Below are 53,557 nucleotides of genomic sequence, written 5' to 3'. Positions count from 1 at the left end.
AAGGCTGTGGTGGTGCCGAGAGCTCGCACCGGCACCTGTATCGGTAAGCTCGGTCAATCAGGCGCAGTGGTCTGGCCCAAACCCTACATCGACGCCCGCTCCCGGCGCCTTGTTGAGCGCGACGACGTGAATATCAAAGACGCCCTGCGCGGCACCGGCATCAAGCTGGCCAAGCCGAAGAAGCCCAAAATGATGATGTTCAATTGTGACGGCTGCGGCCGCTTCATCAGTGACGCCCAGCGCTATCGGGAAGACTGTCGGAACTGCGGAACAAGCAACACGCCTTGAGGAGCATCAGCGTGAATGCTTGGCGCTGCCTTGCTGCGCGAATTGTTCAAACTCGGCGAGCATGATAACCGCCGTGAACTGCAGCTCCTCGTACTGAGCGGATATCTCGTCAGTCTGGAACGGCCAGTTTTTCTCGTAGAAATCTTCCGCCGCTACCGCCGCTTCATCCTTTGCGATTTGAAGCCCGAGAAGATCTGCTTCGTATTTGTCATCGCGCACCTATACCTCCTTGATCCGGCTCCATGCCGCCCCCGTAATAGCCCAATCCGACCAGAGCGTCTAGCGCTCGTCACCGAGGGCGGACCATGTATCTCCAATCATTTAGTTGAGGACGCTCTGTAATTCCTGCGAAGCATCCATTCAAGTTCACATACGGTGCTTGCGTAGAGGTGCTTTGCCTCATCGGTAATTGTCTGACAGTGAGCCATAAATTTTGGTAGTTGAACCGCAAATGGCGTTACCGAATACGCGTTTACAATCCGCATCGGGTCACTTAAAACTCTTTGAGTGTAAACGCTGGCTGGACCGCTAAACGAGGCCTCTTCCTCTTTAGTGAAAAACACCACCGCAGTGCCCCATGCCCGATTGTAAGCCTCTATTGCAGCCAAGCACTTTTCTCTGGCAGTTTTTTCGTACAAATCGAGTTCTTCGTTAACAGCACCTCCATTGGATATTTGGTAAGCGCATCGACTTTGCACAGCCATCAAATACCCTCTAAAGGCATGCAGACTCGTGGCGGCATCCTTCAGATCTTTGAGTGACTTAAATCGCTCGGCGTGTCTGAACTGTTCCTTCCAGGCATTGAGCGTGTAAATGGCGACAATAGCGGCGATCGAGGTTGCGATAAAGCTGGTGCACTCCAGGGCATCCTTAAACTTGGCGAAATCACCAAACACAGGGCGCCAAACCACACCGACCATGAACAGGCCAGCACCGGCGGCTGCCAACAGAACAACATCACTTCGCCTCATATTTCTCTCATCGTTAAAGACCAAATTTCGGACCTAACACAAATACCCCATATCAACGAATCAAGCCAGCCGGCGAGGCTATAAGCGCTTAGCGCGATCCTCGGGATTCCATGCACTGCAGAGAAACATGATCCCAGGAGCAATAAAGATACCCCAATAACCATTGAAACCTGGATAGAGAAGCGGCCCGAATGTCGCAGTGACAAGCAAAGCGATGCCTGCCCATAACCGCTTACGCGGCGTGAACCACTTGCGGAACGCTTCAAGCTTTTTACCCGCCATTACCACCTCCTTGTTTGATAAGCAGCAAAGCATATCACCCACTTAAACGAATCACGCCAGCCGGCGAGGATCCCCTATGTCTCCCTACAAATTGTCCGGGACGACGGTCGTCAGCTTTTCCGGCGGACGCACCAGCGCCTACATGCTGCGCCAGGTGCTGGACAACAACGATGACTTGAGCGATCTGGTCGTCACCTTCGCCAATACCGGGAAGGAACACCCGGCCACCCTGGAGTTTGTTCGGGAATGCGCCGAGCGCTGGGCCGTGCCGATTGTCTGGCTTGAGTTTCGCGACGATGGCGCGGGTTTTTCGGTGGTGGACTACGCCACTGCCAGCCGCCAGGGCGAACCGTTCGAAGCCCTGATTCGCAAGCGGAAGTACCTGCCCAATCCGGTGACCAGGTTCTGCACCATCGATCTGAAGATCCGCATCATCCACAAGTACCTTCGTAGCCTGGGCCTTTCGACCGAGGAAACACCGGTGGACATGATGACAGGCATCCGTGCGGATGAGCCGCGGCGTGTCGTGAAGATCCGGCACCGCAAAAGCACCAGCGAAAGCAAATGGGCAACCATGGTGATGCCACTTGCCGATGCCGGTGTTGGCGTTCAGGACGTGACCGACTTCTGGGCGGACCAACCTTTTGACCTCATGCTGCCGACGATCAACGGCAGAACGCTGGAGGGCAACTGCGACCTTTGCTTCCTTAAAGGTGCCAAGCAGGTCTATTCGATTATCGCCAGCGATCGGCCCAAGGCCGAATGGTGGGCACGCATGGAAAGCTCAGTGGTGTCTGGCGGCAAGTTCACCGGCGATGGTGCGCGTTTTCGAAATGACCGGCCCAGCTATCAGCAAATGCTCGACTACTCCGACACCCAATTCGATATGTTCGCCGACCACGATGAGGCCATTACCTGCTTCTGCGGTGATTAATTAAAGTGCAATCAAGCACCTTATCTATATCGAGGATTTTTCATTCCGCACGAATGAAATACCGCCCGGATCAATGTCACTATCAGGGACAAATCTACAATAATCCTCAACTGAGTCGCGCTCTTTGTAGAACACGTCTATCAAAATATCTTCTCCTGGTGAATCTATATGCCACATACATTTAAAGTCTAAGCTCTCTCCCCGATTTAAGGTGCGAAAGGATGCACAATAGTGCTTATTTGCACCCTTTTGAAATGCGACACTTAAGCTGTAAATTTGAGCACCATCATTGAATAGCCTGCATGTCGCTATCCAACGGCCGTCTACAAACTCCATCTGGAGACCTTCTAAATGGAGGATAGGTCGTAATCCATGACGGTATTTAACGGTTTCCTCCTCTCTTTCTTTGCGGCTCAATTCAAGTGCCTGCAAGGAGATGTCTGCCAACTGGCGTTGTTGCTCAACAGAGTTTTTCAACTCTTCACCTTGGACATTGAGAGCTTCCGTGCCTTGCCGAAGCTCATCACCTTGCTGGAAATATCCAAACACAAGCCAAGCTAAAGCTAACGGACCAAAAGCGCCCGCTAAAAAGTCACCTAACGAGTTAAGCGGCATCCCAAAAAACTCAGGCGCTTTGAACCCAATGAGCACCGCAACTCCGACTAAATACACTGCTGTAAACCACACAGCTATTTTCGTCCTTCGATCCATATACCCCTCCATTTTCCCGGACTATACCGGCGAGGAGCCATCATGCCCATCACTTATGGAAGCGTGTGCAGTGGCATTGAAGCCGCGACACAAGCCTGGCAACCGCTGGGCATGCGCGCCGCCTGGTTCGCCGAGATTGAACCGTTCCCCTCGGCGGTCCTGGCACACCACTACCCCGACGTGCTGAACCACGGTGACATGACCAAGCTGGCCGCCCTGGTGCTGGCCGGCAAGATCCCGACGCCGGACGTGCTGGTCGGCGGCACACCGTGCCAAGCCTTCTCGGTCGCCGGTATGCGCGAAGGCCTCACCGACCCGCGCGGCGCCCTCACCATCAAATACGTGGAGCTTGCAGATGCAGTTGACTATGTTCGAGCCATCAACGGCAAACGCGCCAGTGTCATCGTCTGGGAGAACGTCCCCGGCGTCCTCAGCGACAAAGGGAACGCCTTCGGATGCTTTCTTGGCGCGCTTGCTGGGGAAGACTGCGAGCTGCAGCCTCCAGGGAAAAAATGGCAGGACGCTGGTTGTGTGTATGGACCCAAAAGAACAATCGCGTGGCGGGTCCTGGACGCCCAATATTTCGGCCTGGCCCAACGACGCCGTCGTGTGTTCGTTGTCGCAAGTGCTCGAGACGGGTTCGATCCCGCCGAGGTACTTTTTGAGCGCGAAGGCGTGCGCCGGGATACTGCGCCGCGCCGAGGCGAGGGGCAAGACGTTACCGGAACAGCTCCTTTCGGCCCTGCACTCCAGTGCGGATGTGGATACATCTTCGACGAATACTTAGGCCCGTATGGCTGCCCCAACTGCGAAGGCGACGAGGGGCCGGCAGTCGATATGTTTGGCGGAATCCCGGCATTCGGCGGCCATAGCCTGGGCGGCTCGATCGAGCGCGCAGCAACCCTCACCGCCAAGGACAGCCGGCTCGACATCGAAAGCGAGACGTTCTTCGTACACGGCGTCGATGTTCGGAACGGGGCGCTTACTGGTGAGCTCACTCACACCCTTCAAGCCGGCGATCATGCACCAGACCCGGGAGGCACACCTCATGTCCTCTCAAATTCCGGTATTCGCCGATCCACTCCACGCGAATGCGAGCGCCTACAAGGCATGGCCGACAACTACACCCTGATCCCATGGCGCGGCAAGCCCGCCTGCGAATGCCCAGACGGCCCACGCTACAAGGCGATCGGCAACAGCAAGGCCGTCACCGTGGTTCGCTGGATAGGCCGTCGCCTCCTGTCTCAGGTTGACACTACGTAGCGAACAGCTGATATACCGCAACCTCCGCGCGGGAAATCACGGCAGGTTTGCCGGCAGCGATAAAACTATTTATGCATGACCTGGTGGCCGGGATATTGAAGCGGCTACCTCTTTTCCTCATCTCATCCAGCACCGTTAGCGAGACCAGGTACTTTCCGCAGTCGGAGCATTCAACATCTCGGAACTCCCCGGGCGAATACCTTTCCTTGCCCCTCCCACCACAGATCACGCACACGTAGTTGTCCATCACCACCTCCGTTTGGCTAATCGCTGAACTGTAGCTGATCCCCACTCAAACTCCACCGCCCGGGCATGGCCCGGCAAGGACTCCCCATGATCAACCTGTTCTGGCGCCTTGTCGCCAAGCTACTTGCGCGCCCGGCGGTTGCCGGCTGGCTCATCGCCCGCGCTCAGCGCACCCCGTACCTGCACATCATGTCCGCCGACGGCGCCGAGATGTACATGGGCCGCTGGTGGCTGTTCAATCCCTACTCCCGCGAAACGCACAAGCCTGCGCTGTGGTGGTTCCCTTGGTCTTTCCGCATCCACCACATCATGCGGCCAGACGAAGACCGGGATCTACACGACCACCCATGGAACGCCCGCACCATCATCCTGCGAGGCTGGTACACGGAACAGCGGCTGCTCGATCATGAAGATCCTGTGCTGTCCGGCCTGAACGTGCCGTCCGGCGCCCAGGCAACCGAATACATCGACCGCCACCCCGGCGACACCGCTCGGCTCAACCACGGCGAGTACCACCGGATTGACGAGCTATCGCCCGGCGGCGTCTACACCCTCTTCATCACCAGCAAGTGGCGTGGTGACTGGGGCTTTCTGGTCAACGGCGTGAAGTTGCCTTGGCGCATCTACACGGGAACCAATGATTGAAACGAGAAAAACCTACCGATCTGATCGCCAGCGCGCTACTTTTGGGAATATAAACTCAGAAACGCAGAGGTGCATAATAATGTTAGAACCACGGACGGCAAAAAAGGCATTGAATTTTCCGGATGCAGAAAAGCCCGGGGCGTATAAATTAGCATCACTACTCAAAGAAAGCATTGTCAACGCCGGAGATATAGTTAGCATAGATCAATACATCACAGGTTATGGAGCAAACAGCGGACTTAAATTAGTATGCTATATATCAAATAAAATTTTTGACGAATCGGCATCCACATTAACAACAGAACTATCACCACCTTCCGAAAAAAACAATAATACCTTTCAATGGGGATTGAAAAAGATACCAGTAGAAAACGGCGGATTCTCGCTTACCCCAGGAAAACTACAATTAGAACATTGGCCTAAAGCTGAGGCCATTTTCGATACAACCCTAGGAAACAACTACATACTGACTGAGAGAAGTCTTTCTAGTGCCCCGTTTGCTTACAAACTTCAAACACTAAGAAATGCTAAGGCTGGTGTATACTACTTATCCTTCTACCTAACATACTTCAATGGCAATGAGTGGGTGTGCGAAGAAGACAAGGTAGATTTTAGAATAAACAGCACATTTGAGCGCTATAACACCACGATCTCTTTGCTTGCAGCGACAGCCCTGATCGTTACTATTTTCCATGATGGTGTCGGGCCACTTTTTGAAATATTCCACGAAATAGCAAAATTTGTAACCTCGTTCAAAATTAAATAGCGCTAATTAATTTTTACGCGTTGGGATAAGCCCCCCCCCTCTTACACCCCTCCCCCTTCAAAGTCAGCCGCTAGTGAAGCCGGGAGTACTGTAGATACCAAATCAAGCAGTAATACCTCTCACCAGGTGCCTCACATTTTCTTGAAGTAGCCTGTATCGAGAGACGATTAGCTCCGCGCCTCGAGCAGACTCTCTCATAACTTTGTATTTTCTTCTCTGACCAGTCTCTTCAAATGTCTCATCCATTAATCTACCGATCAGGTCTTCGACCTCACAATCGATATCACTTGGCGAAATACCAAGCAACAACTTCTCTTCATCAGACAACATTAGAATCATGTTTTCCCATGCCTCAAGCATCGCAGAGATATGGGTCTGCCATGCCTTCGCAGCTTCTGGCGGAACTAGGTTAAAAGGATTAGAAAGCCCGTCTTTTTCTGACTCTATAAATTCCAATAAGTGCTTTCTACAGGAGTAGACATAATCTCTGGCCGCATTGCGCTCAGAAATTAAAACTTGGAAGGCCTTTATTAACTTATATTTTTCAGTATGTTTGAATTGCGGATACCACGCATGCAAAGCGTAAACAGCTGTAACAGCTGCAGCTATCGTGGCTAAGCTTGATGCTGCATTCAGAAAGGTGACGAAACTTACCCCGCCTGCATTAGTGAAAATGAAGCCAAAAACGACCCCCGCCGAGAACAACAAAATACAGTATAGGAACATCAGATAGCCGTTTACTCGACTCATAAAATTTCGCCTTGGAAAGTTTAGGTATCGAGTCTAACCCTCATTCTCTCCCCTTAAAAGTCAGCCGCTGGATCGGCAAGGACGAAGTCATGCCTGAAGAAATCAACAAAGCCTGGCCGGACCACTTCCGCTATATCGACACCATTGGCCCGGAAGGCCTGGAGGTTCACTGCATCACCTATCAGGTGATCGGCGAAACCGCGCAGTGTTTCTACATCGGCGATACCCATACCTGCGACCTAGTCAAAGGCCCGCAATACAGCTGGACCGCTGAGGCGGTTAAGAAGCGCAGAAAGCGCGTGCTGAAAGATGGTGGCAACTGGGGCCGTCGATTCGCCTACACCGACAAGGCGCTGGCACTGCGCTCTTACAAGGCACGCAAGGCCTGGCAGCTGCGACACGCTCGTCTGTCAATGGAGCGGGCCCAAGCGGCAATCGGGTACTTCGGCGATGGCCGGGCAGAAAGCGTGATACCGGTAGCAGCAGTGACAATCCCGAACGAATACATCCAGGGCTTAAATTGGGAGGACTACTGATGATAGCCACCCTCTGGTTCGCCTACGTCTTCATCTACAAGGGGCCGAGGCCATGAATGCGCAAGTCCTCGATCCCTGCAGCGCCAGCCGCATGATGTGGTTCGACAAAGGCGACCAGCGCGCCCTGTTCGGCGACATTCGCGATGAAGAGCATGTGCTGTGTGATGGCCGGGTGTTGAAGGTTGAGCCGGATGTGATCATGGACTTCCGGCACCTGCCATTCCCCGACGCCAGCTTCAACATGGTGGTGTTCGATCCCCCGCACCTGGTGCGCGCCGGCCGCGAAAGCTGGTTGCGGCTGAAGTACGGAATCCTCACCGACGACTGGCGCGACGATCTGCGCAAAGGCTTCGCGGAGTGCTTCCGGGTGCTGCGGCCCGGCCAGTTCCTGATCTTCAAATGGAACGAAACCCAGATCCGGGTCAGTGAAATCCTTGCTCTTACTGACGAGCATCCGCTGTTTGGCCACAAGTCAGGCAAGCGCGAAAAAACGCACTGGATCACGTTCATGAAGAAAAGTTGAAACCGCTCTTCGCAACGTTAAGGAATTTAGTCTCGAGACGCTTGCCCCAACGCTTTTGCTGCGGCAAGCCTTACCTCTTTAGGTACACCCAAAGAGGAGTTCATCATTTTTAAAAGAGCCTTGCGAGCATCATCTCCCCCTGCATAACCAAGACCCTCAGCCGCAGCCACCCTTAGTTCGAGCGGTACGCCCAAAGACGCTGTCATCGTTTTGATAAGCGCTTTAACAGCGTCTTTGGAAGTTGTCATTAGTAGTGTCCCAAATGCTTTAGTCGTGGCCGGGATACTAAGGGCTCTGCAGGTTTATCGCAATTCCCACAATCCTCCTACATGCCTGCCGGTTAGCGGCGGGCGAGGTATTCCTGTGCTCAAACAAATCGGAAAACTCATCACTGAACCGCTCAGCAAGGGCGACAAGAGCCGGCCATTGCATTGGCGCATGGGGATGCGGCTGAACCACATCCACAACGACCTGCACTCCAAGCCCCCAAAACTCTGGAACGCCATCGTGATGACGGCGCGCTCGCTGATCTGTAAGCCGTTCGGCCATCGCTGGACCAGGTTCGAAGCGGTGAAGTACGGCGATTTTGGCGACTCGCGGATCTGCAAACTCTGCCGCATCAGTCACGGACAGCACCGAGGCGTCGATACCTACCACGAAACCTATCGCCAGGGCGGCTGGAACAAGATCGCCAAACCCTAACCCACCTTCTGCCACTCAGCGCGGCAAGGACACCCCATGTTCGCAACAAAACTCACCCTGATCATGCTGGGCCTGGTGCTGTACGTGTCAGCCAGCGCCTGCTGGTTCTTCTGGATCGGCCCCGGCCTGCTCATGGATGGCGAGACGGCCGACCTCATTGGCGCCTCCGCTGGCACCTGCACCTGGTTGCTTATCACTTTCGGCCTGGTCATTCACATCATCAAGACAGCACGGCCCACTTTGGGCAGCGGGAGGTAGCTATGCGCAAAGAACTCATCAAGATCAGTGAATTCCAGCGGCGACGCTGGGGCGAGAACGGCACGCCACCCTGCCCCCAGGCAATTCGCAATCACATCCGCAACGGCATGGTGCCGGGCGAGCAAATCGGGAAACTCTGGTACGTTGATTGGGCTGCGTTCAACGCGTCCAACGGCAACGACCTTGTCGCAATGGTATTGAAAGGAGCTGCATGATGGTCCCTAGGCCGCGGAACAAGGCGAATAAGAACCTACCGCAGAACCTGTACTTCGATGCGCGGCGGTCGACATATCGCTACCGCCGGCCTACCGATGGAAAGTGGTTCCAGTTCGGCAGCGATCGCATCAAAGCAATCGACGCCGCCAAGCAGTTGAATCTGGAGTTCATGCGCGGCGCAGACCTGGTGGGCGCCGTGATGTCTGCATCATCTGAGTCGTTCGCCACATTCCTCGATACCTACGAGCGAGAGGTACTGCCCCCGCGTGAGCTGGCAAAAGGAACTCTGGGGCTTTATGCCGTGCACTTCCGCCGTTTCCGGAAGCAGTTTAAAGGCAAAGCAGTCGACCAGATCACGATCCGCATGATTGCGGAGATGCTGGACGCCATTACGCCGCGCTCCGCGAACCAGTCCCGGGCTTTGCTGATCGACATTTTTAACCATGCAGCAGCCAAGGGCCTGTGCCCGGATAACCCGGCGGCCAGCACCATCAACCGAATCGAGAAGAAGCAGCGCAAACGGCACACCATCGAGGGCCTGAAAGCGATCAGAGAGAAGTCGCCAGCCTGGCTACAAAATGCAATCGACCTGGCCCTAATCACCGCTCAACGCCGCACCGACATCCTGGATATGCGCTTCGACGGAGTTCGAGAGGGCTTCCTGTATGTGGTCCAAAAGAAAACAGCCAAGGCCAGCGATGCCGCCTGGATTCGCTTTCGAGTGACGCCGGAGCTTCAAGCGGTCATCAGTCGGTGCCGCGACGATGTCGTGTCGCCCTACTTGGTGCACCGTAAACCAGATCGACTTAAGCAGAAGCAGGCACAGACCAAGGACCACTGGACGAAGGTTGAAGAGCGGTATTTGACGCGAGCATTCAAGGAGGCCAGAGAGTCGGCCAACTGCTACGCGGGATGGAAGGAAGAAGAGATGCCGGGCTTTCACGAAGTGCGAGCCTTGTCGCTGCACCTGTACAAGAAAGCCGGTAAGGATGGGCAGAAGATTGCAGGCCATGCGAGCGAGGGCATGACCAAGAACTACCAGCGAGACCACGAGGAAATCATCTGGTCCGAGGCAATTCCGGACCTGAATATCAGCGAAATCACCGGGTAGTTTTGCGCCAGTTTTGCGCGGGTTTTGCGCAGGCACAAAAAAGCCGATCGATCTGATCGGCTTAAGAGTCTGATTTTACTCAGGAATAATGGTCGGGACGGAGTGATTCGAACACTCGACCCCTAGCACCCCATGCTAGTGCGCTACCGGACTGCGCTACGCCCCGACTAGGCGTGTTACTGGGTTTGCTTCGTAACGAAGCGATCCGGAATATACCGCAAGCTTTTGAAATGTGGAAGTATTTTAAAAGCTTGTATCACTTCTTCAGAACCACCAGCACATCTTCGAGTTCGGAGATCATCTGGCGGATCATTTGCTTGTATTGGGTGGTGTCGTCTTTGGCTTCATCACCGGACATACGCTGGCGTGCGCCGCTGATGGTGAACCCCTGGTCGTACAGCAACGCACGGATCTGTCGGATCATCAGCACATCCTGGCGCTGATAATACCGACGGTTCCCGGTGCGTTTGACGGGGTTGAGTTGAGGAAACTCCTGCTCCCAATAGCGCAGCACGTGCGGTTTGACCGCACAGAGCTCGCTGACTTCACCGATGGTGAAGTAGCGTTTGCCTGGGATGACGGGTAGCTCGTCGTTATGACTTGGTTCCAGCATAAGCCTCAACTCGGGCCTTCAACTTCTGCCCTGGACGAAAGGTGACCACACGGCGAGCCGTGATCGGGATTTCTTCTCCCGTTTTTGGATTGCGGCCAGGCCGCTGGCGTTTGTCCCGCAGGTCAAAATTGCCGAAACCGGACAATTTGACCTGTTCGTTGTCTTCAAGAGCGTGCCGAATTTCTTCAAAGAACAGCTCGACCAATTCCTTGGCTTCGCGTTTGTTCAGACCCAACTCTTCGTACAGACGTTCCGCCATCTCAGCTTTCGTCAAAGCCCCCATACGTCACTTCCTTAACGTGGCGTTCAACCTTTGTTCGAGCGAGGTGAGGATATTTTGTGTCGTGGTATTCACCTCATCGTCATTAAGAGTGCGCGATGGATGCTGCCAGGTCAAGCCAACTGCAAGGCTTTTTCTATGCGGATCAATGCCTTTACCCTGATAGACGTCAAATAGCCTGAGGTCTGTCAGCCATTCCCCTGCATTTTCACGGATTACGTCCAGAACTGCAGTGGCGGCCACTTCACGGTCGGCGATCAGCGCGAGGTCACGACGCACTTCAGGGAAGCGCGACAACTCGCTGAATTTAGGCATCTTGCCCGATGCAACTTCAGCCAAGACTAGCTCAAAAACGAACACCGGACGGTCCAGACCCAAGGTTTTCGACAGCTCAGGGTGGATGGCACCGACGAAACCTACCAAGCGCCCTTCGCGCTCGATACGTGCAGTCTGGCCTGGGTGCAGCGCTGGGTGGCTGCCAGGCACGAAGGTGAAGTCATTCAGTGCGCCAGCAAAGCCCAATACGGCTTCCACATCGGCTTTAACGTCGAAGAAGTCCACAGTATCGCGGCCTTGTGCCCAGCCTTCCGGCAGGCGGCTACCGCAGACAACACCGGCCAGCATCGGCTCTTGCTTGAGGCCGTCGAGTTGGCCGACAAAACGCAGGCCGCTTTCGAACATGCGTACGCGGTCCTGCTGACGGTTCAGGTTGTGCGACAGTGCCTTGACCAGACCCGGCCACAGCGACGAACGCATGGCAGCCATGTCATTGGAGATCGGGTTGGCCAGCAGCAACGGCTCAACACCTGGGTTGAACAGCTCAAACTGCTTTGGATCGATGAAGCTATAAGTCACCGCTTCCTGGTAGCCACGGGCAACCAGCAGGCGACGCAACTCTGGCAGGTGCGCACGCGCTTCGGCCTTGGGTTGCGGCGCCAGACGCGCTTGCGGGTAACGAACCGGCAGGCGGTTGTAACCATACAGGCGAGCCAGTTCTTCGATCAGGTCGACTTCCAGGCTAATGTCGAAGCGATGGCTTGGCACTTCAACGTGCCACTGCCCTTCCCCACCGGCGGAAATACCCAGGCCGAGTGCGGACAGCAGTTGCTCAATTTGCGCAGGTTCAATCACCAGGCCAAGCATCTGCTCAACGCTTTTGGCGCGCAGGGTGATCGGTGCAATCGACGGCAGGAACTGCTCGTTGACGGTTTCGGTGATCGGGCCGGCTTCGCCACCGGTGATTTCCAGCAGCAGGCCAGTGGCGCGCTCCATGGCTTCACGGGCCAGCTTCCAGTCCACGCCACGCTCGTAGCGATGCGACGCATCGGTGTGCAGGCCATAGGAACGGGCCTTGCCAGCGATGGCGATCTGATCGAAGAACGCGCTCTCAAGGAAAATATCGCGGGTGGTTTCGGACACGCCGCTGTGTTCGCCACCCATCACGCCGGCAATCGCCAGGGCGCGGGAATGGTCGGCAATTACCAGAGTATCGGCGCGCAGGCTGACTTCCTGGCCGTCGAGCAATACCAGCTTCTCGCCTTCTTCGGCCATGCGCACGCGAATGCCGCCATTGATTTCGGCGAGATCGAAGGCGTGCAGCGGTTGGCCCAGCTCCAGCATCACGTAGTTGGTGATGTCCACGGCGGCATCGATGCTACGCACGTCGGCGCGACGCAGGCGCTCGACCATCCACAGCGGGGTTGGCTTGGACAGGTCGACGTTACGAATCACACGACCGAGGTAGCGTGGGCAGGCGTTTGGCGCCAGTACGTCGATAGGGCGCACTTCATCGTGGACTGCAGCGACTGCTGCCACCACCGGACGGGTGACCGGGGCGTTGTACAGCGCGCCCACTTCACGGGCCAGACCAGCGAGGGACAGGCAGTCACCACGGTTTGGGGTCAGGTCGACCTCAATGCTGGCGTCTTCCAGCTCCAGGTAAACGCGAATGTCCTGGCCCACTGGCGCGTCGGCCGGCAGTTCCATCAGGCCATCATTGCCTTCGCCGACTTGCAGCTCAGCCTGGGAGCACAGCATGCCGTTGGACTCAACGCCACGCAGCTTGGCTTTCTTGATCTTGAAGTCGCCCGGCAGTTCGGCGCCGATCATGGCAAACGGGATCTTCAGGCCCGGGCGCACGTTAGGCGCTCCGCACACGACCTGGAAGGTTTCCGTGCCATTACTGACCTGGCACACACGCAATTTGTCGGCATCGGGGTGCTGCTCGGTGCTCAGCACCTCGCCCACCACCACGCCGGTGAAAACACCGGCGGCCGGCGTGACGCTATCGACCTCAAGGCCGGCCATCGACAGACGAGCAACCAGCTCGTCGCGATCTACCTGCGGGCTTACCCAGCCACGCAGCCATTGTTCACTGAATTTCATCCTGCTCTCCTAAAGATTCGTTACGACTAGCGAAATTGCGCGAGGAACCGCAAGTCGTTGTCGAAGAACAGACGCAAGTCGTTCACGCCGTAACGCAGCATGGCCAAGCGCTCAACGCCCATGCCGAAGGCAAAGCCCGAGAACTCTTCCGGGTCGATCCCGGACATGCGCAGCACGTTAGGGTGAACCATGCCGCAGCCCATCACTTCCAGCCAGCCGGTCTGCTTGCAGACGCGGCAGCCTTTGCCGCTGCACATCACGCATTCCATGTCGACTTCAGCGGATGGCTCGGTGAACGGGAAGAACGATGGACGGAAACGCACCGCCAGCTCCTTCTCGAAGAACACCCGCAGGAACTCTTCGATGGTGCCTTTGAGGTCGGCGAAATTGATGTCGCGATCGACCAGCAGGCCTTCGACCTGGTGGAACATCGGCGAGTGGGTGATATCCGAGTCGCTGCGGTACACACGGCCTGGGCAGACGATGCGGATCGGCGGCTTGTTCGCTTCCATGGTGCGGACCTGTACCGGCGAGGTATGGGTGCGCAACAGCATGTTCGCGTTGAAATAGAAGGTGTCGTGCATCGACCGGGCCGGGTGATGGCCTGGGATGTTGAGCGCCTCGAAGTTGTGATAGTCGTCTTCAACCTCAGGGCCTTCGGCAATGCCGTAGCCGATGTGGGTAAAGAACTGCTCGATACGTTCCAGAGTCCGGGTAATCGGATGCAGGCCGCCCGAGGCCTGGCCACGGCCAGGCAAGGTTACATCAATGGACTCGGCGGCGAGCTTGGCCGCAAGATCGGCCTCCTCGAGCGACGCCTTGCGCGCATTGAGCACCTCTGTGACACGCTCCTTGGCGACGTTGATCAGCGCGCCGACTTGCGGCCGCTCTTCAGCCGGCAAATTCCCCAGGGTCTTCATCACCTGAGTCAATTCACCTTTTTTGCCAAGGTAGTGAACCCGGATTTGCTCCAGGGCATTTACATCTTCAGCGCTTTGCACAGCCTCAAGAGCTTGGGCAACGAGCGCGTCCAGGTTTTCCATGTACAGACTCCAGATACAAAATAGGGGAAGAGCTTGAAGGCTCTTCCCCTATTTATGACGTTTACCACCTTGGGCTACAGGAGCAACCCAGGGTGACTGTCGGGGGTACTTAAGCCAAGGTGGCTTTAGCTTTCTCGACAATCGCAGCAAACACCGCTTTTTCGTTCACGGCCAGTTCAGCCAGAACCTTACGGTCGATTTCGATGGACGCTTTTTTCAGGCCAGCGATGAAACGGCTGTAGGACAGACCGTTAACACGTGCACCAGCGTTGATACGAGCGATCCACAGAGCGCGGAACTGACGTTTTTTCTGACGACGGTCGCGGTAGGCGTATTGGCCTGCCTTGATTACCGCTTGCTTGGCAACACGGAATACGCGTGAACGCGCGCCGTAGTAGCCTTTAGCAAGTTTCAGAATTTTTTTGTGACGTTTACGGGCAATGACGCCACGCTTTACACGAGCCATGAGTTATTCCTCTATTCTTGACTAAAATTAACGAAGGCGCAGCATGCGCTCGACTTTTGCCACGTCAGACGGATGCAGCAAGCTGCTACCGCGCAGTTGACGCTTACGCTTGGTCGACATTTTGGTCAGAATGTGGCTCTTGAAAGCGTGCTTGTGCTTGATACCGTTAGCAGTTTTCAGAAACCGCTTAGCAGCACCACTTTTAGTTTTCATCTTTGGCATGTTCGGTACTCCGCATTCAGTTGATAAACATAATCAGAAGGCCTGCCGTGCCCTGTTGATTACTTCTTCTTTTTCGGGGCGATGACCATAATAAGCTGGCGTCCTTCCATCTTAGGATGCTGTTCGACCGAACCGTACTCGAGCAGGTCAGCTTCAACCCGCTTGAGGAGTTCCATCCCCAGCTCCTGGTGGGCCATCTCACGGCCGCGGAATCGCAAGGATACCTTGGCCCTGTCCCCATCACTCAGGAAACGTACCAGGTTGCGCAGTTTTACCTGGTAATCCCCTTCCTCCGTCCCTGGACGAAACTTGATTTCTTTTACTTGAATCTGCTTCTGGTTCTTCTTCGCTGCGGCAACCTGTTTCTTCTTCTCGAAGATCGATTTGCCGTAGTCCATCACCCGACAAACAGGTGGGATTGCATCGGCGGAGATTTCCACCAGGTCCAATTTGGACTCTTCAGCAATACGAAGCGCTTCATCAATCGAGACGATGCCAATCTGCTCGCCGTCAGCGCCAATTAACCGAACCTCGCGTGCCGAGATATTCTCGTTGATCGGGGCTTTCGGTGCAGCTCGTTTATCTTGTCTCATTTCACGCTTAATAATAATTACTCCGAATCTGGGCGACCACGCCGGGAAACCGCTTGCGCGAGGAACTCAGCGAACTGGGCGACGGGCATCGAGCCCAGGTCAGCACCTTCACGAGTACGCACAGCGACAGTCTGCATCTCGACTTCCCGATCTCCGATAACCAAAAGATAGGGAACCTTGAGCAAAGTATGCTCGCGGATTTTAAAGCCGATCTTTTCATTTCTCAAGTCGGACTTGGCACGAAATCCGCTTTCGTTGAGAGTTTTTTCAACTTCAGCGGCAAAATCGGCCTGTTTATCAGTGATATTCATGATCACTGCCTGGGTCGGAGCCAGCCACGCAGGGAATGCACCCTCGTAGTGCTCGATCAGGATACCGACGAACCGTTCGAACGAGCCGAGGATCGCCCGGTGCAGCATAACCGGGTGCTTACGGCTGTTATCTTCGGAGACGTATTCGGCTCCCAAACGGATCGGCAGGTTAAAATCGAGCTGCAGGGTACCACACTGCCAGACGCGACCAAGGCAATCTTTCAGCGAGAACTCGATCTTGGGGCCGTAGAAGGCGCCCTCACCCGGCTGCAGATCGTACGCAAGGCCCGCACTGTCAAGCGCAGCGGCCAGTGCTGATTCGGCGCGATCCCACAACTCATCTGAACCTACGCGTTTTTCCGGACGAGTGGACAGCTTCATTTCGACTTCGGTGAAGCCGAAATCGCGATAAACGTCCATGGTCAGCTTGATGAACGCGGCGGATTCAGCCTGCATCTGCTCTTCGGTGCAGAAGATGTGGGCGTCATCCTGAGTGAAGCCACGCACACGCATGATGCCGTGCAGTGCACCCGATGGCTCGTTACGGTGGCAGGCACCGAACTCGGCCAGGCGCATCGGCAACTCGCGGTAGCTCTTCAGGCCCTGGTTGAACACCTGCACGTGGCATGGGCAGTTCATCGGCTTGATGGCGTAGTCGCGGTTTTCCGACTGAGTGGTGAACATGTTGTCGGCGTAGTTGGCCCAGTGCCCGGATTTCTCCCACAGGCTGCGGTCAACAACCTGAGGCGTCTTGATCTCCAGGTAGCCGTTGTCGCGCTGAACCTTGCGCATGTACTGCTCGAGCACCTGGTACAGGGTCCAGCCGTTCGGGTGCCAGAACACCATGCCCGGCGCTTCTTCCTGAAGGTGGAACAGGTTCAGGCGCTTGCCGATCTTGCGATGGTCGCGCTTTTCAGCTTCTTCGATGCGCTGGATGTAGGCCGCCAGCTGCTTCTTGTCAGCCCAGGCCGTGCCGTAGATGCGCTGCAATTGTTCGTTCTTCGCGTCACCGCGCCAGTAGGCACCGGACAGCTTGGTCAGCTTGAACGACTTGAGGAAGCGCGTGTTCGGCACGTGCGGGCCACGGCACATGTCGACATATTCTTCGTGGTAATACAGGCCCATGGCCTGTTCGTCCGGCATGTCTTCCACCAGACGCAGCTTGTAGTCTTCGCCACGGGCGGTGAACACGTCGATCACTTCGGCGCGCGGCGTGACCTTTTTGATCACGTCGTAATCTTTTTCGATCAGCGCGTGCATGCGCGCCTCGATAGCGGCCAGGTCGTCCGGAGTGAAAGGACGCTCATAGGCGATATCGTAATAGAAGCCTTCGTCAATGACGGGGCCGATCACCATTTTTGCCGTTGGGTACAGCTGCTTGACCGCATGGCCAATCAGGTGCGCGCAAGAGTGGCGAATGATCTCCAGCCCCTCTTGATCCTTGGGCGTGATGATTTGCAGGCTGGCGTCGCTCGTGATCAGGTCGCTGGCATCGACCAGCTTGCCGTCGACCTTGCCGGCTACAGTGGCCTTGGCAAGACCTGCACCAATGGATGCGGCGACCTCGGCTACGGAAACCGAATGATCGAATGAACGTTGACTGCCGTCGGGAAGAGTAATAGTTGGCATGGCGCCTCCTCTCCTAGTGGTGACCCCTACCAAAGGTCACGTGGGTTGGGATGAGCCAGTACAAGATCCAACACCAGGCCGTTCAGTGATGAACGCCTGCCTTACAGCGGCAGGAGCCTTTCGGCCAACCGATAATCGAACCAGAGTGACTGGAGTGAACTCAAAAAAACATGGCAAGGCGGCAATGGGCGCGCCTGGAAATAGCCAAGCGGGTGATGCTAGCACAGATGAACGGTCATCGCGCCTGCCCCGCCTGATGAAACATAAATTCCCGCGTTTGATGCCTGCAAAAGTGAACTTGGGCTGTACGAAAGCCCTCAAACCCGCTGAGAATCGCTGTTTGTCCACGAATCAAAGGAGCACTTCATGATGCGCTTTACCTCGACCCTCGCTCTCGCCGCTTCCCTGACCCTCCTTTCCTTTGGCGCGCACGCCGCTGCCCCTTCGAACTGGCCAGCCGGTGCTCGCGACAGCTTTATCGCAGATTGCAGTTCATCAGCCCAGCAGAGCGTTGATGCCAAAACCGCAAAAGAACATTGCGAATGTGGCGCTGACAAGCTCAATGCCGAATTGACCACCGCAGAAATTAAAGAACTGATGACCAACCCGAACGCCAGCCAGGCGCTGAAAACCAAAGCGGTAACGGCCATTTCGTCCTGCAAAGTCGTGAAGAAAAAGTAAGAACGACCACTGATCAGACGGCCATTTGGCTGAAAAAACAGCCTGAAAACTGCCATTTCGCACAAATTACACAGCTTTTACGGCTTTTTTTAACAGCTGGTATTTCGCAGCAAAGCCCCGTAGACCGGGGCTTTCAGCCGACCAAGGCACTAAACGCAACGCTATTGACTAGCAAACAATGCCTTGGGGGGGCTTACAAGCCGAACATTTCGACTATGATACCCCGGTGTGCCCAGTTGGCCTGAGCAGCACAGCACTACTGAAAATATATGTTTCTTGGAGATACACCATGTCTAATCGCCAAACCGGCACCGTTAAATGGTTCAACGATGAAAAAGGCTTCGGCTTCATCACTCCTCAAGGTGGCGGTGACGACCTGTTCGTACACTTCAAAGCTATCGAAAGCGACGGTTTCAAAAGCCTGAAAGAAGGCCAAACCGTTTCCTTCGTGGCTGAGAAAGGCCAAAAGGGTATGCAAGCTGCACAGGTTCGCGGCGAGTAATTCTCCGCTGAGCTAAAAAAACCCCGTCCATGTGACGGGGTTTTTTATGGGCGCTGCAAAAGCCGCGAGGCTGTCAGCCGCAGTTGACCCGTGTAATCACCAGGTTGTCGTCAGTGTTCAGGTTAAGGCGGTCGGAGCGGTATTCCAGGGTGATCATGTCGTTAGGCTTGAGGATACGTGCGTTCTGCGCGCCGGCACGGGTACGCGCCTGCTCCAGCAATTGAGGCGAGGCTTTCTGGCCGATGGCGAATTCGGCGGCTTTCGATTCGCAGCGAGTGTGACCTGCATCGGCAACGGCGGCATCTTTACCTGGCTCAGGGGCACCCGGGGTGCTGCAACCCGCCAACGCGAGTGCTGCCAACAAAGTACCGAATGATGCGAGCTTCCAAGGCATGAAGCCTCCTATGAAAAAAATGGACAGAGATCGTGCGACAGCGATCTGGCGGTTTGGTTTCAAGACGTAAATCGCCTAAGGGCAAGTCTGCCTGACTCAAGGCGAGCATTCGCTTGATCAATCGTCACCAGATATGAACGAATTCAGTAGATGTCGATGTAGTCAAACGGTGGCTTTGGCCAGTTCTCCTGGAGTGCATTGAAAATCTGCCGCACCCAGACTTCATCGCTGGCCGCGACGTTACCGACATAACCCGAACCTTTGGCCCAGGTCTCGAGGCGAAACAGCAGGCCGTCGATGTCGACACCGCCTACGGCCTTGCCGGAGGAAATAAACGCGATACCGCCCTTGGTCACCCGCAGCTGGGTGTGCTCGTCGTCACTGGCACTCGCGAGCAACTGGCGCACGGCGTCCAGCGTGAGGTTCTCGGGGTTGTTCAAATCGATCTGCACCTGGTGTCCCCGGCAATTGAATGGGGCAACAGTGTCGCACAGCAACGGCCTCATCCCGAAACGTCTCATGCCTAAGTAGCACTGCCAAACGCCACGCAAAAATGGTTAACTGCCCCGGTTAGAACTGCGTTCCAGCGCATTGCCCAGCATTCCAGCCCCGTGAGCCCCGACCATGAGTACCGTAACCCTCCAAGCCGACATCAAAGCCAAGTGGCCTCAAGGACAAAGCTCCTACAGCCCTGGAAGCCCGGAGGAGCTGGCCATCATCGGAATCGACCTGCTGGTCAAGGAGCTCGGCACTCAGGCCGCACAGGCCTTCATCGGCCAGGTATTCGAGAAATACCCGGCCGATCATATGGGCGCCCATAACCCCGAGCGCGAATAAGACCCGGCCGGCGAGCGCCGACCGGCAAACGCTTTACTTCAGACGTGCCAGGCGCTCGGTCAGCAGATCGAAGAAGCCCTGGGCGTCGCCATTCTCGACCCAGAATGCGTTCTTCGGTTGCTTGAGGCCGTCATACCAATCGACAACGGTCTGGCCGAAGGTTGGGCCTTCGCGGCTGTCGATCACCACATTGACTTCACGGCCAGTGAACAGGGAAGGCTTGAGCAGATAGGCAATCACGGTAGCGTCATGCACCGGGCCACCCGGGATGCCGTAGTGTTCCATGTCGCCCTTGACGTACTCATTGAGAATATCGCCCACCACCTTGCTCGCATTGTTCTTGATGTCGGCAATCTGTTTCAGACGCGCATCACTGGTCAGCACTTTGTGGGTCACGTCCAGCGGCAGGTAAGTCAGCTTGACGCCGCTCTTGAGCACGATTTCAGCCGCAAGCGGGTCCGCGAACAGGTTGAACTCAGCCACCGGGGTGATATTGCCGCCATTAAAATGCGCCCCGCCCATCACCACCACTTCCTTGATGCCTTGGGTGATCTCCGGCGCCTGGGTCAACGCCAGTGCCAGGTTGGTCTGCGGGCCGAGCATGGCGATGGTGATGCTGTGAGGCTTGGCGGTGCTCAGGGTCTTGATCAGGTAGTCAACGGCATTGCCTTCGGCCAGGCCTTTCTTCGGCTCATGCACGGCGACACCGGAAATACCTTCCTTGCCGTGGATATTCTCCGCATAGATCGGCGTGCGCAGCATCGGCTTTGGCGCGCCGGCGTACACCGGAATGTCCTCGCGCCCTGCCCACTCGCGGGCCAGGCGTGCGTTGCGGGAGGTCTTGTCGAGGCGCACGTTACCGGCCACGGTGGTCAGCGCACGAATGCTCAGCTCCTGCGGGGACGCCATGGCAAACAACAACGCCACGACGTCATCGGCGCCTGGGTCGGTGTCGATGATCAGGTCGATTTTTTCCGCCGCTTGGGCGCTGGCTGCGGTGAGTGCGGACAAAAGCAGGACACTCCTAAACAGGTTTTTCAGGGTTGGGAGACCACGTTGCATGAAACACTCCTTGTCGTAGGGAAACTCTAGAAGGTGACGCCGGACACCAGCGCGATATTGCAATACGGCTGGCACTCGCCCGTGCGCACCACGGCGCGGGCCTTGCGGCTGAGCTGCTTGAAGTCTTCATGGCTGACCAAACGACGCTCGCCCAAGGCGGCCTGTTCGGTCAACACATTGAGTGGCGTCAGCGCAGGTGGCTGCTTGAGCAGGATTTCTTCGGCCACCACGTGGCTTTCTACCTGCATCTCACTGAGCACAATGCGCAAGGTGCTGATGAAATCCGGAATGCCCTGGGTCAGCGCCAGGTCGATCAACTCGACGCCTGGCGGCACTGGCAGGCCGGCATCACCGATCACCAGGATGTCACCATGGCCGAGGGATGCGATCACGCGCGACAGCGCAATATTGAGCAATGGTGTCTTTTTCATGAGGGCATAAAACCTTGTACGTCCTGCAGCGTAGGAATAGAGGGTTGCGCACCGGCCCGCGTGACCGACAGCGCGGCAGCGACCTGGCCAAACCGGATGGCTTCGGCTTCGCTTTTGCCATTGGCCAGCGCCGCGGCAAAGCCACCGACAAAGGTGTCACCGGCAGCCGTGGTGTCCACCGCCTTGACCTTGGGCGCCTGCAAATGCTCGAAACTTTTGCCATCGGCAAACAACGCGCCCTGGGCGCCAAGGGTGATGATGACCTTGCCGGCACCCGCCTTGAGCAGCTGCGTCGCAGCCACCTTGGCGCTGTCGAGGGAGTCGACCGTCACGCCACTCAGGGCACTGGCTTCGCTTTCGTTGGGGATCAGGTAATCGATCGAGGCATACCATTCCTCCGGCAGCGGGCCACTGGCCGGTGCCGGGTTGAGGATCACGGTCTTGCCCAAGTCACGACCGCGCTTGAGCGCATGACCAACGGTGTCCATCGGCACTTCCAACTGGCAGACGATGACGTCCGCTGCCTGCACGACCGCGTCAGCCGCCTGCAACGACGCGGGCGAAAGCTCGCCGTTGCTGCCGGCTACGATCACGATCGCGTTCTGGCTGCTGTCATCCACCACAATCAACGCCACGCCGCTGGAGCCATCCACGGTGCTGACGGCCTGGCAATCGATGCCCTCCACCAGCAACGCATCACGCAATTGAGCGCCGTAGGCATCCGTGCCCACACAGCCGATCATCGCCACCTCAGCGCCAAGGCGCGCAGACGCCACCGCCTGGTTGGCGCCCTTGCCGCCCGGCACGGTGGAGAACGTCTGGCCGATCAGGGTTTCACCGGCGCGCGGCAAGCGACTGGCGCGGGTGACCAGGTCCATGTTCAAGCTGCCTATTACCACTACTTTTGCTGGCATACATCAGTACTCATCAATTCGGTTCAGCGCTATTGGGCGAACACACCGGCAAATGGCGCCGTCGACTCACGCAAAACAATGCTCGGCGTCACGATGCGCTGATCGATCGGCAGTTGGGGTGTTGCAATTCGTCGCAGTAAAAGCTCGGCCGCCGTCTCGCCCAGTTGCACGATCGACTGCCCGACCGTCGTCAGCGCCGGGTACACGTAACGGCCCATTTGAATATCGTCAAAACCAATCACCGACAGCTCGCCAGGCACGCGGATATTGCGTTCGGCTGCTGCACGCAAAACGCCGAAACCAATCATATCGTTACTGGCGAAAATCGCGCTGGGCGGGTTTTCCGACAGCAGTTGTACCGCTGCGGCATAACCACCGGTGCTGGTGAAATCGCTTTCCTGGATGCGATTGGCCGCCACTTCCACGCCCGCCTCACGCAGCGCACGGTGATAACCGGCCAGACGCATCTGCGCCACGCGGGTATGACTGGGGCCACCAATGCAGGCAATGTCGCGGTGACCGAGTTCCAGCAAATGCCGGGTCGCCAGGTAAGCGCCTTGTTCGTGGTCGATGCGCACCAGGTCGACATCAATGCCGTCCAATGCGCGGTCGACAATCACCATGGGCGTTCGCACTGCGCTCAAGCCGGCGGCAAGGCCACTGTCGTCGCCGCCCACCGAGGTCACGATCAGGCCGTCGATGCGTTTTTCCAGCAGCACACGCAGGTAGCTGCGCTGCTTTTCGGCGTTATCGTCGGAGTTGCAGAGGATCACGCAATAGCCATTACGCTCGCAGTAATCCTCGATGCCCCGCGCCAGCTCGGCAAAATACGGGTTAAGGCTGTTGGGCACCAGCAGGCCGATGGTCGCAGTGGTCTTGGCCTTAAGCGAGCGCGCGACGGCACTCGGCACGTAGTCCAGCTGCTTGATCGCCGCTTCCACCTTAATGCGCACGGGCTCGCTGACCGGCCGCGTCTTGTTCACCACATGGGACACGGTGGTGTAGGAAATACCTGCAAGCGCGGCCACATCCTTGATCGTTGCCATGGTTCAGCCCCGCCGACTGGCGCGCTGGCTGCGGTAAGTGTCGAGGACCACGGCAATCACGATCACGGCGCCGGTAATGATGCGTTTGGTCGGTTCGGTCGCACCGATCTGTGCAAGGCCGGCGGCCAGTACCGAAATAATCAACACACCGAAGAAGGTGCTGATAACCGAACCACGGCCACCCATCAGGCTGGTGCCGCCGATCACCACAGCGGCGATCACTTGCAGCTCAAGGCCGGATCCGGCATTCGGGTCCGCCGCTTCCAGGCGGGAAATCTGGAACAGTGCCGCCACGCCGGCCAGCAGCCCCATGAGGCTGAACACCAGGATCTTGTAGGGCTTGGGGTTGATACCGGCCAGGCGCACAGCCTCTTCGTTGGTGCCGATGCCGATCAAGTAGCGGCCGAATACGGTACGGGTCAACACCAACTGCGCAGCGATGATTACCAACAAGGCAATGATGAACGACGGCGAAATCCCGAAAGCCACCGGGTTCGACAGCCAGGCATAGGAGTCACCGATATAGGCGGTGCGCGAGCCCGTCATCTGGTAGGCCACGCCACGCGCCATTTCCAGCACGCCAAGGGACACGATAAACGACGGGATGCGCCAGGCCACCGTGATCGAACCGGTGATGGTCCCCGCCAACGCCGCGCAGCCCATGCCCAGCAACGCCGCCGGCAAAACGCTCCAGCCCCAGCCCAGAATCGCCACGCTGACCGCCGAAGCGGCCAATGCCAGCACCGAGCCCACCGACAGGTCAATGCCGCCGATGATCAGGATAAACGTCATGCCCACCGCCAGCACCATCAGGTCCGGGATCTGGTTGGCCAGGGTGCTGAAGGTGTCATAGGACAGGAAGTGGTCGCTGAGCACCGAGAACAGCGCAATCATCGCGAGCAAGGCGCCGGCCAGCCCAAGGTAGGTGCCCAGGCCGTAGAAGTTGCCGCCGGTTTTACCCGGTGAAGAGGTGGTTTTCATGGGGTTTCCCTAAGCACTGCGTCATTGAGCAGCGCGTCACGTTTTTGATAGCCAGCAAAGGCGGCGGCGAGCAATTCGTCCTGGGTCCAGCTGTCGCGCTCGAAGGTCTCGATCAAGCGCCCGGCGGACAGCACACCGATGCGATCGCAGATCAGCATCAGTTCGCGCAGGTCACTCGATACCACCACCAGCGCTTTGCCCTGGCGCGTCAATTCGCCGAGCAAGGCATAAATGTCAAACTTGGCGCCGACGTCGATACCGCGAGTCGGCTCATCGAACAGCATTACCGCGCAGTCGCGCTCCAGCCAGCGGCCAATCACGACCTTCTGCTGGTTGCCGCCCGACAACTCGGACACCAACTGCGCCGGGCTGGAACTGCGGATGCGCATGGCGTCGATCTGGCGCTTGGCGAGGGCAGTTTCGTCGCGGCTGTTCACCACGCCGCCGCCGGAGATTTCCGGCATGTTGCCCAAGGCAATATTGGCGCTGATAGATTGGGTCAGCAGCAAGCCTTCGCCCTTGCGGTCTTCGGTGATCAGCGCGATGCCATGGCCCACTGCGTCCACCGGCGAGCGAATGCTCACCACCTGGGCTGGCGAACCCAGGGCCACAGTGCCGCTGTCGGCCAGGTCGGCACCGAAGATAAGACGCAGCAGTTCAGTGCGGCCGGCGCCGATCAGGCCGGAAATGCCGTAGATTTCGCCGGCACGTACTTCAAAAGACACATCGCGAACCTTGTCCGAGCGGGTCAAGCCTTTGACCGTCAGGGCCGGGCCGCCGATGGTGCGCGGCCCCAGGTCGATGTGCTCACCCAGCTCGCGGCCGACCATCAAGGTCACCAACTGCTCGCTGTTGTAGTTGGCCATCGGCTCGACGCAGACCAGTTTGCCGTCGCGCAGCACGGCAATGCGCTGGGCAACACGGGCGAGCTCTTCAAGGCGGTGTGAAATATAAATGATCGCCACGCCCCGAGCCTGCAGACGGGTGATTTGTTCAAAGAGCATCTCGACTTCACGGGCGGTGAGCATGGCCGTGGGTTCGTCGAGGATCAGTACATGGCAGTCGCCGATCAGGTTGCGGGCGATCTCGACCATCTGTTGATGACCAATGCCCAGCGTACCAACCAATGTGTCCGGGTCGATCGCATCCAGGCCCACCTGGGCCATGGCTTCGATCGCAGCTTTACGCAGTTGCTTGCGGTTGATCCAGCCGCAGTTCCTGGGCAGGTTGTCCAGGAACAGGTTTTCGGCCACGGTCAGGGTCGGCAGCAGGTTGAGTTCCTGCATGACCATGCGCACGCCCAGCTCTTCAGCCTGGGTGCGACTGCCCGGACGGTAATCCTGGCCATTGAACTGCATGTGCCCGGTGGTCGGCGTGACCAGCCCGCCGATGATTTTCGACAAGGTGCTTTTACCTGCGCCGTTCTCACCGGTCAGTGCCAGCACTTCCCCGCGATTGAGCGTCAGGGTGATGTCGGACAGCACCGGTTGGGCATAGGTCTTGCCGATACCGCTGACCGAGAGGACAGCGTTCGGGGCGGAAGATGACATAGGGGAATCTCCAGGCGCCCGCTCAGGACGAGCGGGCGCTGTTGGGTGCTGCCAGGATTACTTCTTGAGGACGAGTTCGACCGGGGTTTCGATCATGCCGTCAACAGCATCAACTTTTTCACCCTTGACCAGCTTCAGCGCATTCTGGATACCGAATACCGCTTGCTGGGCAGCAGCCTGGTCGGCCGTCGCGAGTACACGGCCGTCTTGCAGCATCGGCTTGATGGCTTCGATATTGTCGTAGCCCACTACAAGCACCTTGCCGGCCTTGCCTGCGCCACGCACGGCGGAAACGGCGCCCAAGGCCATGTTGTCGTTACCGGCCAGCAGTGCCTTGATGTTCGGGTTTGCCTGCAGCATCGCAGCGGCAATCGAGTTGCCCTTGTCGATTTCCCACTCACCGGACTGGGTAGAGACGATTTTCATGCCGGCGGCATCCATCGCATCCTTGAAACCCGCGGTACGTTGCTGGGCGTTGGTGGTGGTGGATACACCTTCGATGATGGCGACTTCATCACCCTTGGTGAGGTGCTTGGCCAGTTCTTCACCTACCAGACGCGCGCCCTTACGGTTGTCAGGGCCAACGAACGGAATATCCAGGGATTTGCTTTTCAGCACATCCACGTCCAGGCGGTTATCGATGTTGACGATCTTGATGCCTTTGTCCGAGGCTTTTTTCAGCACGGTGACGAGTGCCTTGGAATCCGCCGGAGCAATCACGATGGCGTTTACCTTGGCGAGGATCATCTGGTTGACGATATCGATTTGCGCGCTGGTATCGGTTTCGTTCTTGATCCCGTTGGTGATCATGTCGAAATCAGCGGCGTGGTCTTTTTGATACTTCTTGGCGCCGTCCTGCATGGTCACGAAGAATTCGTTGGCAAGGGACTTCATCACCAGGCCGACCTTGGGTTTGGCGGCGGCGTCATCGGCAAAAGCAGAGGAAAGGGGCAGAGCAGCGGATGCGGCAGCAAGCACAGCGACAGCAAGAAGACGTCCAGCAAATGGCAGCTTCATGGGTTCACTCCGATCTTATGATTATTGTGAGCAACGCTTGCACTATGAAACATCTCGCAAACGTTTGCGTTGATCAAACTATGAGAACCTTGTCGAGATTTGTCAACGGCTGAAAAACGTCTTTCATCAAAGCCACCTGCCCTCGCAGCGGTTAAACATTGCCCTCACCCGATCGTTCTCTAAAACGACAGACTGTGAGACTGCTGTCACACAGGTTCAGACCCATATTCCATCATGATTTTCGGACAACCGAACGCAATACCGCCCCACTGTTCGGAAAGCCGGACGAGCGTTGCCCATACCCATCCAAAAAACCAACGTAAGTTGTTTTAAATCAACACGTTAATTTATATCCACCCACACAATCAGCTTGGTACAAATCCTGCTCTTTCTCAGCACCTCGCGGCATTCAGAACTGCCCGGGTGTTCTAGATGAATCTGCACCAGCACTCATCAAAAACCAGAGAGAAAAATAATGAAATCTGCACTGAAAACCTTCGTTCCTGGGGCCCTCGCCCTCCTGCTGCTGTTCCCCGTTGCCGCTCAGGCAAAGGAAGTTGAAACCAAGACCAAACTGTCCAACGTGGTGATCCTCGCCACCGGCGGCACCATTGCTGGCGCCGGCGCCAGTGCGGCCAACAGTGCCACTTACCAGGCAGCCAAAGTCGGCATCGAACAACTGATCGCCGGCGTGCCTGAGCTTAGTCAGATCGCCAACGTACGCGGCGAACAAGTAATGCAAATTGCGTCCGAAAGCATCAACAACGAAAACCTGCTGCAGTTGGGTCGTCGTGTTGCCGAGCTGGCCGACAGCAAGGATGTGGACGGCATCGTGATCACCCACGGTACCGACACCCTGGAAGAAACCGCTTACTTCCTCAACCTGGTGGAAAAAACCGACAAGCCAATCGTGGTGGTCGGCTCCATGCGCCCAGGCACCGCCATGTCGGCGGACGGCATGCTCAACCTGTACAACGCCGTGGCCGTGGCCGGCAGCAAAGACGCGCGCGGCAAGGGCGTGCTGGTGACCATGAACGACGAGATCCAATCGGGTCGCGACGTGAGCAAAATGATCAACATCAAGACCGAAGCATTCAAGAGCCCATGGGGCCCGCTGGGCATGGTGGTTGAAGGCAAATCCTACTGGTTCCGCTTGCCTGCCAAGCGTCACACCATGGATTCGGAATTCGACATCAAGACCATCAAGAGCCTGCCGGACGTTGAAATCGCCTACGGTTACGGCAACGTGAGCGACACCGCCGTCAAAGCCCTGGCCCAGGCCGGCGCCAAAGCCATCATCCATGCCGGTACCGGTAATGGTTCGGTGTCTTCCAAGGTGGTGCCTGCCCTGCAGGAACTGCGCAAGCAAGGTGTGCAGATCATTCGTTCTTCCCACGTGAATGCCGGCGGTTTCGTTCTGCGCAATGCCGAACAGCCTGACGACAAGTACGACTGGGTCGCCGCACATGACCTGAACCCACAAAAAGCCCGGATTCTGGCGATGGTTGCCCTGACCAAGACCCAGGACAGCAAAGAGCTGCAACGGATGTTCTGGGAATACTGATCCCCGGTAACTCGGGTAGAGGCGGGTTCACTCGCTTCTACCTCTCCTCTTGCACCTCGATACAACTCCCCGCGCTGCATTACCTCGCTGAAAACGCTGCCAGACAAACCTCCTGAATTTTAAGCAGTTGCGAAAATCGTAACAGTTAAATACTGTATGCCCGTACAGCACACTAAGGAATACTCCGTGGCAACGTCCTCTTCCGCAGCGCCAACCCCCGACGCGTACGCACGCCTTGCCGTTCGCGTGCAAAAAATCATCAATTCGACCAATGCCCAGAAAGCCAAGGCTGCCTTGATCTTCCGCTTGCCGGATGAGCCTGAGGAGGATTGGGCGCGCTTGCTGGAGGAGATTGCGGAGAACGACAACGTCACCCTCGCCTACCGGGATGACGGCGGCGTGCAGATTTTCTGGGTTGTGCCGAAGGAAGATTGATTCAATGAGTGGCCGTTTTATTGCTGTTTTTTGCCTGTTTTTTGCCGTTACAGCCCACGCCCAAGCGCCTCGAACCTTCAGCGAGGCCAAGAAAGTCGCCTGGAAGCTCTACGCCCCGCAATCCACGGAGTTCTACTGTGGCTGTAAATACACCGGCAACCGCGTGGATTTGAAAGCCTGCGGTTACGTACCGCGCAAAAACGCCAACCGCGCCGCACGCATCGAATGGGAACATATCGTCCCGGCCTGGCAAATCGGGCATCAACGCCAGTGTTGGCAAACCGGCGGGCGCAAAAACTGTACGCGTCATGATGATGTGTTCAAACGCGCCGAGGCGGACCTGCACAACCTGGTGCCGAGCATCGGCGAGGTCAATGGCGACCGTAACAACTTCAGTTTTGGCTGGCTGCCGGCGCAACGTGGGCAGTACGGCTCATGCCTGACCCAGGTAGATTTCAAGGCCAAAAAAGTCATGCCGCGCCCGTCTATTCGCGGAATGATCGCTCGAACGTATTTTTACATGAGCAAACAATACGGCTTGCGCCTGTCAAAACAGGACCGCCAGTTGTATGAAGCCTGGAACAAGACCTACCCGGTGCAACCCTGGGAGCGCCAGCGCAACCAGACCGTGGCGTGTGTGATGGGGCGCGGTAACGAGTTTGTCGGCCCGGTAAACCTTAAGGCCTGCGGTTGAGCGTGGGCGGGTTTGCCGCCCACGCTGCGGGTTATTGCGCAGCCTTGTGCTCGACAACCTCTGATTCCGTATCGTTTTTCTTGGCACGTGCAAGCTTTTCGGTCAGCAGCGCCTGCTTGGCTTCAGCCTCGGCCTTGCTCGCGAACGGGCCGAGATACACCTCGTCCTTGCCGTCTGTTTTGACGATATAAAAGTTGAAACCATGTTCAAGCAACCAGGCCGTCAGGTCGGTGATTGCTTGCAGCTTATGGCCCGGCGGGCCTACCCACACGTCCCATTCCTGAGCGGCAATCGCCCCGGGTTGTGGCTGGCTCTCGGTCACGGCAGGCTTGGCCTTGGGGGCGTCAACCGGTTTACCTTCACCGCAACCGGCCAACGCCAACACCGCAATTGCCATCGCTACTTTACGCACTGCCCTGCTCCTTTAAGGATAAAGAGGCAACTTTATCATTCACTGTCTATTCTGGCCGTCATAAACGTTGGCTTAAACAATGCGAATGATGTATCGCAGACCTGTATGATGCCGCCATGGGAATTAATGTCGCCTCTATGCGTCCTAAAAGAGGCAGTCACAGGGAAGCGCTTAGCAGTAAGCTACACACATCCGACACCTGCCCTGTCTGAAACATGTGTCCTTAAAAGTAATCAAGGAGAAGTCCATGCTGATACTCACCCGCAAAGTTGGTGAAAGCATAAACATCGGTGATGACATTACGATCACCATCCTGGGCGTCAGCGGCCAGCAAGTACGAATCGGCATCAACGCACCCAAGGACGTTGCCGTGCATCGCGAGGAGATCTACCAGCGCATTCAGGCTGGCCTGACAGCTCCGGACAAAAACCAGACTCCTTGACGTTTCACTCAGTAGCCAGCCTTTTCGTTCACTGTGATGGCTGGCGAAAACCCTTCCGCCCGCTCGCGCTTCCCGCATGATCGGCGTGCTTTATGCTTTCAGCTACGCTGCAAGATGAAACTCTCTTGGCGTCTGGAACTTGTTGCGTAATTCGTGGCCGAACCTCCTGACTATAACCCTACCATCTGTGTGCGTTCAGGAGCACGTCGATGAGGCCGATTGCAAAACAGCCACTTGTGTCCAAGTCCTGGGGGATCGCCCTGCTGATAGGGCTGGCCTTCGTGGTGCTGGGATATGGCGTGAGGTTCGAGATTGAAACAGTCAGTGACCCCGTTAAACGCTCGTCGCTGGACCTGACACTCTTCTTGTGCGGCTATCTGTTCGTGTTCTGCCTGAAGCCTATCCAGAAAGCCATTTTGCGCAAATTATGCCAGCGTGCCGAGCAACGCGAGCACCCGAAGACTGCCCGTTGATGGCCGCTAATCCGCTATCAGATCGCCGGTATTTACAGGCCTGCGCCAGGATCTATGCTTGGGCTTGCACGCTCAGTCAAAGGCATTAAAGCAGATGGACACTCTCAGCAAATCCCAAATCGAAGCTGCTTTGGCGGCACGCTTACCCAGCTATGAGATTACCTGTACGTTGCACGCTGACGGCACCCTTTGCGCCATCCTCAGCGGCCCGGAAACCGACCACTTCGCGATTACCGGCATCGTGCGTGCGCACTACCGGGGTGCCGAGGCGATTGCCCGGCTCGCCAATGAGATACTCAGGGAAATGGTGCTTTCGCGCCAGGGCATCAAGAGCGGCCGACCACAGGCACCGCCCGCCGCCCCTTCCTGCGCACAAAGCCGAGACCGGTAACGGGCTCGGCTTTTTCGTTTCAGTCCTCCACACGCTGCAAGCGCAACTTGCCTTCTGCGTCGCGCATAACTTGCAGCCGCTTATAGTCATTAATGCTGGCATGCGCCGTGACGATGGGCGTCAGGTGTGTTGCGGTGACGACCAGCACATCCGCGCCGGCCGCCTCCCCCGCGCGAATGCCCACCGCAGCGTCTTCGAACACCAGGCACTCTTGCACCGGCACACCCAGACGCTGGGCGCCCAGCACGTAGCAGGCAGGATCCGGCTTGCCGCTGGCAACGTCCTCGGCCGTCACCAGCACGGCTGGAGGTGAAATACCTGCCGCTGCCAGGCGACGTAACGCCAGCTCCCTGGGCGCAGATGTGACCAGTGCCCACTGATCGCCAGGCAGGCCATTCAAAAACTCGACGGCACCGGCAATCGCCACCACGCCCTCGACATCGTTGATTTCCGCTTCGGTAATCCACTGCGCTTCAACTTCGGGATCCACACCTGGCAGCGCCTGACGGGTAATAGTGTCAATGGCCCGTGCGCCATGAATAGTGGCGAGGAACGCCGCCACCTCCAGACCGTGGCGTTCAGCCCAGATGCTCCATACACGCTCGGCGGCGGCGATGGAGTTAAGCAGGGTGCCGTCCATATCGAACAGGAAGGCGCGGTAACGTTGGGCAAATACGGCTGGACCTCGGATGGACACTGCGTGGCTTCCTCATAGGCGGTAACAAATAATCGGCCCGATGCAATCTACGGGTCACCTCCTCGCTTGTAAACGCCAGTAGCACCTGGCGGACCTGGCGTTTGGATTACAGGTTTGTAATGAACCTGTAAGTCTTGTCAGCACCCTCGCTTCATACAGTGGCGTCGTCAGTCACCCACACCGGGTGGCACAACTTCCCACTGATGATGAAGGGCCGCACGATGAAACCTGCTAGCAAACTCTGCCTGATCGCCGCCAGCCTGTTGATGCTGGGTACCGGCACCGCCATGGCCGCCACTGTCGCGCCGGTCAAAGCCAACAACGTGGTGCTGGTGCACGGTTCCTGGGCTGACGGCTCGAGCTGGTCCGAGGTGATCACGCGCCTGCAGGCCGCCGGGCTGCATGTGACCGCCGTACAGAACCCACTGACTTCGGTGGCCGATGACGTCGCCGCCACCAACCGCGTGCTGGATCAACAGGACGGCCCTACCGTGCTGGTCGGCCACTCCTACGCCGGTACCGTGGTCAGCGACGCCGGGGCGAACCCCAAGGTCAGCTCACTGGTGTATGTGGCCGCCCGCGCACCGGACGCCAACGAAGACTTCGTCGCCCTGTCTGCCAAGTACCCAAGCACGCCGGTGCGCGCCGGTGTCGTCGAGCACGACGGTTACCTGACGCTGAACCAGGATGCCTTCCTCAAGTACTTCGCCGCTGACGTACCGCGCGCCAAAGCCCTGGAGCTGTTCGCCGTACAACAGCCGATCGCCAAGACCCTGTTCAGCGGCCGCACGGTGAATGCCGCCTGGCACACCAAGCCGTCGTGGTACGCCGTGTCGAGCAATGACCAGACCATCAACCCGGACCTGGAGCGTTTTCTGGCCAAGCGCATGAACGCCACCACCATCGAACTGCCTTCGAGCCACTTGTCGCTAGTGTCCCACGCCAAGGAAATCACCGACCTGATCCTTGAAGCGTCCGGCCGCCAGCCGTAAGCCACGCATTACAAACTTGTCATCATCCTGTTGGTTGGCTGTTTGGGGTGCCTGGTTACTGTGAACTCACTGCCAACCCCGGCAGCCAACCCTTAAAGAGAGCTACTGCCATGAAACTGTTTATCCTGGGCTTTGCCGCTTTGCTTGCCACCGGTTCTGCGTTCGCTGCCGACACCGCTCCCGACACTAACGTAATCCACGACAAAACCGGCTTCTTCGTGCACCTGGACGTGGCCAAAGTACTGTCGAGCACCGACACCTACGGCCAATGTGGGATCGTCCCGGCGCAACTCAAATACCTCGACTCTCAGGACCGCGAACATGTGCTGGACTACCAGGTGCAAGGCATTGGTTGCGCCAGTGACAATTGATCCGGCTACACTTGCGCAACGCAACGAACCAGGGCACTTCCCATGAACATCCTCGTAGTCGAAGACGAACCCAAGGCCGGCAATTACCTGCTCAATGGCCTGCAGGAACTGGGCTATTCGGTGAGCCTCGCCCGCGACGGCGTAGACGGCTTGCACCAGGCGCTGGAAACGCCGTTCGACGTGATCGTGCTGGATGTGATGATGCCGAAAATGGACGGCTGGGAGGTGCTGCGCCGCCTGCGCAAAGAGGCGGATACGCCGGTACTGTTTCTCACCGCCCGCGATGACATTGCCGACCGCATCAAGGGCCTGGAACTGGGCGCCGACGATTACCTGATCAAGCCCTTCTCCTTCGCCGAGCTGGTCGCACGCTTGCGCACCCTGACGCGTCGCGGCCCGAGTCGCGAAGAAGAGCAACTGCAAATTGCCGACCTGCAGATCGACGTGCTCAAACGTCGCGTCACCCGCGCAGGCACGCGCATTACCTTGACCAACAAGGAGTTCGCCCTGCTGCACCTGTTCGCCACGCACCAGGACCAAGTGCTGTCACGCTCGATGATTGCCTCGCGGGTCTGGGACATGAACTTTGACAGCGACACCAATGTGGTCGACGTCGCCGTGCGGCGCCTGCGCCTGAAAATCGACGACCCGTTCCAGCTCAAGTTGATCCACAGCGTGCGGGGCATCGGCTACCGCTTCGACACCCAGCCATGAACCGTCGCCGCCATTATTCGCTGACCCTGCGCCTGGCGTTGATATTCGCCCTGCTCGCCTTCGCCCTGCTCGCCACTCTGGGCGTTGCGTTGTACCGCGAGCTTGAGCGTGAACTGATCAAGCGTGACGACGCCGCGCTGATCTATCGCGCCGACCAGTTGCGCAACCTGCTCAACGACAGCAACACCCTGGACCTGATCAAGACCAAGCCGGAGCTGTTCCAGAACATGCTGGGCAACAGCGAGTCGGTGCTGAGCATCGCGGCGCCGGGGCAAACGCCGTTGCTGCTGGTTAACCCGGGCAACATTGCTATGCCGAATGTGCCGCCTGTGCCCACCAACCGCGAACTGGGCTTTGCCGACGTGCACCATTTACCCGGCGTCAATGGCGTGCCATTCGCCACCGTGGCCGCGTCCATCGACTCGGGCGACCTGGGCAGCCTGCAAGTCACCACCGGGCGCCTGATGACCGAGCGCACGGCGATGCTCGCCAGCTATCGTTTGAGCGTGTTTATCCTCGCCAGCATCGCCGCAGTCATCCTCGCCATCGTCAGCTACCTGCTGGTACACCGTGGGCTGGTGCCACTGCGACGCCTGGCCGTGCATACCCAAGGTATCGGCGTGGGCAACCTGGCCGAACGCCTCGACAGCCACGGCGCGCCCAAAGAGCTGCTGCCGATGATCGACGCCTTCAACACCATGCTTGAACGGTTGGCCAAGGGCTTTGTACAACTGGGCCAGGTATCCACCGACATGGCCCACGAACTGCGCACGCCGATCAACAACTTGCTGGGAGAAACCCAGGTCGCCCTGCAACAGAGCCGAAATGTGGAGAGCTACCAGCAATTGCTGGCCTCCAATGTGGAAGAACTCGAACGCCTGGCGCGAATGCTCGACAACATGCTGTTCCTCGCCCGTACCGACCCGTCCAGCGCATTGCGCCAACGCCAGGAACTGAGTGCAGCGGATGAAGTGGAACGCATAGCGGACTACTTCGAAGGGTTGGCGAGCGATGTGGATATTCACATTCTGGCCGAGGGCGAAGGCCTGATCTGGGCCGAACCGATGCTGTTGCGCCGCGCCTTGGCAAATTTATGTGCAAACGCCATCAAGTACGGCGCACCGAGCTCGCAGTTGCTGATTCAAGCCATTCCAGAGGCCGAGGGTATCAACCTGCGCGTCAGCAACCACGGGCAGACCATCCCCGCCGAGCATTTGCCGCGCCTGTTCGAGCGTTTTTACCGGGTGGATGAATCGCGGGAACGCTCGGCCCAGTCCAACGGGCTGGGGCTGTCGATTGTGGCAACCATCATGCAGCTGCACAACGGTCGCTACAGTGTCAGCAGTGAGGCCGGAGTGACCTGCTTTGAGTTGTTTTTCCCCAGGCGCGAAGCCTGAACACCGCGAGCCGGGTCAACTGACCTGGCCACCGGCCTGCACCACATCCACCTGGGTGTTCCATGCCACCTGCACCGCCAGGCGCAAGCCTTCAACGGTCGTCACCAACGGCATCGATGCCAGCCCAGTCCCCACCACCTGCTCCGGCAGGTTCGGTACATGGATGAACCCACTGCGAACGTCCGTACCGGCCAGCGCGTGCTGTAACAGGTAAAACACCTGGTTACACACAAAGGTGCCCGCCGTCTGAGAAACCGCCGCAGGCACCCCGGCCTCGCGCAGCGCCTTGACCATGGCCTTGATCGGCAATGTGCTGAAGTACGCCACTGGCCCGTCGACCACGACCGGCGTATCGATAGGTTGCTCGCCCAGGTTGTCAGGGATGCGCGCGTCGTTAACGTTGATGGCCACTCGCTCCATGGAAATGCTGCTGCGCCCCGGCCCGAGCCCCGTAGCGATGACCATCGCCGGGCGCAATTGCGTGATCCACTCAGCCAGGCGCTCCCCCACCAAGGCAAATGCACAGGGCAGTCGGCGCGCAACAATCTGCACATCCTCACCCAGTAGCACCCCATCCAACTGGCGTACAGCCTCCCAGGACGGGTTGACCGGGTCTTGATCAAAGGGCTCGAAGCCCGTCAACAATAACGTTTGCATCCTCGCCTCACATCAACAGATAAAGCAGCACAATATTGACCACCAGCATCATCAGAGCCGTGGGCAGTTGCGCCTTGATAACCGCGTTCTTGTCCGGCAACTCCAGCAAGGCCGCCGGGACGATATTGAAGTTGGCCGCCATCGGCGTCATCAACGTGCCGCAATAGCCGGAGAACATGCCGATCGCCGCCATCACCGCCGGGTTGCCGCCGTAGATGCCCACCAGCACCGGCACGCCGACACCACCGGTCATCACCGGGAACGCCGCAAAGCCATTGCCCATGATCACGGTGAACAGCGCCATGCCCAATACATACACCATCACCGCGACCAGCTTGTAGTCCAGGTTGATGTAGGTAGTGGTGACATGGGCAACCGCAGTGCCGACCCCGGCTTCATTGAACAGCAAGCCGAGCATGGCGAGCATTTGCGGGAGCACCATGGCCCATCCCAAGGCTTCGGTCAGTCGTCGGGACTCGCGCAGGGCTTGCACCGGTGTGTCGCGGGTCAACCAGCAGGCCAGGCCGAGGGCGATCAGGCAGCCGATGCCGAGAGAGACGAAGGTGGTGTTTTTTGGGTCCAGCAGCGGCACGCCAGCGATTTCGGTGTGTTTGAGCAGTACCGAGCCAATCACGGTGGTCAGGGGAATCGCCAACGCAGGGATAAACAGTTTGTGACCCAGGCGGCCAGCACTGGCACGGGCAGACTTGTCATGCAACTGGGCATGCACGCCACGACCTACGCCGCCCAACCCTGCGATCAACGCCATCACCACTACACCAACGCCGATAACCACCGGCGGCAAACGCTCCCCGACCAGGAACGGAATGGCAAACAGCAACCAGAATAAGGCGCTGGACCAGCGCTTGGGATGGGTACGATCCAGCAGAATCATGCCGGCGGTAATCAACAGCAGAATTCCGGCCAGCCAGTACAGGTACTCAATCGAGATAATCATTGCGCAGACTCCACCGGCGTGGCGACGGGCGTCATCTCGCGGGTAAGCCTTCGGTCGAACCGGTGCAGGCGAATCGCATGGATAATAAACGCACAGATCGCCGTGGGGATGCCCCACACCGCAATGTGCAAGGGCTCCACATCGATCCCGGAGCCCAGCAGGAAGGTGTGCATCAGCGCAATCGCACCAAAGGCGACAAAAATATCTTCACCGAAAAACAGCCCGACGTTATCGGTCGCCGCACACATGGCCAGCACCTTGTGGCGCAGTTTGTCCGGCAGCTTACCGTAGCGTTTTTCCGCGGCACCTTCGGCCATCGGCGCCAACAACGGGCGCACCATCTGCGGATGCCCGCCCAGGCTGGTGAGGCCCATGGCTGCGGTGGACTCGCGCACGAACAGGTAGATGATCAACAAGCGCCCGACAGTGGCGCGCTCAAAGCGGGCGATCCAGTTCTGTGCATGCAGGCGCAGGCCATGGCGCTCCAGCAGGCCGATAACGGCCAGGGGCAGCAACAGGATCAATTGCAGGGCGCGGGTCTGAAGGAAACCTTCGCCCATGCTGGCGAGGATCTTTTCCAGCGGGAAGTGGGCGGCAAGCCCGGTGGCGATAGCGGCGGCGGTCACCACCAGCAACGGATTGAAGCGCAAGACAAAGCCAACCACGATGACAAGTACGCCGATCAACGGCCATAGGTTCACAACAGTTTGCATGACGATGAAGTCCTAGAATGCGCGCTGCGGCGCCATGACGGCAGGATGTGAACAAAGGGTTCACAGCATGAAAGTGGCGTGCAGCCCGACGTGGTTTTTATTGTTGACCTGGAAGGTCGAGCGTCAGTGGCGGCAACTGTGCTGCTTGGGGGCGGGAGGTGTCCAACAAGAAAAATTGTTGCTGCAGACCAATAAATTTTGTCGGTGATGGGCGCCGGATGACACGGCGCCCTGCGGGCGTTTAACTCAAGCGTTTGTGGAAAAAATGCCGCTGATGGCCCGGTGGGAAATCGGCAATGTGGCCAAATTCAGTAAAGCCCTGCTTGCGATAAAACCCGGGCGCCTGGAAGCTGAAAGTGTCCAGCCAGATGCCCTCGCATCCGCGCTCACGGGCCAAGTCTTCAGCCGCGCGCATCAATCGCGTGCCCGTGCCTTGGGTGCGCATCTGCTCGGGAATGCTCAAGAGCTCGATGAACAACCATCCATAGGAAATCTCCCCGTAAAGACCACCCACTACCTCTTGGGAGGTAGGATCACGCAGCAAAATGCCGACTGTTTCAAACGCCATTTTGCCGGTGTGGCTGCGGTTGTAGGCCCTCAGCGGTTTGAGAATGGCCTCACGCTCCTGCGCCGTTACGTCGAACGATACTTCCATTGCCAATTCCATCACAGACTCCCTGGGTTGAATTCAATCGCCGTACAGTATGCCTTCAGCGCGGCAGACAGTCAGAGCTGCTTGAGCGTTTCCCGCTGCACTTCCTGCAAGCCAGCCTCAGTGATTTTTTTCCAATCGCTTTCAGTCACAGCCTGCATGCTTTCACTTTTTCGCGTCACCACGTTCAACGTGGTTTGGCCGGGAGCTTCAATACGCAGATGGGATTTGTTGGTGACGTCTACGGAGAAGAATCCTGGGCTAAACCAAGACCAGAACTCAACGATATGCACCTTTACAGGTGCCGCATCCGCAGTGCCCGGTTCGGTGACTACTTGGTAACCCGCCTGCCTGTAGGCAGCGGCGACCGACTCATTCACCAACTGGGAAACGGTACGACCGGACGGTAGCAATACATCACCCAGCCCTTTGCCAAAGCCATTTCTCTTGCGCGCAATGGCACGTTCAGTGATCGACTTATCGGCCACTTCGTCGTTTTTCAACGAAGGGATATCGGCGCTACGGGGGGAAATTTCAAAGACGCGTTCATCAACAGTACTGATCAGCACCTTCTTGCCATTACTGGTTGCGACGGGCTGGGTAGCAGCCAATGAAGCAACATTGATATCTAATTCCGAGCGGCTTGTGGCGCATCCTGCCAAAACCATTAATGCTGCAATCCCCAACACTGTGCGAACGCTCATAGCTACTACTCCATATCGCCGTCATTGGCACGACCGGGACCGGTCGATGGCGAGTGTACCTAGAAGATGGCACTTCAGCATTACTCGCAAAATGCTCAAAGCAGACGATTTGCGCGTGTGCCCGCAGCATTTAGTTGGGGCGTTCAATGTCATACGTTTCAAGGTTGCCAGGGCTGCTTCGCAGCCCAACGCAGGGCAAGCCTGCTCGCCACAGTTACAGCCCGCAATGGTAGGGATAACTGCACTCAGCCGCATAGGAGCGGCTTGACCGTGGGGAATCCGATTCCGGGCCTATACTCATTGAAGTGCTGCGCGGTCCTGCGCAGCGCTCAGCGCAGTATTGCCGATGGAGACAGCCGCTATGTACGCCGGACAAACGAGTATGGCGACAACAAATGGTGAGATACGGTGCCAGATGTTTGCACAGATTATCTGCCTGTTATCGGTGGCTACGCTTTTCTGCTAAACCACTTCTGAGCGCAGTAAACCGCAAAGCGGTATGGGCAGGTATTGCCAAAATTCCAGCCAAAAAAAGAGCCCACCTTCCGGTGAGCCCTTCAACACTCAAGGTTTTGCACGTGCCAGAGGTGTAAAAATCAGGCCAGTTGGGCCAGGTCTTTCACATCAAAAGGCTTCAAGTCGGCCGAGTTGCCCGATTGGATTTTCTTGACCCATTGCGCGTCACTCAGCAGTGCCCGGCCAACAGCGATCAAGTCGAACTCCTCTTTCTCCAATCGCTGCACCAAATTGTCGATCGCTGCCGGTTGGGAGCTTTCGCCGCTGAAGGCGCCGAGGAAGTCGCCGGACAAGCCCACAGAGCCGACACTGATCGTCGCAGCGCCCGTCAGCTTTTTGGCCCAGCCAGCAAAATTCAGCCCCTGCTCGCCGTCCAGTTCCGGGAACTCGGCTTCCCAGAAGCGCCGTTGAGAGCAATGCAAAACGTCCACGCCGGCTTCCACCAGTGGCACCAGCCAATCGGACATACTTTCAGGCGTTGTCGCCAAACGGGCGCTGTAATCCTGTTGCTTCCACTGACTCAGGCGCAGAATCACCGGGAAATCCGGGCCTACGGCCAGGCGTATGGCCTTGACCACTTCCGCTGCAAACCGTGAGCGCTCCTTGATGGTTGCACCATTAAAACGGTCGGCGCGCTCATTAGTACCCGGCCAGAAAAACTGGTCCAGCAGGTATCCGTGGGCCCCATGTATTTCCACCGTATCAAAACCCAGTCGCTTGGAATCAGCGGCGGCCTTGGCGAATGCCGCGATGGTGTCGGCAATCGCCTCATCATTCATGGCTTGCCCCAGGGGTTTCTGCGGGCCGGCAAGCCCGGACGGGCTCTCAAACCCACCGGCGGGTGCCCAGTCTTCCTGGAAACTGGGCGCAGCTCCTACGTGCCAAATCTGTGGCCCCATTTTGCCACCGGCACTGTGAACGCCATCGATTACTGCCTTCCAGCCTGCAAGTGATTCATCGCCATGGAAAAACGGGATCCCCGACATATTGCGCGCGCCAGGACGATCCACGACGGTGCCCTCAGACAGAATCAACCCGACCTGGTTTTCTGCACGCTTGCGGTAATAGGCGGCGATTTGTTCGTCAGGTACACCGCCTTTGGCGAAAGCGCGCGTCATAGGGGCCATTACAATTCGATTCTTCAGGGTCAAAGACTTGATCGTGAACGGCTGAAACAGCGAGTCGAGATTCGTAGAACTCATGAAAAGATGCTCCGAGCAAAAGGAGATCACATGGTATAAGTTGTATACCTAATATCAATAAGGCACTTAAAAGTGCTCAGGTTTACGCGAGGAAACTACATGCAGGAACAAGGTCTTCAGGCGTTGGAGCAAAACAAGAGCCCTCCCGACGTCTACGCCGCTGATTGCTCAAGCCGGATATTGCTCGACCAGATCGCGGACAAGTGGTCCGTATTGATACTGGCAACGCTGTGTAAAAGCCCGCTGCGGTTCAATGAAATCCGGCGTCGACTCGATGGCATTACGCAAAAAGCGCTCACGCAAAGCCTGCGTCGCCTGGAGCGCAATGGCATTTTGTCGCGCCGCGTCATCCCCTCTTCTCAAGTCGCCGTCGAGTACAGCGTTACCGACCTGGGGCATACGTTGGAAGAGCCATTTCGCGCGCTATACAGGTGGACGGTCCAACATTCTGACGCTGTCATAAACGCCCAGGCGGCATTCGATAAGCTTGCACAAGAGCAGCAGCAGGAGGGATAAAAGCACAACGACGGCGGCGGGAGTGTTGGAAAGGGCGTTTTACAAATCGCAGACAACAAAAAAGGGCCCACCTTTCGGTGAGCCCTTCCAGACCGCCCAGCAGAGCGGATTTTGTTTGGTAGGCGCGATTGGACTCGAACCAACGACCCCCACCATGTCAAGGTCTGCTAGGAGCAAGCTCCCAGCCCTGCTGCTCTTGGATTTCACAGAACGCCCATTCACATTATGAGGCGTCAACAATGGCCAATATTCGCTTACTTCCGTCCGGCAACTGGAATGCTCAGGTACGGGTTAAAGGCAAATCTCCCCAGTCGAAAACCTTCAGCACCAAGGCCGAAGCAGAGTCATGGGCGAAACAAATCGAAGCCGTGACATTGGATCGCAAGCACCACACCATCTATACACTCGGGATGATTTACTGCGAAACGATGCTCAAGGGTAAAGGCAGCTACAACCACGCCCTAAAGATCGTTGAGCACCTAGGCAGGCATTTCACCCAGCCTATTCATGAAATCACGCCGCAGATGATCAATGACTTCAAGATCATGCGATTGAAGAAGGTCAAGCCGTCCACGTGCAGAACGCAGCTTGCATTCATGTCACGCTTCTATCGATTCGCCAAACGCGGCCTACTGATCGACATTCACAACCCTGTGAGTGATATCGCACTCCCTAAGCCTGATCGGTCCTCAGACAAGGTAATTAGTGCAAGCGAGCTTGAGCGGTTGCTAGCGAAGCTGTCACCCATCATGAAACCGATTGTCGAACTGGCATATGAGACTGCCATGCGGCGATCCGAAATCCTGAAGCTAACCAAAGACTGCCTGCACCTCAAAGAGCGCATTGCCGATGTGATCGATGGGAAGAACGGCACACGATCAGTTCCCCTCACCCACCGAGCGGTTGAGATTCTTGAACTCGCCCAACTGTGGGCCACCGTGGAGCGCCACCCACATGGCATGATCTTCACTGTCACTCCCCACGCCGTATCTCAGGCTGTGCGTCTGGCACGCGTAAAGGCTGGACTTGATAGCAGCGTCAGGCTTCACCAGCTCAGGCACACCAGAATCACCAATGTGGCGAAGAAAGGATTCAACAACGCACAGATCATGATCGTCTCGGGCCACAGGGATACTCGATCCGTCGCACGATACTCGCACTTGAACGTCAGGGACGTACTGCACCTCATCGACTGATGAACCGAATGGACTGCCAACCTTCACAAACTTAGGGTTGGCGGCTCTAGAAACTTATCCAATACCTCCGAAAACCACGTCAAAACCTGCACTAGATTCGCCTGCTCCCGAAGGAGCACCTCCGTTCTTACCAGTATTTGCTGGCCGACATGGCTGTCTGGACTAAGCAGTAGGCGTTCTCTTTCACTGAATACCGGTTTTGTTTGATTGAAACCATTGAGAATGTATAGGGATGGGAACTCTTAAGGACAGCTGCTTGTTTCAGAATTTTCACACAGCGCCAACTAAGGCATTGACACGAAGTCGTGCTTCGTGTATAATGCGCAAATTAACCCAAACATGCCGAATACATCACGCACTCATGCAGTGCCAGATGATCGGTATTTTTGCGTCTGAAAATTGGCTGATCACCACCGACGATCAATGCAAACCATGAGAAATGCCATGAAATATATGCAAAAAAACCACGAGGTTCCGATATCAAATAGCTGAATTCAATACTACTTTGTAGAAAGAATACTGCCGATGATGCCGACCAATGTGTCGGTATTTTTTTTGCCAAAAATTCAATATACGGGGGTATAAATGAACATCGATTCGACCTAACTCGACTGCACTTTATTGGCAATTACTTGCCAGTTGTTACGTCAAAAAAATACAGGCACAACCTGATAGAGGTAAACGCCAACCCAAAACACTGCAAGGAGAAATAAAAAATGTCGAACTACATCATCATAGACAAAGCGTCAAACCTGATCGTAAGGATTATTAGCTCAAGTGTCAAACTGAGTGATACTTCCAAGTATCGAGCCATACGAGTTTCTGAAGCCATTCTGGCTAAGTACGAAAAGCGGGCCAGGCTGCGATCCCGAAACGGCACACTGGTAGATGCCGGGGAGTTAGCGAGCGTGAGCCCTGCGTTCTTTGAACTATTACAGGTTCGCAGCTAACGCCACTGTTTACTGATGCAAATCCATGTAAAAAAGTCTACCCCTATCTACCCTATGGACTGGATGTTTTTACATGGATTTCAGTCAGTAAACACAGGGGTGTAATTGCCGAAATCAGGTAAAGCACACCCTTAACAAAATATTGAGTTAACAAACCGGCAACCGAGAGGAACGCCTATCGAAATGCACTACAGGAGGATTAAGCATGACCAATATCGCCCAGAATAACGTGATTCACACCGATGTAACCACCCCAGACATTCGCTCCACACTTTCCAAATACCGCACAGCCACCAGTGACAGCTTTGTTTTCGACAAGGTTACGGGCGAACTGCTGGCCAGCTACACCTACTCCGATTACGACTCAGAACCATTTGATTACACCGCGAGGCTCGGCCAACAAGAAGTCGTGTACGTAAAGGATGAAGATGGTAGTCCTATCCCAATCTTTATCCCTGTCGCGAGTAGCGGACACACCGCAACCCCCCCTAGCCTGCTCCGCCCAAGTGATCACCCCCGCCCCCAGGTAGGGTCTGGCTCAGGTGAGAAAGCACCGGTTCTTCAAAATCCGTTGTATGCAGCAATCTGGGCCGCCAAGATTGAAGAGATTCCCACGCCATGGCTGGACGACTGCATTCATGGAGCAATCAATACCGGACCCGGTGTAATCAATGGCAAATACAGCGTGGGTTCTGCTGATGTTTTGAAACTGCTCCAGCTGCCGGAAATTTCTGTAATCAGTGCTTCGACATTCCTACTAAATCATGATCATCAACCTATGAGCGTGAGGCAGATTCAGCGGGTCGTTGAAGCAGCAAGAGTAGCAATAAGGGGTATCGCGCTGCATTTGGAGCGCCATCCTGAAATACTCAACCAACTTGAGGTTGAGATTGATTTCGATCAGTTTTGGGTTGGCAAAGCACTCAAGGAAAAGCGGCGGGGTCGAAAGGAGCACCCTAAACGACAAGAGGTGTTACATCGTCTGATGCAAGGAGAGGAAATAAAAGCGATTGCACGACAGACAGGCGTTTCAAAAACCACAATCAAGAAATGGAAATTGGAGTTGGAGTTGCTAGTCGCATGAAACGATCATACTCACCCCCGACTGAAGGACTGTCGAGGGGGGGGGTCAGTAACTTTGACCAACGACAGATATATAAGAGAGCGAAGCGAACGGTGGCTTTGCACTGGCAGACGGAACGTCTCGACGATAGCACAGTCGGAGGGGCCAAATACGTAGCAAAGTTGAAATAGTTCAGGGGCTATTAATGAACGAAGTGAAGCCCCAAGAAAGAAGCTTACTATTTTTGAACTACGTTCAAGGCTTTGCACGATCAAGGCGCCCCCTTCAACACATCTTATATAGAGGCGGATTCATGAATGAATCGAATCCGCCAGTCACTTCCTGGCAAGATATTCTCCGGCTACGCCGTGCATGATTTTGACTTCAATGCGACGCATTGTCTGTGCTAACTCTTAGGTCAGCATTGCTACCACTTGATCGTCTACGCGTTCAATATCAGGTGATGTACCCACTACTACTTCAACAAAAAGAATGCAGCAATGGTGACTGCGATTACGATAGCCACGAATATCTGATCGCTACGCGATTTGCTAGCAGCATCATCTGATTTTACTCGCTGATAAGTCTCTACATCGCTCAGACCTTGCAACTTGTAATCCATGATCTGGCTGATCTGCCTATCGATTTTGCGGTTATGACTGTCGTTGCTCCGCATCGTGATACCCCAGACCAAGAGCCACAGCCCAAGTGTAGGGATACACAACAGCAGGTGCAGGATGTGATTGGTGGTCTTCTTCTGGGTAGTCAGTACGAAAATTTGCTCGTTCATGATCCATCCTTGCAGGAGTGCTATTCAAGATTCGCTTTCGTGCGAACAACTACCGGAGGTAGAAGTAAAGGAATACGACTACGAGAACGATGAAAATCACTCGCCCTTGAAACACATCAGAGTTCAATTGGTCATTCTTGATCTGTTTGTAAGTATCAGTATCACTCAAGCCTCGCGTCTTGTTGTGCATGATCTGATTGATTTGCATGTCCAGTTTTTTGTTGTGGCTGTCATTGCTCCGCATGGTGATCCCCCACACGATCAACCATAGACCTCCAGTCAGGACGGTCATGATCACGTGCAAGATGTGGTTCGTGTTTTTCTTCTGGGTCGTGAGTACAAAAAGTTTTTCGTTCATGGGTCATCCTAGGTCAATTGGAAAATGGTGCGAGACGACCGCCTGTTTCATGCCGCGATCACAGGCAGCGACACCGATATTCACAGTATATTGTGAAGACCCGCCAAGGCTCAACCACGAGAGTGCCCCTTCACTAGCGTGGAGTAATTGCATTGGAGATCGGGTTGGCCTTTGGGCGTGTACTAAGACAGAAAAGGCAGGAAGCGGGTTTGACCCAAGAACAGTTAGCACTGGAAGCAGATGTGCAACGAAATTACGTAAGCCTGATTGAAAGAGGCGTCAATCAGCCTACGATTGCGGTCCTATTCAAGCTCGCCAGCGCATTGAAGTGCAGCCCGTCTACGCTGATCCTCCGGGTAGAGGAAGAATTGGGTTAATGAAGGGCGACCAGTGATGTCGAATCTCAGTCATTCAGCGACCTAGCGGCCCCTTTCAACATCCCCAGCGGAAAAGAGCAGGCTGAGGCTGGGTAGGCGCCAGCCTTAATGGGCCGTCAAAGATCTTGATCGAACGTCTTTCAAATCACTTTTGCTGCACCGGGTACACCAAGAGCTGCCAAGCAATTTTTGCCGTGGTGTGGTGCTGGCGGTGATTTTGAGGTGGCAACGTGTGCCCACCTGCAATCGCAATCTCATCTCCGCATCCAGTGCATTTGTAGATCCCTGGATGAGGTGCTGCTGTTCCGGGAGTGTGAACAAGATCAAATGCCTGGTCTTCGGTACGGATCAGCGAGGAACCATTCTTGTAAATCGCCATAAGACTTCCTATCTAAGTGAGCTACTGCGGAGTGGTTCAATAAATGTAGCCCTTTGGCATCATCATGCAACCCTCCCACCTCAAGGACGACAACCATGCCAGATAACTCAGAATCCAACGTAGCCACAGCGGACGTTTTTACGTCCCTCCTTCACAACCAGCACGCGCTTGCAGCAGCGATTGAAGAAGTGGCGCTGTGGGCTAAAGCCAGCGGCTCAAGTGAAACCCATGAGCACGCCATCGCTGCAATGGAGACTCTCGATGCGAACGCATCAGCCATCACCGCTGGTGATTCTCAAGCTCCGGCAGTAATCGCTATCAGAGAAGTAGACGTAACTGGTAGTTCGATAGCCACTCGCCTATCACTATCAAATATCTATTGCAGATAGACATAAGATTCAATTATCATTTATCTATCCAATCTAAGATCAAAGGATAGTCCACCTTGAATGCCCACCTCTACCTTCGTGCATCAACGAAAGACCAAGACGCCAACCGTGCAAAAGTCGCCCTGGAGTTGTTCGCTGTCGAAAAGGGTTTGAGTACCGTTGGCGTGTATGCGGAGAACATCAGTGGGACCAAGCTCAACCGTCCTGAGTTGCTTTCCTTGCTCGATACGGCCGAGAGTGGAGACGTGCTATTGGTTGAGTCTGTAGACCGCCTGAGTCGCCTCTCACAGACTGACTGGGACACGCTCAAGGCTACTATCAGGGCCAAGGGATTGCGTCTGGTTGTAGCTGATCTGCCTACCAGTCACATGCTGGTTGAAGCCAAAGGAATCACCGGGCAAATCATGGACGTGATCAACAACATGCTGATCGATCTGATGGCAACCATGGCACGACTGGATCAAGAGAAACGTGTGGAACGCATCAAGCAAGGACTGGAGAACAAGCGTGCCGCTAATCCTGAGTGGAAGCCAACAGGTAAAGGCAGGAACGCTGCCAAGTGGGCTGAGGTACAGGCGCTGATGCGGAAGCATCCAACAATGTCTGCTGATCAAATTGCCAAGCTGGCTGACTGTGGCGTTGCCACCGTTTACCGGATCAAGCGAGAAACGGAAGTCGCATGAATGGACCAGCTTGAAGGGCGGACTAATTCAGCCGCATGTATGATAGAAGCACTTCGATTTAACTTTTGAGTGAATCCAGAATTGCATGAGACCGTTAGTGCTATGACCGGACAACCACACCAAGCGTCAACAGGCGGGATTTCCGCAGAGTTCGGCTATTACCCGATACATTGCGACATGGAAACGAATCAGTTTTCCATTCTGACTCTTTCAGGGCATGAAGCGAAAGTAGCCGCAATCATCGGAGACGTAAACGTCATCAAGGACTGGCTCTATCCGGGAGCACAACAGCAACGGGACATAATGAGCGGACATATCCGGTCACTGCCCTATAGTGCTCGCATCTTCGGACTACCCAAGACCCATGTCCTGACACTGCACAGGAGCGAGAGTAAAGACGATATCGATTTCGTCGTCTGGTGCCTGTCCTTCTTCACTGGCATGCGCCTAACGACAACAGAGGCAGGCTTTCTTGACGCAACCCCTATCAAACCAGGGAAGCTCGTTGACTTCTCCCTTCGCCGCTGCACCGTAACCGACGCTATCCAATTGGCACTCAATTTCCTAGAATTGGAGCGTGGCGATCCGTCGGCACTCAAGAGGGTTACTGCGGTCATCCACGCATTGTTCTTGGCACAATATCCCCAGAATCTTCCCGTTGAGCAGTTTCAGTATCTCTACATGGCATTAGATGCCTGTTTCAGACTGGTGGCAGTCAAGGAAGGACCGAAATTCAATCAGCCTCATGCCGGGCGAATCCAGTGGATGTGTGAAAAATTCGACATCCCCGTACCCAAATGGGCAGAGAGCACCATAGCTGATCCCTCATCCCTATCAATCGTTCGTAACAATACCATCCACGAAGCTATATTTTTTGATGAGCCACTTGGATTTTCGATTTACGGCGGTAACAAGCCTGATGTGAATCCCTGCAACGTTCCGCTGCAAATGCAGGCATTAGTTTGTCGGCTTCTGGTTGCCATTCTTGGAAGGGCAGATGTCAGCTATGTCAAATCCGCAGTCAATACCCGAATGATACATAGCCTTGAGTTAAATGCTTGAGTCACCGCTCATGGCAGCGAGTTCACACCTAGGCTGTACGTCGCCTAATGCTCGCCCTCAACGTCTCGATCTGACACTGTAGGAGCCTCAAAGCCAACTGACTTATTTTGAGATTTGTCGAGTTTCCATTTGGCCCTCTCGCACTTGGCTTAGCACCTCGGGTAAAACCAACAGACTTATTTTCGTACCGGAGAACCAAATCACTATTGAAGTGCCCCCCGCAATTTTGGCGGGGAATTGAGTTTTCGCGTAGAAAACGCCTCTACTTGTTTCTGTCCTAAGTGTCAGGTCGTGATCTCGAAGGTGATTCCTGTCTGACGGCGGGCGGGGTTTTGCCTACACTCAAGTGGCAAGCCGATAGCCGCCGACCCCTAGTGTTTGCTCGCTGATTCGTGTATCTGTGATCTTTTGAACAAGGACGATTTTGAAATGAGTATCGAAGATAATATCTACTCAATAGTGTGGGGTGATCTTGAAGCGGAGGGTGATTTCCCTGTCCAACGTCCTCTCCTGTCTCACTACACTTCTGTCGCAGTGTTGGAAGGGATGATGGCTAATGATGAGATTTGGTTCTCTCATCCACTCTACATGAATGATCTAGAAGAGCTTCGCTTCGGCATGATTGAAGGTGCTAACGCTTTCAGAAACAGTGCTGAGCTGAAAGCCGCGTTTACAGATGATCAGCTATACGACAACTTGATAGCTCATTTCAATAATCTGTTCGTAGAGTTCGATCTAAATCACGTATTTGACACTTATATTATGTGTTTGGCGAAGCATGATCCTGAAGATCGAGATGGGCTACTTTCAATGTGGCGTGGGTATGGTGCAGGTGGAAGTGGTGTAGCTATCGTTTTCGATACATCTAAAATTAGTGCCACCAACGAATCACCCTTTATCATAGGTGCAGTTCGGTACGAGACAACTGCAAAACGGTTGGAATGGATAGCTGCGAAAATCAAGGGAATAGCAGAGGTGGTGACTGGTGCAACGCCCACTGACCGAGACTTGTATTGTATCGCATATCATTGGATCGAACGACTCAAAGTCTTTTCACTCTTTACCAAGCACCAAGGTTTTCATGAAGAGCAAGAGTGGCGGATTGTTTACATGAATGAGCGAGACAATGAAGGCAAGCTCAAAGACATGCTGGGGTATGCAATCACTCCGAGGGGAGTTGAGCCAAAGTTAAAATTCAAGGTGAAGCCTCTTGAGGGTTTGTTTGGAGAACACCTCTCCCTAGAAGGCATCATTGACAGGATCATTCTTGGCCCAACCACCTCTACAGTCATAGCCGCAAACTCTGTTAAGCGACTCCTACAACAAAAGGGGAAACCGGCTCTGGCTGATAAGATCGTGCCTTCCACAATACCATTTAGGCTGTAACAGCCAGTTTCGGAGGATGTGATGATGCCTGAGATTTTCACATGGAAAAACTGCATGGCTGATGTTTACAACTATCGCTATGGTGCAATCGCCAAAGAGTTCTTAACTCTCGTTGTAAACCCTTCGCTTGATGCTCTTGATGCTCAGGTAACAGAATGGAAGAAATCAGATGATCCTGTTGCCGGATTCTCGATTTCTGACCTCAGTGAGCTGATTTTCAAAACACGCATGGCATTCTGTCTTTCTATCCAGTCTCTCTGGGAACAACAGATACGAACCTACTTAGCAGGTTGCCAACAGGAGTTGGGCATAAATCCATTCCCTGTATCCAATCGCCGGGGTGCTAACTCTGTTCAGACTGTGTATTGGGGTGATGAATTGAACACGGTGTTTGCGAAGTTGCGGGGTATCGCCTTACCTTCATTTGCATCATTCGAGTCACTTGATCTTCTTATGTTGGTAGGCAATGTGTGTCGTCACGGTGATGGCATCTCTAGTGCAAGGCTCTGGGGTGTTTGCCCTGATCTTTGGCCTATACACCACAATTCTGATAACACGTTCTTACACTCGACATTGGCAGACCAAGCCCCACCAGTGCAATCAATGCAAATCCCAAGAGGGATGCTAGAAGACTTCGTGGATAACATTTGCCTTTTTTGGGAAGACACCAATTACATCTATGAAGAAAGCATCGAACAAAAACATCCATCCCTAGAAGCAAGGTTGGTTGTCAGGCGTGCGGAACGTTTAAAAAATATTCGCCATGGCGGGTTCACCACTTCAATAACGACTAAGAGTGACCATTGATATGGATATGTTACTTCCGCTGTATCGTCAATTCGATTCAGGGTTTGGTGCCGTCGCCAACTCTTTCAAAGCCTCGGCTGACGCCCTAGAAAAAACGCCAGAAGCCGGTGGTTTACATCCGCATCTTCCAACAAGCTACCTTTACCGTCACTCAATTGAGCTTTACCTAAAGTCGTGCATTATCATACTTCATAAAAGTCTTGACATCCCTTACGCCGACACTCCCAGTGGTGAAGCTGCGATTGTTGTTAAGCACAAATGCGAGCTGCTCACAAACATTCATGCCTTGATGCCGCTTTACCTTCACCTAAAGTTTCTCATAAAAACAAATTTGGATTTTCTCTCTAAGCTCAAGGACACCGATTGGGCATTATCTGCTGATCTTGACAAACGCGTACGAAAAATTGACGGCACAGATTCTTCAAGCACTTTCTTCAGATATCCGGTCACGAAAGACAAGCCAAAGGATCAAAGTAAATCCACTGTACAGCCAAAGAATTGGAGCACAATGGTTGAGGATATGCACAGCGGGTCAAAGCCGGTGAAAGCTTTTCTTCTTGTAGATGAAGAGTACAACGTCATTGAGTCATTCAATCATGATGCTGAGAAAGCGAATGCACTCATCAAACTTCTATCAAAAACGGCGATGGATTTCTGTGGTCTACAGATGATGATTGTATGGAAACTTGTTGAGCGTCGATAACGCAATCACCCTGACTCATGGTTGAAGCTTGACAGCTTATTCGATTGGTCACACCTTTGATGGCAAACATCGCTAAGATAGTGCCATCTGCGTCTTTGAGTTCGGTAGCCTGCAAACAATCGACTACTGTCTTTATAGACTTGCCTACCGTTACAGGCCTTTCAGGAAAGCAGGCTTTAAACTCGCTCGGAGGTGGCTATTCAAACTCTACAATGTTTTCAGCACTCACTTAACGAGTCCTAAGCACATCCCTTCAGCGACACTTTGGCCACCCTAGACTTCGTAGCCAGTAAACTTCAATCTAGTAGATTTTCTTGAAAGTCTTACCGAAGTCCATCGAACAGATGCCGGGCCGTCAAAGGAACTCGGTCTATTTGACCAGCCTCAAGCACCCTCACTATAGAATGCTCCTCATTACCCTCAACCAGACCGTAGAATAGGTAATAACGATCTCTTTCGAAGGTCTGCCATCCACGGGACTCAAAAATATCCAATTCGCAGTGACCACTAAGCTCATGTTCCGGGGATTTGAAGTTGAAAAAAACTCTCCCGTATGACCCCTTCACAATAGATGTAGGCTTACCGAAAAACAGGAAGCTCTTCCCCAAGTAAGGCTTTATATTCCGCTGAGCCTTTTCAATAGAAACAATGAGATCATGTAAACGAACCGCATCCTCTTGACCAAATTGAACAGAAATATTTAGATTTACTTGAGCCAGTTGCACCAATCGTTTAACGGTCTTGAAGCGCCCCGGATTTAGAAGATTTCCGTCTGCATCGAAGAAGTTCTCGAACCCTCCTTTACCATTTACTGAGGAGCCGTTCTGAGCCTCTTTCCTTGTTGGTTTGGGATAATCATCATCGTCCTCTTCCGGCTCGTCACTGTCCGCCAAGCTCTTCCAACCAGCGAATGTAACAAGGTTGATGGCCCTTCTCTGCTTAGCATCTCCGTCCTCGCCCCCTCCAGCTCCTCCTTTCTTCCGATGCGGGCATTCGACCATATCGAAGCCTGGCAGGTGGAAGTAGAAGGCAGCGACCCCATCTTTTCTCTTGGGGGTCTTACGAGGTCGCCTGCTGCACATGACGCCACAGTCCGGGCAGTAGACTCGGCCATGATGCTCATCATCTACGTAAAGCTCAGGAGGAAGCCTTAGCGAATCAGTGAGATCCGTCGGAGCTACAGATTCAGGTTGCGGCTCGAGCGGATGATAAGCAACGTGAGGGATAGATATCTTAGACATACATTCCTTTGCATAACGGGGATTAGGCAAGCAAAGCTGATCACCAGCTCATCACTACGTGCTTAATTTCAAGCAACACAGAGATAAACAGCAACAATGCAATTGCAGCCATCTTGGCAGCGGGACTCTCCAACGACGCCACGAGCCATATAATAGCTTATTGCCATATTAAATTTGGCAAGTCAAATTCGTTGCGTAAACGAAAGACGCTGGAGCTTAGGCGGGAAACGATCAGAAGGCAGGGTCCAGCAAACAGTGCACCATTCAGGTGTACCTAAATGCTGTCACACTTCGAGAATTTTCTGATAAACACTTTATGAATCAAGTAGATATAGTTAGTAGACACACCACCAACCACACGGCACTACTCACCAATACTGCTGCGGCTAGCCACCATCACATGACATTCTCACCAAGACCTCTCGCCCCCCCTTCCCCTCCTGCGAAATATAGAAGGATCACAGCTCAGAACAGGTCTTGTAGGCGTTCACATTGCTCGGTGTGAACGAAGCCT

68 protein-coding genes, 1 tRNA gene and 1 pseudogene (1 of these 70 only partly in view) are annotated in these 53,557 nt (G+C 55.4%); 34 read left to right on the top strand and 36 right to left on the bottom strand.

All coding sequences use genetic code 11. The annotated features are described in order from the left end of the window. Window positions 1–288: the 3' portion of a hypothetical protein gene (locus K0H48_RS20180; RefSeq protein WP_219268845.1), read on the top strand. 345 nt of this gene lie to the left of the window's left edge; 288 of the gene's 633 nt are visible here — the last part of the coding sequence; the start codon falls outside the window, past its left edge; its stop codon occupies window positions 286–288. A 6-nt stretch (window positions 289–294) separates the two neighbouring features. Here the strand turns inward: K0H48_RS20180 and K0H48_RS20175 are convergent, their stop codons facing one another. From K0H48_RS20175 to K0H48_RS20165, 3 genes are all read right to left on the bottom strand, one after another. Next, window positions 295–507 (bottom strand): hypothetical protein, encoded by a 213-nt coding sequence (locus tag K0H48_RS20175; RefSeq protein ID WP_219268844.1) that lies wholly within the window; start codon window positions 505–507, stop codon window positions 295–297. A gap of 98 nt (window positions 508–605) precedes the next feature. Further along, a complete protein-coding gene (locus K0H48_RS20170; protein WP_219268843.1) occupies window positions 606–1,259 on the bottom strand; it encodes a hypothetical protein in 654 nt (217 codons plus the stop codon). A 78-nt stretch (window positions 1,260–1,337) separates the two neighbouring features. Further along, window positions 1,338–1,541: a hypothetical protein gene (locus K0H48_RS20165; RefSeq protein ID WP_219268842.1), complete on the bottom strand. Its 204-nt coding sequence runs from the start codon at window positions 1,539–1,541 to the stop codon at window positions 1,338–1,340. Between the two features lie 76 nt (window positions 1,542–1,617). Here K0H48_RS20165 and K0H48_RS20160 point away from each other — a divergent pair, with 76 nt between their 5' ends. Next, window positions 1,618–2,475, top strand: coding sequence for a phosphoadenosine phosphosulfate reductase family protein (locus tag K0H48_RS20160; protein ID WP_219268841.1), 858 nt, complete (start codon window positions 1,618–1,620; stop codon window positions 2,473–2,475). 24 nt (window positions 2,476–2,499) lie between these two features. Here K0H48_RS20160 and K0H48_RS20155 read toward each other — a convergent pair whose 3' ends face one another. Further along, window positions 2,500–3,186, bottom strand: a complete 687-nt coding sequence (locus K0H48_RS20155) for a hypothetical protein (protein WP_219268840.1) — start codon at window positions 3,184–3,186, stop codon at window positions 2,500–2,502. 42 nt (window positions 3,187–3,228) lie between these two features. Here K0H48_RS20155 and K0H48_RS20150 point away from each other — a divergent pair, with 42 nt between their 5' ends. From K0H48_RS20150 to K0H48_RS20140, 3 genes are all read left to right on the top strand, one after another. After that, a complete protein-coding gene (locus tag K0H48_RS20150; RefSeq protein WP_219268839.1) occupies window positions 3,229–4,449 on the top strand; it encodes a DNA cytosine methyltransferase in 1,221 nt (406 codons plus the stop codon). Window positions 4,450–4,782: 333 nt separating this feature from the next. Beyond that, on the top strand, window positions 4,783–5,340 hold the full coding sequence (locus K0H48_RS20145; protein ID WP_219268838.1) for a hypothetical protein: 558 nt from the start codon (window positions 4,783–4,785) through the stop codon (window positions 5,338–5,340). A gap of 79 nt (window positions 5,341–5,419) precedes the next feature. Beyond that, a complete protein-coding gene (locus K0H48_RS20140; protein WP_219268837.1) occupies window positions 5,420–6,106 on the top strand; it encodes a hypothetical protein in 687 nt (228 codons plus the stop codon). A gap of 102 nt (window positions 6,107–6,208) precedes the next feature. Here the strand turns inward: K0H48_RS20140 and K0H48_RS20135 are convergent, their stop codons facing one another. Further along, complete coding sequence (locus K0H48_RS20135) at window positions 6,209–6,856, bottom strand: hypothetical protein (RefSeq protein ID WP_219268836.1); 648 nt, start codon at window positions 6,854–6,856, stop codon at window positions 6,209–6,211. 89 nt (window positions 6,857–6,945) lie between these two features. Here K0H48_RS20135 and K0H48_RS20130 point away from each other — a divergent pair, with 89 nt between their 5' ends. Further along, window positions 6,946–7,392: a hypothetical protein gene (locus K0H48_RS20130; protein WP_219268835.1), complete on the top strand. Its 447-nt coding sequence runs from the start codon at window positions 6,946–6,948 to the stop codon at window positions 7,390–7,392. A 52-nt stretch (window positions 7,393–7,444) separates the two neighbouring features. Beyond that, window positions 7,445–7,915: a class I SAM-dependent methyltransferase gene (locus tag K0H48_RS20125; RefSeq protein ID WP_219268834.1), complete on the top strand. Its 471-nt coding sequence runs from the start codon at window positions 7,445–7,447 to the stop codon at window positions 7,913–7,915. A 26-nt stretch (window positions 7,916–7,941) separates the two neighbouring features. Here K0H48_RS20125 and K0H48_RS20120 read toward each other — a convergent pair whose 3' ends face one another. Beyond that, window positions 7,942–8,163, bottom strand: coding sequence for a HEAT repeat domain-containing protein (locus K0H48_RS20120; protein ID WP_219268833.1), 222 nt, complete (start codon window positions 8,161–8,163; stop codon window positions 7,942–7,944). A gap of 115 nt (window positions 8,164–8,278) precedes the next feature. Here K0H48_RS20120 and K0H48_RS20115 point away from each other — a divergent pair, with 115 nt between their 5' ends. From K0H48_RS20115 to K0H48_RS20100, 4 genes are read left to right on the top strand one after another with little or no spacing between them, the layout of a single operon-like run. Then, window positions 8,279–8,617 (top strand): hypothetical protein, encoded by a 339-nt coding sequence (locus tag K0H48_RS20115; RefSeq protein ID WP_219268832.1) that lies wholly within the window; start codon window positions 8,279–8,281, stop codon window positions 8,615–8,617. 36 nt (window positions 8,618–8,653) lie between these two features. Beyond that, window positions 8,654–8,875: a hypothetical protein gene (locus K0H48_RS20110; RefSeq protein ID WP_219268831.1), complete on the top strand. Its 222-nt coding sequence runs from the start codon at window positions 8,654–8,656 to the stop codon at window positions 8,873–8,875. A gap of 2 nt (window positions 8,876–8,877) precedes the next feature. Further along, window positions 8,878–9,090, top strand: a complete 213-nt coding sequence (locus K0H48_RS20105; RefSeq protein ID WP_046068904.1) for a hypothetical protein — start codon at window positions 8,878–8,880, stop codon at window positions 9,088–9,090. Continuing rightward, entirely contained in the window at window positions 9,090–10,202 is a 1,113-nt protein-coding gene (locus K0H48_RS20100) for a phage integrase Arm DNA-binding domain-containing protein (protein WP_219268918.1), read from the top strand. The genes K0H48_RS20105 and K0H48_RS20100 overlap by 1 nt, the downstream gene beginning before the upstream one ends. 89 nt (window positions 10,203–10,291) lie before the next feature. On the opposite strand, the gene K0H48_RS20095 is transcribed toward K0H48_RS20100, so the two are convergent. The 9 genes from K0H48_RS20095 to thrS all read right to left on the bottom strand — a co-directional run bounded on the left by K0H48_RS20095 (window position 10,292) and on the right by thrS (window position 17,744). Further along, window positions 10,292–10,368, bottom strand: a tRNA-Pro gene (locus K0H48_RS20095). A gap of 90 nt (window positions 10,369–10,458) precedes the next feature. Continuing rightward, complete coding sequence (locus tag K0H48_RS20090) at window positions 10,459–10,815, bottom strand: MerR family transcriptional regulator (protein ID WP_003219935.1); 357 nt, start codon at window positions 10,813–10,815, stop codon at window positions 10,459–10,461. Then, the gene (ihfA, locus tag K0H48_RS20085) at window positions 10,796–11,098 is read right to left on the bottom strand and encodes an integration host factor subunit alpha (RefSeq protein WP_002553164.1); all 303 of its coding nucleotides are present in this window, start codon (window positions 11,096–11,098) and stop codon (window positions 10,796–10,798) included. Before ihfA ends, K0H48_RS20090 begins: the two co-directional genes overlap by 20 nt. Window positions 11,099–11,101: 3 nt before the next feature. Then, window positions 11,102–13,480 (bottom strand): phenylalanine--tRNA ligase subunit beta, encoded by a 2,379-nt coding sequence (gene pheT / locus K0H48_RS20080; RefSeq protein WP_219268830.1) that lies wholly within the window; start codon window positions 13,478–13,480, stop codon window positions 11,102–11,104. A gap of 26 nt (window positions 13,481–13,506) precedes the next feature. Continuing rightward, window positions 13,507–14,523 carry a phenylalanine--tRNA ligase subunit alpha gene (gene pheS, locus K0H48_RS20075; protein ID WP_003192486.1) on the bottom strand — a complete coding sequence of 339 codons (1,017 nt, stop codon included), beginning with the start codon at window positions 14,521–14,523 and terminating at the stop codon, window positions 13,507–13,509. 109 nt (window positions 14,524–14,632) lie between these two features. After that, window positions 14,633–14,989: a 50S ribosomal protein L20 gene (rplT, locus tag K0H48_RS20070; protein WP_003174975.1), complete on the bottom strand. Its 357-nt coding sequence runs from the start codon at window positions 14,987–14,989 to the stop codon at window positions 14,633–14,635. 27 nt (window positions 14,990–15,016) lie between these two features. Next, entirely contained in the window at window positions 15,017–15,211 is a 195-nt protein-coding gene (rpmI, locus tag K0H48_RS20065; RefSeq protein ID WP_002553160.1) for a 50S ribosomal protein L35, read from the bottom strand. A 59-nt stretch (window positions 15,212–15,270) separates the two neighbouring features. Next, window positions 15,271–15,822: a translation initiation factor IF-3 gene (infC, locus tag K0H48_RS20060; RefSeq protein WP_015884933.1), complete on the bottom strand. Its 552-nt coding sequence runs from the start codon at window positions 15,820–15,822 to the stop codon at window positions 15,271–15,273. Further along, window positions 15,822–17,744, bottom strand: a complete 1,923-nt coding sequence (gene thrS, locus K0H48_RS20055) for a threonine--tRNA ligase (protein WP_219268829.1) — start codon at window positions 17,742–17,744, stop codon at window positions 15,822–15,824. Before thrS ends, infC begins: the two co-directional genes overlap by 1 nt. A gap of 366 nt (window positions 17,745–18,110) precedes the next feature. Between thrS and K0H48_RS20050 the strand changes: the two genes are divergently transcribed. Both K0H48_RS20050 and K0H48_RS20045 read left to right on the top strand, forming a co-directional pair. Next, window positions 18,111–18,425 carry a hypothetical protein gene (locus tag K0H48_RS20050; RefSeq protein ID WP_219268828.1) on the top strand — a complete coding sequence of 105 codons (315 nt, stop codon included), beginning with the start codon at window positions 18,111–18,113 and terminating at the stop codon, window positions 18,423–18,425. Window positions 18,426–18,714: 289 nt separating this feature from the next. Beyond that, window positions 18,715–18,927, top strand: a complete 213-nt coding sequence (locus tag K0H48_RS20045; RefSeq protein ID WP_003234260.1) for a cold-shock protein — start codon at window positions 18,715–18,717, stop codon at window positions 18,925–18,927. Between the two features lie 73 nt (window positions 18,928–19,000). Here K0H48_RS20045 and K0H48_RS20040 read toward each other — a convergent pair whose 3' ends face one another. Beyond that, a complete protein-coding gene (locus tag K0H48_RS20040) occupies window positions 19,001–19,321 on the bottom strand; it encodes an I78 family peptidase inhibitor (RefSeq protein ID WP_017138776.1) in 321 nt (106 codons plus the stop codon). Between the two features lie 143 nt (window positions 19,322–19,464). After that, window positions 19,465–19,773 carry a hypothetical protein gene (locus tag K0H48_RS20035; RefSeq protein ID WP_219268827.1) on the bottom strand — a complete coding sequence of 103 codons (309 nt, stop codon included), beginning with the start codon at window positions 19,771–19,773 and terminating at the stop codon, window positions 19,465–19,467. Between the two features lie 172 nt (window positions 19,774–19,945). Between K0H48_RS20035 and K0H48_RS20030 the strand changes: the two genes are divergently transcribed. After that, the gene (locus tag K0H48_RS20030) at window positions 19,946–20,158 is read left to right on the top strand and encodes a hypothetical protein (protein WP_017138774.1); all 213 of its coding nucleotides are present in this window, start codon (window positions 19,946–19,948) and stop codon (window positions 20,156–20,158) included. Window positions 20,159–20,191: 33 nt separating this feature from the next. Here the strand turns inward: K0H48_RS20030 and K0H48_RS20025 are convergent, their stop codons facing one another. The 7 genes from K0H48_RS20025 to K0H48_RS19995 are packed head-to-tail and all read right to left on the bottom strand — an operon-like array spanning window position 20,192 to window position 27,159. Continuing rightward, complete coding sequence (locus K0H48_RS20025; RefSeq protein ID WP_219268826.1) at window positions 20,192–21,220, bottom strand: nucleoside hydrolase; 1,029 nt, start codon at window positions 21,218–21,220, stop codon at window positions 20,192–20,194. Window positions 21,221–21,246: 26 nt separating this feature from the next. Continuing rightward, window positions 21,247–21,651 (bottom strand): D-ribose pyranase, encoded by a 405-nt coding sequence (gene rbsD, locus K0H48_RS20020; protein ID WP_219268825.1) that lies wholly within the window; start codon window positions 21,649–21,651, stop codon window positions 21,247–21,249. Next, on the bottom strand, window positions 21,648–22,565 hold the full coding sequence (gene rbsK / locus K0H48_RS20015) for a ribokinase (protein ID WP_219268824.1): 918 nt from the start codon (window positions 22,563–22,565) through the stop codon (window positions 21,648–21,650). The genes rbsD and rbsK overlap by 4 nt, the downstream gene beginning before the upstream one ends. Window positions 22,566–22,594: 29 nt before the next feature. Further along, on the bottom strand, window positions 22,595–23,611 hold the full coding sequence (locus tag K0H48_RS20010; protein WP_219268823.1) for a LacI family DNA-binding transcriptional regulator: 1,017 nt from the start codon (window positions 23,609–23,611) through the stop codon (window positions 22,595–22,597). Window positions 23,612–23,614: 3 nt separating this feature from the next. Beyond that, complete coding sequence (locus tag K0H48_RS20005; RefSeq protein WP_017138769.1) at window positions 23,615–24,592, bottom strand: ABC transporter permease; 978 nt, start codon at window positions 24,590–24,592, stop codon at window positions 23,615–23,617. Further along, window positions 24,589–26,142: a sugar ABC transporter ATP-binding protein gene (locus K0H48_RS20000; protein ID WP_065911833.1), complete on the bottom strand. Its 1,554-nt coding sequence runs from the start codon at window positions 26,140–26,142 to the stop codon at window positions 24,589–24,591. Before K0H48_RS20000 ends, K0H48_RS20005 begins: the two co-directional genes overlap by 4 nt. A 57-nt stretch (window positions 26,143–26,199) precedes the next feature. After that, window positions 26,200–27,159: a sugar ABC transporter substrate-binding protein gene (locus K0H48_RS19995; RefSeq protein WP_138814698.1), complete on the bottom strand. Its 960-nt coding sequence runs from the start codon at window positions 27,157–27,159 to the stop codon at window positions 26,200–26,202. Window positions 27,160–27,634: 475 nt separating this feature from the next. Here K0H48_RS19995 and K0H48_RS19990 point away from each other — a divergent pair, with 475 nt between their 5' ends. From K0H48_RS19990 to K0H48_RS19980, 3 genes are all read left to right on the top strand, one after another. Then, window positions 27,635–28,723: an asparaginase gene (locus K0H48_RS19990; protein WP_056861272.1), complete on the top strand. Its 1,089-nt coding sequence runs from the start codon at window positions 27,635–27,637 to the stop codon at window positions 28,721–28,723. 186 nt (window positions 28,724–28,909) lie between these two features. Next, window positions 28,910–29,158: a DUF1654 domain-containing protein gene (locus K0H48_RS19985; RefSeq protein WP_219268822.1), complete on the top strand. Its 249-nt coding sequence runs from the start codon at window positions 28,910–28,912 to the stop codon at window positions 29,156–29,158. A gap of 4 nt (window positions 29,159–29,162) precedes the next feature. Further along, the gene (locus K0H48_RS19980; RefSeq protein ID WP_138814696.1) at window positions 29,163–29,852 is read left to right on the top strand and encodes an endonuclease; all 690 of its coding nucleotides are present in this window, start codon (window positions 29,163–29,165) and stop codon (window positions 29,850–29,852) included. Window positions 29,853–29,883: 31 nt separating this feature from the next. Here K0H48_RS19980 and K0H48_RS19975 read toward each other — a convergent pair whose 3' ends face one another. Further along, on the bottom strand, window positions 29,884–30,249 hold the full coding sequence (locus K0H48_RS19975; protein WP_138815382.1) for an SPOR domain-containing protein: 366 nt from the start codon (window positions 30,247–30,249) through the stop codon (window positions 29,884–29,886). 262 nt (window positions 30,250–30,511) lie between these two features. On the opposite strand from K0H48_RS19975, the gene csrA reads away from it, so the two are divergent. The 3 genes from csrA (at window position 30,512) to K0H48_RS19960 (ending at window position 31,570) form a co-directional block, all read left to right on the top strand. Further along, on the top strand, window positions 30,512–30,706 hold the full coding sequence (csrA, locus tag K0H48_RS19970) for a carbon storage regulator CsrA (protein WP_003192511.1): 195 nt from the start codon (window positions 30,512–30,514) through the stop codon (window positions 30,704–30,706). 209 nt (window positions 30,707–30,915) lie between these two features. Next, window positions 30,916–31,179: a hypothetical protein gene (locus K0H48_RS19965; protein WP_219268821.1), complete on the top strand. Its 264-nt coding sequence runs from the start codon at window positions 30,916–30,918 to the stop codon at window positions 31,177–31,179. Window positions 31,180–31,273: 94 nt separating this feature from the next. Further along, window positions 31,274–31,570: a hypothetical protein gene (locus tag K0H48_RS19960; protein ID WP_219268820.1), complete on the top strand. Its 297-nt coding sequence runs from the start codon at window positions 31,274–31,276 to the stop codon at window positions 31,568–31,570. Window positions 31,571–31,589: 19 nt separating this feature from the next. Here the strand turns inward: K0H48_RS19960 and K0H48_RS19955 are convergent, their stop codons facing one another. Beyond that, on the bottom strand, window positions 31,590–32,267 hold the full coding sequence (locus K0H48_RS19955; RefSeq protein WP_219268819.1) for an HAD-IA family hydrolase: 678 nt from the start codon (window positions 32,265–32,267) through the stop codon (window positions 31,590–31,592). 221 nt (window positions 32,268–32,488) lie between these two features. Between K0H48_RS19955 and K0H48_RS19950 the strand changes: the two genes are divergently transcribed. From K0H48_RS19950 to K0H48_RS19935, 4 genes are all read left to right on the top strand, one after another. Beyond that, window positions 32,489–33,259 carry an alpha/beta fold hydrolase gene (locus tag K0H48_RS19950; protein WP_219268818.1) on the top strand — a complete coding sequence of 257 codons (771 nt, stop codon included), beginning with the start codon at window positions 32,489–32,491 and terminating at the stop codon, window positions 33,257–33,259. 110 nt (window positions 33,260–33,369) lie between these two features. Further along, complete coding sequence (locus K0H48_RS19945; RefSeq protein WP_138814691.1) at window positions 33,370–33,630, top strand: DUF2790 domain-containing protein; 261 nt, start codon at window positions 33,370–33,372, stop codon at window positions 33,628–33,630. Window positions 33,631–33,672: 42 nt separating this feature from the next. Next, complete coding sequence (locus K0H48_RS19940) at window positions 33,673–34,344, top strand: heavy metal response regulator transcription factor (RefSeq protein ID WP_016970977.1); 672 nt, start codon at window positions 33,673–33,675, stop codon at window positions 34,342–34,344. Beyond that, window positions 34,341–35,741, top strand: a complete 1,401-nt coding sequence (locus tag K0H48_RS19935) for a heavy metal sensor histidine kinase (protein ID WP_219268817.1) — start codon at window positions 34,341–34,343, stop codon at window positions 35,739–35,741. The genes K0H48_RS19940 and K0H48_RS19935 overlap by 4 nt, the downstream gene beginning before the upstream one ends. 15 nt (window positions 35,742–35,756) lie before the next feature. Here K0H48_RS19935 and pcp read toward each other — a convergent pair whose 3' ends face one another. From pcp to K0H48_RS19905, 6 genes are all read right to left on the bottom strand, one after another. Then, entirely contained in the window at window positions 35,757–36,398 is a 642-nt protein-coding gene (pcp, locus tag K0H48_RS19930; protein ID WP_219268816.1) for a pyroglutamyl-peptidase I, read from the bottom strand. 7 nt (window positions 36,399–36,405) lie between these two features. Continuing rightward, window positions 36,406–37,356, bottom strand: a complete 951-nt coding sequence (locus K0H48_RS19925) for a DUF979 domain-containing protein (protein ID WP_219268815.1) — start codon at window positions 37,354–37,356, stop codon at window positions 36,406–36,408. Next, entirely contained in the window at window positions 37,353–38,069 is a 717-nt protein-coding gene (locus K0H48_RS19920) for a DUF969 domain-containing protein (RefSeq protein ID WP_017138754.1), read from the bottom strand. Before K0H48_RS19920 ends, K0H48_RS19925 begins: the two co-directional genes overlap by 4 nt. Before the next feature lie 241 nt (window positions 38,070–38,310). Beyond that, window positions 38,311–38,736 (bottom strand): N-acetyltransferase, encoded by a 426-nt coding sequence (locus K0H48_RS19915; protein WP_219268814.1) that lies wholly within the window; start codon window positions 38,734–38,736, stop codon window positions 38,311–38,313. 59 nt (window positions 38,737–38,795) lie between these two features. Continuing rightward, a complete protein-coding gene (locus K0H48_RS19910; RefSeq protein WP_219268813.1) occupies window positions 38,796–39,425 on the bottom strand; it encodes a flagellar biosynthesis protein in 630 nt (209 codons plus the stop codon). Window positions 39,426–40,021: 596 nt separating this feature from the next. Next, on the bottom strand, window positions 40,022–41,143 hold the full coding sequence (locus K0H48_RS19905) for an NADH:flavin oxidoreductase (protein WP_219268812.1): 1,122 nt from the start codon (window positions 41,141–41,143) through the stop codon (window positions 40,022–40,024). Window positions 41,144–41,242: 99 nt separating this feature from the next. On the opposite strand from K0H48_RS19905, the gene K0H48_RS19900 reads away from it, so the two are divergent. From K0H48_RS19900 to K0H48_RS19890, 3 genes are all read left to right on the top strand, one after another. Beyond that, on the top strand, window positions 41,243–41,659 hold the full coding sequence (locus tag K0H48_RS19900; protein ID WP_219268811.1) for a helix-turn-helix domain-containing protein: 417 nt from the start codon (window positions 41,243–41,245) through the stop codon (window positions 41,657–41,659). A gap of 239 nt (window positions 41,660–41,898) precedes the next feature. Next, complete coding sequence (locus K0H48_RS19895) at window positions 41,899–42,855, top strand: site-specific integrase (protein ID WP_219268810.1); 957 nt, start codon at window positions 41,899–41,901, stop codon at window positions 42,853–42,855. A gap of 1,155 nt (window positions 42,856–44,010) precedes the next feature. Further along, on the top strand, window positions 44,011–44,889 hold the full coding sequence (locus K0H48_RS19890; protein WP_219268809.1) for a helix-turn-helix domain-containing protein: 879 nt from the start codon (window positions 44,011–44,013) through the stop codon (window positions 44,887–44,889). Between the two features lie 454 nt (window positions 44,890–45,343). Here K0H48_RS19890 and K0H48_RS19885 read toward each other — a convergent pair whose 3' ends face one another. Together K0H48_RS19885 and K0H48_RS19880 are read right to left on the bottom strand one after the other, a co-directional pair. Further along, window positions 45,344–45,658: a hypothetical protein gene (locus K0H48_RS19885; RefSeq protein WP_219268808.1), complete on the bottom strand. Its 315-nt coding sequence runs from the start codon at window positions 45,656–45,658 to the stop codon at window positions 45,344–45,346. A 49-nt stretch (window positions 45,659–45,707) separates the two neighbouring features. Beyond that, window positions 45,708–46,016, bottom strand: coding sequence for a hypothetical protein (locus K0H48_RS19880; RefSeq protein WP_219268807.1), 309 nt, complete (start codon window positions 46,014–46,016; stop codon window positions 45,708–45,710). Window positions 46,017–46,168: 152 nt separating this feature from the next. Between K0H48_RS19880 and K0H48_RS19875 the strand changes: the two genes are divergently transcribed. Beyond that, window positions 46,169–46,393, top strand: coding sequence for a helix-turn-helix transcriptional regulator (locus K0H48_RS19875; RefSeq protein ID WP_307877382.1), 225 nt, complete (start codon window positions 46,169–46,171; stop codon window positions 46,391–46,393). A gap of 145 nt (window positions 46,394–46,538) precedes the next feature. Here the strand turns inward: K0H48_RS19875 and K0H48_RS19870 are convergent, their stop codons facing one another. Then, the gene (locus K0H48_RS19870; protein ID WP_080627531.1) at window positions 46,539–46,772 is read right to left on the bottom strand and encodes a hypothetical protein; all 234 of its coding nucleotides are present in this window, start codon (window positions 46,770–46,772) and stop codon (window positions 46,539–46,541) included. A gap of 95 nt (window positions 46,773–46,867) precedes the next feature. On the opposite strand from K0H48_RS19870, the pseudogene K0H48_RS19865 reads away from it, so the two are divergent. The 6 genes and pseudogenes from K0H48_RS19865 to K0H48_RS19840 all read left to right on the top strand — a co-directional run. Further along, window positions 46,868–47,056, top strand: a pseudogene (locus K0H48_RS19865) (hypothetical protein); the annotation flags it as partial. A gap of 161 nt (window positions 47,057–47,217) precedes the next feature. Further along, entirely contained in the window at window positions 47,218–47,844 is a 627-nt protein-coding gene (locus tag K0H48_RS19860) for a recombinase family protein (RefSeq protein WP_219268806.1), read from the top strand. 102 nt (window positions 47,845–47,946) lie between these two features. Continuing rightward, window positions 47,947–48,906 (top strand): hypothetical protein, encoded by a 960-nt coding sequence (locus tag K0H48_RS19855; RefSeq protein ID WP_219268805.1) that lies wholly within the window; start codon window positions 47,947–47,949, stop codon window positions 48,904–48,906. 429 nt (window positions 48,907–49,335) lie between these two features. Beyond that, complete coding sequence (locus K0H48_RS19850) at window positions 49,336–50,292, top strand: DUF2971 domain-containing protein (RefSeq protein WP_219268804.1); 957 nt, start codon at window positions 49,336–49,338, stop codon at window positions 50,290–50,292. Between the two features lie 24 nt (window positions 50,293–50,316). Next, window positions 50,317–51,099: a hypothetical protein gene (locus K0H48_RS19845; RefSeq protein ID WP_219268803.1), complete on the top strand. Its 783-nt coding sequence runs from the start codon at window positions 50,317–50,319 to the stop codon at window positions 51,097–51,099. Next, window positions 51,089–51,802, top strand: coding sequence for a hypothetical protein (locus tag K0H48_RS19840; protein ID WP_219268802.1), 714 nt, complete (start codon window positions 51,089–51,091; stop codon window positions 51,800–51,802). Before K0H48_RS19845 ends, K0H48_RS19840 begins: the two co-directional genes overlap by 11 nt. 323 nt (window positions 51,803–52,125) lie before the next feature. Here the strand turns inward: K0H48_RS19840 and K0H48_RS19835 are convergent, their stop codons facing one another. Next, window positions 52,126–53,043 carry a hypothetical protein gene (locus K0H48_RS19835; RefSeq protein ID WP_257627041.1) on the bottom strand — a complete coding sequence of 306 codons (918 nt, stop codon included), beginning with the start codon at window positions 53,041–53,043 and terminating at the stop codon, window positions 52,126–52,128. Window positions 53,044–53,557 lie beyond the last annotated feature (514 nt).

The sequence above is a fragment of the Pseudomonas sp. Xaverov 259 genome (assembly GCF_019352915.1).
GTDB lineage: Bacteria > Pseudomonadota > Gammaproteobacteria > Pseudomonadales > Pseudomonadaceae > Aquipseudomonas.
The sequence above is the reverse complement of the archived record's forward strand: the minus strand, read 5'-3'. Positions and strand labels throughout refer to the sequence as shown.

Excerpts from the sequence above, each read along its gene's own strand:
- K0H48_RS20100 (WP_219268918.1), top strand. The coding sequence starts at position 9,090 with ATGGTCCCTAGGCCGCGGAACAAGGCGAATAAGAACCTACCGCAGAAC.
- K0H48_RS20105 (WP_046068904.1), top strand. The coding sequence starts at position 8,878 with ATGCGCAAAGAACTCATCAAGATCAGTGAATTCCAGCGGCGACGCTGG.
- K0H48_RS20110 (WP_219268831.1), top strand. The coding sequence starts at position 8,654 with ATGTTCGCAACAAAACTCACCCTGATCATGCTGGGCCTGGTGCTGTAC.
- csrA (WP_003192511.1), top strand. The coding sequence starts at position 30,512 with ATGCTGATACTCACCCGCAAAGTTGGTGAAAGCATAAACATCGGTGAT.
- K0H48_RS19980 (WP_138814696.1), top strand. The coding sequence starts at position 29,163 with ATGAGTGGCCGTTTTATTGCTGTTTTTTGCCTGTTTTTTGCCGTTACA.
- K0H48_RS19895 (WP_219268810.1), top strand. The coding sequence starts at position 41,899 with ATGGCCAATATTCGCTTACTTCCGTCCGGCAACTGGAATGCTCAGGTA.
- K0H48_RS19950 (WP_219268818.1), top strand. The coding sequence starts at position 32,489 with ATGAAACCTGCTAGCAAACTCTGCCTGATCGCCGCCAGCCTGTTGATG.
- K0H48_RS19890 (WP_219268809.1), top strand. The coding sequence starts at position 44,011 with ATGACCAATATCGCCCAGAATAACGTGATTCACACCGATGTAACCACC.
- pheT (WP_219268830.1), bottom strand. The coding sequence starts at position 13,480 with ATGAAATTCAGTGAACAATGGCTGCGTGGCTGGGTAAGCCCGCAGGTA.
- rpmI (WP_002553160.1), bottom strand. The coding sequence starts at position 15,211 with ATGCCAAAGATGAAAACTAAAAGTGGTGCTGCTAAGCGGTTTCTGAAA.
- K0H48_RS19965 (WP_219268821.1), top strand. The coding sequence starts at position 30,916 with ATGAGGCCGATTGCAAAACAGCCACTTGTGTCCAAGTCCTGGGGGATC.
- K0H48_RS19885 (WP_219268808.1), bottom strand. The coding sequence starts at position 45,658 with ATGAACGAGCAAATTTTCGTACTGACTACCCAGAAGAAGACCACCAAT.
- K0H48_RS20145 (WP_219268838.1), top strand. The coding sequence starts at position 4,783 with ATGATCAACCTGTTCTGGCGCCTTGTCGCCAAGCTACTTGCGCGCCCG.
- K0H48_RS20005 (WP_017138769.1), bottom strand. The coding sequence starts at position 24,592 with ATGAAAACCACCTCTTCACCGGGTAAAACCGGCGGCAACTTCTACGGC.
- K0H48_RS19995 (WP_138814698.1), bottom strand. The coding sequence starts at position 27,159 with ATGAAGCTGCCATTTGCTGGACGTCTTCTTGCTGTCGCTGTGCTTGCT.
- K0H48_RS20040 (WP_017138776.1), bottom strand. The coding sequence starts at position 19,321 with ATGCCTTGGAAGCTCGCATCATTCGGTACTTTGTTGGCAGCACTCGCG.
- K0H48_RS19905 (WP_219268812.1), bottom strand. The coding sequence starts at position 41,143 with ATGAGTTCTACGAATCTCGACTCGCTGTTTCAGCCGTTCACGATCAAG.
- pcp (WP_219268816.1), bottom strand. The coding sequence starts at position 36,398 with ATGCAAACGTTATTGTTGACGGGCTTCGAGCCCTTTGATCAAGACCCG.
- K0H48_RS19925 (WP_219268815.1), bottom strand. The coding sequence starts at position 37,356 with ATGATTATCTCGATTGAGTACCTGTACTGGCTGGCCGGAATTCTGCTG.
- K0H48_RS19940 (WP_016970977.1), top strand. The coding sequence starts at position 33,673 with ATGAACATCCTCGTAGTCGAAGACGAACCCAAGGCCGGCAATTACCTG.
- pheS (WP_003192486.1), bottom strand. The coding sequence starts at position 14,523 with ATGGAAAACCTGGACGCGCTCGTTGCCCAAGCTCTTGAGGCTGTGCAA.
- K0H48_RS20170 (WP_219268843.1), bottom strand. The coding sequence starts at position 1,259 with ATGAGGCGAAGTGATGTTGTTCTGTTGGCAGCCGCCGGTGCTGGCCTG.
- K0H48_RS20025 (WP_219268826.1), bottom strand. The coding sequence starts at position 21,220 with ATGCAACGTGGTCTCCCAACCCTGAAAAACCTGTTTAGGAGTGTCCTG.
- K0H48_RS20120 (WP_219268833.1), bottom strand. The coding sequence starts at position 8,163 with ATGACAACTTCCAAAGACGCTGTTAAAGCGCTTATCAAAACGATGACA.
- K0H48_RS19850 (WP_219268804.1), top strand. The coding sequence starts at position 49,336 with ATGAGTATCGAAGATAATATCTACTCAATAGTGTGGGGTGATCTTGAA.
- K0H48_RS19855 (WP_219268805.1), top strand. The coding sequence starts at position 47,947 with ATGACCGGACAACCACACCAAGCGTCAACAGGCGGGATTTCCGCAGAG.
- K0H48_RS20045 (WP_003234260.1), top strand. The coding sequence starts at position 18,715 with ATGTCTAATCGCCAAACCGGCACCGTTAAATGGTTCAACGATGAAAAA.
- K0H48_RS20050 (WP_219268828.1), top strand. The coding sequence starts at position 18,111 with ATGATGCGCTTTACCTCGACCCTCGCTCTCGCCGCTTCCCTGACCCTC.
- K0H48_RS19910 (WP_219268813.1), bottom strand. The coding sequence starts at position 39,425 with ATGAGCGTTCGCACAGTGTTGGGGATTGCAGCATTAATGGTTTTGGCA.
- K0H48_RS19845 (WP_219268803.1), top strand. The coding sequence starts at position 50,317 with ATGCCTGAGATTTTCACATGGAAAAACTGCATGGCTGATGTTTACAAC.
- rplT (WP_003174975.1), bottom strand. The coding sequence starts at position 14,989 with ATGGCTCGTGTAAAGCGTGGCGTCATTGCCCGTAAACGTCACAAAAAA.
- K0H48_RS20125 (WP_219268834.1), top strand. The coding sequence starts at position 7,445 with ATGAATGCGCAAGTCCTCGATCCCTGCAGCGCCAGCCGCATGATGTGG.
- K0H48_RS19945 (WP_138814691.1), top strand. The coding sequence starts at position 33,370 with ATGAAACTGTTTATCCTGGGCTTTGCCGCTTTGCTTGCCACCGGTTCT.
- K0H48_RS20000 (WP_065911833.1), bottom strand. The coding sequence starts at position 26,142 with ATGTCATCTTCCGCCCCGAACGCTGTCCTCTCGGTCAGCGGTATCGGC.
- K0H48_RS19975 (WP_138815382.1), bottom strand. The coding sequence starts at position 30,249 with ATGGCAATTGCGGTGTTGGCGTTGGCCGGTTGCGGTGAAGGTAAACCG.
- K0H48_RS19990 (WP_056861272.1), top strand. The coding sequence starts at position 27,635 with ATGAAATCTGCACTGAAAACCTTCGTTCCTGGGGCCCTCGCCCTCCTG.
- K0H48_RS20010 (WP_219268823.1), bottom strand. The coding sequence starts at position 23,611 with ATGGCAACGATCAAGGATGTGGCCGCGCTTGCAGGTATTTCCTACACC.
- K0H48_RS19935 (WP_219268817.1), top strand. The coding sequence starts at position 34,341 with ATGAACCGTCGCCGCCATTATTCGCTGACCCTGCGCCTGGCGTTGATA.
- K0H48_RS19835 (WP_257627041.1), bottom strand. The coding sequence starts at position 53,043 with ATGTCTAAGATATCTATCCCTCACGTTGCTTATCATCCGCTCGAGCCG.
- K0H48_RS19900 (WP_219268811.1), top strand. The coding sequence starts at position 41,243 with ATGCAGGAACAAGGTCTTCAGGCGTTGGAGCAAAACAAGAGCCCTCCC.
- K0H48_RS20160 (WP_219268841.1), top strand. The coding sequence starts at position 1,618 with ATGTCTCCCTACAAATTGTCCGGGACGACGGTCGTCAGCTTTTCCGGC.
- K0H48_RS19880 (WP_219268807.1), bottom strand. The coding sequence starts at position 46,016 with ATGAACGAAAAACTTTTTGTACTCACGACCCAGAAGAAAAACACGAAC.
- K0H48_RS20030 (WP_017138774.1), top strand. The coding sequence starts at position 19,946 with ATGAGTACCGTAACCCTCCAAGCCGACATCAAAGCCAAGTGGCCTCAA.
- thrS (WP_219268829.1), bottom strand. The coding sequence starts at position 17,744 with ATGCCAACTATTACTCTTCCCGACGGCAGTCAACGTTCATTCGATCAT.
- K0H48_RS20090 (WP_003219935.1), bottom strand. The coding sequence starts at position 10,815 with ATGCTGGAACCAAGTCATAACGACGAGCTACCCGTCATCCCAGGCAAA.
- K0H48_RS19870 (WP_080627531.1), bottom strand. The coding sequence starts at position 46,772 with ATGGCGATTTACAAGAATGGTTCCTCGCTGATCCGTACCGAAGACCAG.
- K0H48_RS20150 (WP_219268839.1), top strand. The coding sequence starts at position 3,229 with ATGCCCATCACTTATGGAAGCGTGTGCAGTGGCATTGAAGCCGCGACA.
- rbsK (WP_219268824.1), bottom strand. The coding sequence starts at position 22,565 with ATGCCAGCAAAAGTAGTGGTAATAGGCAGCTTGAACATGGACCTGGTC.
- rbsD (WP_219268825.1), bottom strand. The coding sequence starts at position 21,651 with ATGAAAAAGACACCATTGCTCAATATTGCGCTGTCGCGCGTGATCGCA.
- K0H48_RS20165 (WP_219268842.1), bottom strand. The coding sequence starts at position 1,541 with ATGGCGGGTAAAAAGCTTGAAGCGTTCCGCAAGTGGTTCACGCCGCGT.
- ihfA (WP_002553164.1), bottom strand. The coding sequence starts at position 11,098 with ATGGGGGCTTTGACGAAAGCTGAGATGGCGGAACGTCTGTACGAAGAG.
- K0H48_RS19920 (WP_017138754.1), bottom strand. The coding sequence starts at position 38,069 with ATGCAAACTGTTGTGAACCTATGGCCGTTGATCGGCGTACTTGTCATC.
- K0H48_RS20140 (WP_219268837.1), top strand. The coding sequence starts at position 5,420 with ATGTTAGAACCACGGACGGCAAAAAAGGCATTGAATTTTCCGGATGCA.
- K0H48_RS20130 (WP_219268835.1), top strand. The coding sequence starts at position 6,946 with ATGCCTGAAGAAATCAACAAAGCCTGGCCGGACCACTTCCGCTATATC.
- K0H48_RS19915 (WP_219268814.1), bottom strand. The coding sequence starts at position 38,736 with ATGGAATTGGCAATGGAAGTATCGTTCGACGTAACGGCGCAGGAGCGT.
- K0H48_RS19960 (WP_219268820.1), top strand. The coding sequence starts at position 31,274 with ATGGACACTCTCAGCAAATCCCAAATCGAAGCTGCTTTGGCGGCACGC.
- K0H48_RS20155 (WP_219268840.1), bottom strand. The coding sequence starts at position 3,186 with ATGGATCGAAGGACGAAAATAGCTGTGTGGTTTACAGCAGTGTATTTA.
- K0H48_RS20135 (WP_219268836.1), bottom strand. The coding sequence starts at position 6,856 with ATGAGTCGAGTAAACGGCTATCTGATGTTCCTATACTGTATTTTGTTG.